Origin of the sequence: Methylocaldum sp. 14B (genome assembly GCF_002005105.1) — a bacterium.
Taxonomy (GTDB): Bacteria; Pseudomonadota; Gammaproteobacteria; order Methylococcales; family Methylococcaceae; genus Methylocaldum.
In genome coordinates, this window is sequence record NZ_MSCV01000002.1 from 114,585 (window position 1) to 171,342 (window position 56,758).

Here is a 56,758-nt window from a genome sequence, read left to right on the forward strand (position 1 = left end):
CGGTGCGGGATATCTTCGAGCGGTTCGATTTCCACACCCAGATCGACCGGCTTGCCAAGGCCGGTTTGCTGTATCTGGTGACCGAGCGCTTTGCTCAGGTGGATTTGCACCCGGAGAAGGTCGACAACCATCAGATGGGGTTGGTGTTCGAGGAATTGATCCGGAAATTCGCCGAAATCTCCAACGAAACCGCCGGGGAGCACTTCACCCCGCGCGAAGTCATCCGCCTCATGGTCAACCTCTTGTTCATCGAGGATGATGAAGTCCTGGCAAAGCCCGGCGTGGTGCGGACGATCTACGACCCGGCGGCGGGCACGGGCGGCATGCTCTCGGTGGCGGGGGAATATCTGGAGGAACACAACCCCGAAGCCCGCCTCACCATGTTCGGACAGGAGCTGAACCCGGAGTCTTACGCCATCTGCAAGGCCGACATGCTGATCAAGGGGCAGGATGTCGCCAATATCGTGTTCGGCAACACCTTTTCCGATGACGGTCATCCGCACCGGAAATTCGATTACATGCTGTCCAATCCCCCTTTCGGCGTGGAGTGGAAGAAGGTCGAGAAGGAGATTCGTAAGGAGCACGAACAGCAAGGCTATAACGGCCGCTTCGGTCCTGGTCTACCCCGAGTTTCGGACGGTTCGCTCTTGTTCCTGCTGCATCTCATCAGCAAGATGCGTCCGGCCCATGAAGGAGGTAGCCGCTTCGGGATTGTCCTCAACGGATCGCCCCTGTTCACCGGCGGCGCAGGTTCCGGCGAAAGCGAAATCCGCCGCTACGTGCTGGAGAACGATCTGCTGGAAGCCATCATCGGCCTGCCCACCGACATGTTCTACAACACCGGCATCAGTACCTATATCTGGATACTCACCAACCGCAAACCGGAACACCGCAAGGGCAAAGTGCAACTGATCGACGCCTCGGGCTTCTGGCAAAAGATGCGCAAGAGCTTAGGCTCCAAGCGCAAGGAATTGTCGGACGAACATATCGCCGAGATCACTCGATTGTTCGGGCAGTTCATCGAAGCCAAGGACGGCAAGAAGCCCATTTCCCGCATTTTCAAAAACAGCGACTTCGGCTATCGCACCATCACGGTGGAACGGCCGCTGCGGGATGAAAACGGCCAAATCGTGTTGGGCGAAAAAGGCAAACAGAAAGGCAAACCGCAACCGGACACGAGCCTGCGCGACACCGAGAACGTGCCACTCTCCGAGGACGTAGAAACCTATTTCAAGCGCGAAGTCCGGCCCCATGCGCCGGATGCCTGGATCGACCACGACAAAACCAAGGTTGGCTATGAGATTCCCTTTAACCGCCAATTCTATGTGTTTGAGCCGCCGCGCCCATTGGCTGAGATCGACGCCGACCTGAACCAGTGCACGGACCGCATCAAGGCCATGATTGAGGGGCTGTCGGCATGAGTTTCCCGCGCCACGAAAAGTACAAGGACAGTGGGGTGGAATGGTTGGGCGAGCTGCCGGAGCATTGGAGCATAGAAAAGTTTAGATACTGCTTCCGAGAAAGCCCAGAGAAAATTGAGAATGAAGTAGTTGGGGAAATGCTGTCCGTATCTGGCTACCGTGGTATCGAAATCAAGGAATATGACGATGAAAACAGACGGCGAACTGATGAAGATTTGATCGGCTATAGGATCGTTCGCAAAGGTCAGCTCGTCGTTAATACGATGTGGCTTAATTACGCTGGACTTGGAGTCAGTTCTTTCGAGGGACATGTAAGCCCAGCTTATAGAAGCTATTGGATAGCCGATAATTTAAATAAGCGTTTCATTCATTATCTACTACGGAGTAGTTTATATGTGAATGGTTATACCAAATACTTAACTGGGATTCGGCCAAACTCATTGCAAATGAGTCGCGATGATTTGATGGCTTTTCCAATCCTAATTCCCTCACAACACGAACAATACACCATCGCCGCCTTTCTCGACCGTGAAACCGCCAAGATCGACGCGCTGATTGCCGAACAGCAACGGCTCATCGAACTGCTCAAGGAAAAGCGCCAGGCGATCATCTCCCACGCCGTCACCAAAGGGCTGAATCCGGATGCGCCGATGAAGGATTCCGGCATTGCGTGGATGGGCTGGGTGGCCGAACATTGGAGTTTACCTAAAATCCGATATGTCGCTCGCGTGGAGAATGGAACCACTCCTAGTCGGAACAATCTCGATTATTGGATGGATGGCGACATTCCATGGCTATCGTCGGGAGAGGTGAATCAGTATGCTGTGACCGAAGCTTCCGAGCATATAACTTCACTAGCACTTCGGGAATGTTCACTTCGACTTTTGCCTCGCGGAACAATAATTGTTGGACTAATTGGTCAAGGAAAAACAAGGGGATTATCCGCGCAGTTAGAGATCGAGGCTACTATTAACCAGAACTTAGCAGCAATAATCCCAGATCAAAGCCTGAGTCCAAAATATTTACATTATATTCTGCAAGCAGCATACGAGTACTTAAGAGAATACGGGCGGGGTGGACAGCAGGCTGCTTTGAACTGTGAGATTCTGGCTGATATGCGGTTACCACTTCCTCCGCTCGACGAACAATTACTTATTTCAGCTACTCTTGATGAACAAACGGCGAATCTCGATGCTCTCACCGCCGAAGCTCAACGCGCCATCACCCTCCTCCAGGAACGCCGCACCGCCCTGATTTCCGCCGCTGTCACCGGCAAGATTGACGTGCGCGGACTGGTAACCGCTCAATCAACAGTGGAAGCCGCCGCATGACCCAGCATCCCATTGGCAAACTACAACGGGTGTCCCTCCGGGAAGTCTGGAAACACGAAGCCCGTGACTTTACCCAATGGCTGCAGGACAACATCGATGTGCTGAACGATATCCTTGACCTGAACCTGGTCAACGTGGACCGTGAACAGTCCGCGGGGTCCTTCAGCGTCGACTTGGTCGCGGAGGACGAGGGAGGTGGCACGGTCATCATCGAGAACCAGCTCGAGAAGAGCAATCACGATCACCTGGGCAAACTTATCACCTATCTCACGGCAATGAGTGCGCGCGCCGCTGTCTGGATCGTCTCCGAGCCCCGTCCGGAGCATGTCGCGGCGATCGCTTGGCTGAATGAATCGAGCAGTGCTGATTTCTTCCTCGTAAAAGTGGAGGCGGTGCGGATCGGAGAATCTCCCGCAGCGCCGCTCCTGACCGTCATCGTCCGACCATCCCAAGAAACCAAGACCGTGGGCCACCAGAAGAAGGAATTGGCCGAACGTCATGACATTCGACGGGCGTGGTGGGCGCAACTGGTAGCCCGTTCCGAGGCGAAACTTCACGCCCATATCACACCGGGCCAGTATTCCTGGATTGGGGTTTCAAGCGGTACCCGAGGGCTGAACCTCAATTACGTGGTGACCCAAGATGAATGCGGCGCGGAACTTTACATCGACCGCGGCAAAGATTCGGATGCCGAAAACAAGCGGATTTTCGATCAGCTGTACGAAGCCCGAGAGGAAATTGAGCAGGCTTTGCCGGAGCAGCTAAGTTGGGAAAGGATGGATGGCCGTCGGGCGTGCAGAATCCGTATTTCCATCCCCGGCGGGTATCGCTCCCCCGACGAGGACTGGGAGGCAATCCAGACACGGCTGGTGGCCGCCATGAACGGGCTCGACCAGGCCCTCAAGCCGCACCTCAAAAAGCTCAGGCTCGGCAGCTAAAGCTAAAGGAAACGGGATGTCGCTGCACCGGGAAATTCACTTTGAGACCGAAATCTGCGAGCACCTGACCGCCCACGGCTGGCTTTACGCTGAAGGCGACGCGCAAGCCTATGATCGGGCGCGAGCGCTCTTTCCGGCCGACGTGATCGCTTGGGTGCAGGCTACTCAGCCGAAAGCGTGGGAAATCCTACAAAAAAACCATGGCACGGCCGCCGAAGCCCTCTTGCTCGACCGGCTGCGCAAGTGTCTGGACGACCGGGGCACGCTCGATGTGCTGCGCCATGGCATCGAGATGATCGGTCTCCGCCAGCCCCTGGCATTCGCTCAATTCAAGCCGGCACTGGCCATGAATCCGGAGACCTTGGCCAAATATGCCGCCAACCGGCTGCGGGTCGTGCGGCAGGCTCGCTATTCGCTGCACAATGAAAACGCCCTCGACTTGGTGTTATTCCTGAATGGACTCCCGGTCGCGACGGCCGAGCTGAAAAGCGATTTCACGCAGTCCGTAGAGGATGCCGTCGATCAATACCGCTTCGACCGCGCGCCACGTCCGAAAGGCCAAACCGCCGAACCGCTTCTGAGTTTCCCGAGCGGCGCCCTCGTGCATTTCGCGGTGAGCCAGTCCGAGGTCCGCATGGCGACCCGGTTGGAAGGCCCGGCCACGACCTTTTTGCCCTTCAACCGCGGCGATCATGGCGCGGCCGGCAATCCGCCGAATCCCGATGGTCACCGTACCGCCTACCTCTGGGAAGAGGTCTGGGCGCGCGAAAGCTGGCTGGAAATCTTGGGCCGGTATCTGGTCGCCGAGAGGGACAGCAAAAAACAGGTCAACAAGATCATCTTCCCGCGCTTTCATCAACTCGACGCTACCCGCAAGCTCTTGGCAGCCGTGCTGCAAGATGGTGCCGGCGGCAAATATTTGATCCAGCATTCCGCCGGGTCCGGCAAGACCAATTCCATCGCCTGGACCGCCCATTTCCTGGCCGATCTCCATGATGCCGATCATCACAAGCTGTTCGACTCCGTGCTGGTGGTGTCCGACCGGACCGTATTGGATGCACAATTACAGGAAGCTATTTTCAGCTTCGAACGCACCACGGGCGTGGTGGCCACCATCACCGGCGAGACCGCTAGTAAGAGCGGCGAACTGGCGAAGGCGCTTTCGGGCGGCAAGAAGATCGTGGTCTGCACGATTCAGACCTTCCCCTTTGCCCTCAAAGCCGTAGAGGAGCTGGCCGCGACGCAAGGCAAGCGGTTTGCCGTAATCGCCGACGAAGCCCATTCGTCGCAAACCGGCGAAGCCGCGGCCAAGCTGAAAGCCGTGTTGTCGACGGAAGAGCTGAAAGAACTGGCCGACGGCGGCGAGGTCAGCACCGAGGATCTCCTGGCCGCGCAAATGGCAGCCCGCTCCGCCGACAGCGGCATTACCTATGTAGCGTTTACCGCGACGCCCAAAGCCAAGACCCTGGAGCTGTTCGGCCGTTGTCCGTACCCGGATTTACCCGCGGGTCCCGACAATCTGCCCGCGCCTTTCCATGTGTATTCGATGCGCCAGGCGATCGAGGAAGGCTTTATCCTCGACGTCTTAAAGAATTACACGCCGTATAAGCTGGCCTTCAAGCTCGCCCACGAGGGTAAAGAACTGGACGATAAGGCAGTCGAACGGAGTGAGGCGCTGAAAGGGATCATGCGCTGGGTCAAGCTGCACCCCTACAACATCGCGCAGAAAATCCAGGTGGTCGTCGAGCACTTCCGCGAAACCGTAGCCCCGCTGCTCGACGGCAAAGCGAAGGCGATGGTGGTGGTCTCAAGCCGCCTGGAAGCCGTCCGCTGGAAGCTCGCCATCGAAAAATACATCAAGACGCAGGGCTATAAGATCGGCACCTTGGTGGCGTTTTCCGGGGAAGTGAACGATCCCGAGTCGGTGCCGGAAGGCGTGACCGAAACCAGCCAAGCCATGAACCCGAACCTCCGGGGCCGCGATTTGCGCGAAGCCTTCGCGACGGACAACTACGCCATTTTATTGGTGGCCAACAAATTCCAGACCGGTTTCGATCAGCCGTTGCTGTGCGGCATGTATGTCGATAAGAAGCTGGCGGGCATTGCCGCGGTCCAAACACTGTCGCGCTTGAACCGCGCCTATCCAGGCAAGGACACCACCTACATCGTGGATTTCGTGAATGATCCGGACGACATCCTGGCGGCCTTCAAGACCTATCACGCCACGGGGGAACTGGAGAACGTCACCGATCCGAACCTGGTGTATGACCTCCGCATGAAGCTGGATGCGGCGGGGTTTTATGACGAATTCGAAGTGAACCGGGTGGTTGACGTCGAGCTCGATCCGAAGGCCAAGCAAAGCGATCTGACCGGTGCGCTGGAGCCGGTGGTCTCGCGCCTGTTGCACCGTTACAAGATCGCCCAGGAGCGACTAAAGGTCGCCAGAGCCAAGGATGACAACAACGCCAGCGAAGACGCCCAGAACGAGCTGAACGCGCTCATCCTCTTCAAGCACGATATGGGCGCCTTCCAGCGCCTGTATGCCTTTCTGTCGCAGATTTTCGATTACGGCAATACCGCGATCGAAAAACGCTTCATCTTCTTCAAGCGCCTGTTGCCGCTCTTGGAATTCGGCCGCGAGCGCGAAGGGATCGATCTTTCCAAGATCCTGCTGACGCACCACAATCTGAAGAATCAGGGCAAGCGGACCTTGGCGCTGGAGACCGGCGAGTATCCCAAATTGGTTCCGATGACCGAAGCAGGCAGCGGCTCGGTTCAGGAAAAAGAGAAAGCGTATCTCGCGGAGATCATCGCCAAGGTCAACGACCTCTTCGAGGGTGAACTGACGGAGGATGACAAGCTGGTGTACATCAATAACGTGATCAAGGGCAAGTTGCTGGAATCGCCAATTCTGGTTCAGCAGGCGGCCAACAACACCAAAGAGCAGTTCGCCAACTCCCCCGACCTTTCCAGCGAAATCCTGAACGCCATCATGGAGGCTTTCGAAGCCCATAGCACCATGAGCAAGCAAGCCCTGGACTCGGAACGGGTCCGCCGTGGCTTGCAGGATATCCTGCTGGGACCGGCGCGGCTATACGAGGCGTTGCGGTCTCGGTCAGAAGCCGGTGTGTAAATTCAGTGACTATTTCCGGTGAAAAACCAGGCACCCATTCGACACATGTTTCTGATTTGATTGCCGAAGCAATCGTCGCCGCCGGATGACAAATCCGCTCGGTTCTCCGTAGACTCTCAGCTAACGCCATCGAAGCCGGAGGCAAGTTATGTGTGGCCGCTACGCGCTCAAAGGGAAGGAAGGGCGGATCATGCGTCAGTTCGAGCTTTACGAAATACCGCGCCTGATCCGCCGCTTCAATATCGCGCCGAGTCAAGCGGTGCCGATCGTCAGGCTGACCCCGGAAGGGCAGCGAGAATGCGTCCTGGTTCGCTGGGGCTTGCTGCCATCCTGGGCGAAGGAACCGAAGATCGATTACAGCACCATCAACGCACGGGCCGAAACGGTCGCCACCAAGCCCGCCTTTCGAAATGCCTTTCGCCGGCGCCGTTGTCTTGTGCCGGCATCCGGCTATTTCGAATGGGCCGCACGTCCCGGCTCAAAGACCAAGCAGCCGTATTTCATCAGCCTTCGGGAGGGAGAGCTCTTCGCGTTCGCGGGGCTCTCGGAGCACTGGGAGCGGGAGGGAACAGTCATCGAGTCCTGCACCATCATCGTAACCGAAGCAAATGACTTGACCCGGCCGATTCATGACCGCATGCCGGTGATACTGGGCGAGCGGGATTATGCGTTGTGGCTATCCGCCGATGCTCGACAAGCCGAGCTCTTGCAGAGCCTTCTCAAGCCCTTTCCCTCGGAATTGATGCAGACCTATCCGGTGAGTACGGAGGTCAATAATCCGCGAAATGATACGGAGAGGTGCGTGCAAAAGGTGTTACCCGCTTGAGGTCCCCGTCTGTACGCATCCCCCGGTTTAGGTGGGGATTTCTCATCGAGCCGTCACACGTCTTAGCGCACCGAACAGAGCGACGACACTGCTGCCGAAGAGCCATACGGCGGCGGGTATAGGGACGGACGCCACGGTTAAGCGGTAGTTCAGGGGCTCGGTAAGGGTGCCGTAGACCACCGCGTAATAATCCCAGCCATCGATGGGCGAAAATCTAAGCTCGCCTGGCGTACTGGATAGGATCATGTCAAAAAGGGTAGAAACCGATTGGAACGATAGATCGGCGCCGTGCGGACCACCGGCTATGATCGCGAACCGAATGTCCGCTGATTCATTGGGCAGCGGATCGGTCGAGAGGGTAGCCACATAATCGCCGGCAAAGTTATACCCAAGGGTATAGGGCAAGAAGTGCTGGCCGTAATGGGTTGGGCCAATCGTGCCGCTGGCGTCGAACATCAGGGGACTTGACGTCGGTGAACCGGATAAATACGTCACCGGCGAGCCAGAGCCCCAGCTGATGCTGTAATCGGGGGTGCAGAATGGTGGGTCGCAGGGTGTTGGGGAATATACGGTGACCCCTTGGAATTCAATTGGAGGCAGGGGCTGGTAGGTAATCACAACGCTGGACTGCACGGGGGAGGCAGACGCGACCAGCACTAAGGTTGCGCAAGTCAGAACAGTAGATTGGAGTGTTTTCATGGCAATATCGTTTTGTGCATCAGCGCTCCTTACCGAATTTCCTCTGCGCGCCATCATCTGGACGAGCAGCAAGTGGGTCAAGTCAGTCAAAGCTGAAAAACCTGTAAGCTAAGGCTTACAAGTATGGTGAGTTGATGACGGTTCCCAAGCTAGAGCGTGTTATGAACTTTTTGCTGGAGAAGTGGTTATTACGAGCATGATGACTCGTAAACCTTATCCTAGCGATGTGTGGGACGACGAATGGATGTTCGTGGCCCCTTATTTAACCTTGATGAAGGCGGACGCGCCCCAACGCCAGCACGATCTGCGTGAGATCTTCAATGGCCTGCGCTGGTTAGTCCGGGCCGGTGCGCCCTGGCGGCTGTTGCCGCATGACCTGCCGCCGTGGGAAGCCGTCTATCAGCAGACCCAGCGTTGGCTTGCGGCGGGCTGTTTCGAAGCGGTCGTCCACGATCTCCGAGAACTTCTGCGCCAGGCCCAAGGCCGGAAAGCGCGGCCCCGTGCCGTCATCTTCGATGGGCGAACGCTGCCATCCAGTTGTGAGAGCGGTGTGAGGGCCGGTTACGATGGCTACAAGCGCAAGAAGGGCAGCAAGGTCCACATGGCCGTCGATACCTTGGGCCACTTGCTGGCCCTGCTGGTCACGCCAGCCAACTGGCAGGAGCGTGCCCAAGTGGCGGAACTGGCGCGATCTGTTCAACAGGTTACAGGCCAGCAGGTCGAAGTGGCGTTTGTCGATCAGGGCTACACCGGCGACGAGGCGGCCGAGGCCGCCCGCCGGCAGGGCATTCGGCTGGACGTGGTCAAGCTGCCGGAGGCCAAAAGAGGCTTTGTGCTGTTGCCCCGGCGGTGGGTGGTGGAGCGCAGTTTCGGCTGGATTGCCCGGTTTCGCCGCTTGGCTCGCGATTATGAACGATTGGCCGAAACCTTGGCGGGCTTGCACTTTATCGTCTTTGCCATCCTCATGCTCGTCAAGGCCGCTCCACTTCTCCAAAGTGCATAACACGCTCTAGGTCTTGCGCCCCAGCCATTCCGACCTAAGCTGAAAGTGCCGCGCTGTTGTCTTCCCATGCGCTTGCGCCTGATCCTACGGCAGCGCGATGCAAACCCAGCTCGCACTTCGCGGCTAGATTTCTTGTTGGCTCATCGATAGCAATGAAAAAGAAAAAGCCCGCTTCGAGCGGGCTTTCGTCAAAAACTTCGCCTGCAGTGTTATAGCAAGTCGCGATTTTTTTCCTTCCAAGAAGGTAAAATCAAATCTCGCAGAAAAGTCTTTATCGCCTTGCCTGCATTGCCAAATTCCGATCCCCGGTCGATTTTAGTAATTTGTTGAATTAAATCTTGTTCACTAATTCTATTGCGATAAAAATCGCTATAGAGTTTCTCCTTTCCTTGCAATTTTTGTGTTCCAGCCATAGTGATGCTCCCATTTTTACTTAATGTGCACCGGTTTGCTCAAGAGTAAATGTTATGGCCAATGTCCTAGTGTACGGCCGTAACATTGTCTCCAAAGACTGATAAATATCATCAAAATGGTGCGGTTCAGTACTGTCAATCGTAATAACAGCCAAACACGTATTGTTGTTGTAATCCACGACGGGAAGAGCCATAAAGCTTTCGTACTCTATGTGTCTCTCTGTATGGTCTCTTGCTCTTCCACAAGAGATAGCTTTGATTTCATCAAATACTTTACTACTTAATAAAGCATCTTTACTGTACCGTACCCCTTCCTTTCTCGAGGGAGAGTCTCGAGCAACTACAACAATTTCCTCTCCTTCTCTAATCAAAAGATTAGAATAAATTTTCGTTCCGTATAGATCTCCTCGGTATTCTCTAACATGTTCGACAATACACTCTAATAGTTTTTTTCGAACATGCATCAAATTTTCTGATGATAACTCGCTCGGATTTGCAATCATCTTATTGATATCTTCCAAGCACGAAGCGGTCCTAATCCGTCGCTTTAGCTTGTATTCTGCGATATCTCCCTTTCCACTTAGCACTTTGCGAAGAGGCGGCACAACGCGTGTCAAAGCCATGACAATCGCTGCACCATAAACAACATGGCTTCCGCTACCTCCTTTAATTACTTGATACAATACAAGCACAAGCCATGCCAACGTGTTCGTAATATCTGCTACGACGTTAAAGATCTCAAATCTGAGCTTTCCACCTATCCAGTGCCGAAAGCGATAATATTGGCAAGTTAAGAAGCGCTCACATTTGCGCAAAATTAATGCAAGCACAGATCTAATTTTGTTTTTCATTTACCTCTCATTCCACGTCCATTTTATTTATGCCAGATATCTCGAAGAACCTCATTACACGCTCGCTGTGCGTTTGTTCTCAAGCAATTATGTTACTTCCCTGTTACATCTTTGCTGAACTGGTGAGAAATTTCATGTAAGCTACGGCTGATAATCCTGTCAGTTATTGCTTACACAGAGAGTGACGCCCTTGAATTAAGGGCGCTATGGATGATCGCCGACTGAATTATGTGCGTTCTGTCGTTTTGCACCCTTGTGATCCTGAACTAAACTGAGATCACCGCGCGGCTGTCTTCCCATGCGCTTGCGCCCGATCTTACGACAGCGCGAGAAACCCGGCTCCGCACCCCGCAGCCGGGTTTTTTCATTTGGTCAAGACAACGGCTCAGGTCGCAAGCGAACATGAATCACCCAGAGCCGCAGAACGGGTCTAATACGGAACTGAAATAATTCCCGGACAGGCGTAAGCTTAAGATCTCTAGTTGACCTCGGAGTGATCAGGATGGGTTCGACTAGCACCGTTTCCCAGTGGCTGTCCGCCGAGCACCTGGCTGCGGCGGCACGCCGTGAACCGAACGCCCGAGTGCGCTGCCGGATCCTGGCCATCCGCCATTTAGTAGCCGGCCACCGCATTGACGAAACGGCTGGCCTGTTTGCCTTGGGCCGCACGCAGTTGTATGACTGGGTACGGCGCTACAACGCCGAAGGACTGGCGGGACTTGCGGATCGGCCACGTTCGGGCCGCCCGACTCACCTGCCGCACGAACAAGCGGCGGCTTTTCTGGCCCGCCTACACGCCGGCCCGCCGCCCGAGGCGGGGCTGTCGGCTTATCGAGGAGAGGACATCCGCCGTCTGCTGAAAGACGAGTTCGAGGCTGAGTATTCGTTGCCCGGGGTGTACCGGCTCTTGCACCGGCTCAAGCAATCGAACCTCGTGCCCCGGCCAAAGCATCCCGACAGTGATCCCGATACGCAGGCCGCCTTTATCAAAAAATCTGCCGACCCAACTGGCGGACGTGCAACGCGCCCATCCCGAGTGTCACGTGCAACTCTGGTTTCAAGATGAAGCGCGCTTTGGCCAACAGGGTACGTTAAGCCGGGTGTGGGCCGACCAAGGCAGCCGTCCCTGCCGGCCCCGACAAACTGAGTACCACTACGTGTATCTCTTTGGCGCCGTGTGTCCGGCCACCGGCGAGACCAACGCCTGGCTCATGCCGGTGGCGATCCAGGTGCAGCTGGACGACTTGAGCCGTCAGCTCGCCGCCAATGTGCACGCCGTCTTGGTGCTCGATCATGCCGGTTGGCACATAACCCCAGCGCTGAGGGTGCCGGATAACCTGACGCTGTTGCCCCTGCCCGCGCGCTCCCCCGAACTCAACCCGGCCGAGGGCCTCTGGCACGAACTGCGTCAGCGGCACTTGAGCAACCGGGCATATGCCGATCAAACTGCGCTCGACGACGCAGTGGCCACGGCCTGGAATACCCTGGTGGACGATCCCGCTCGGCTGAGGCGCCTGTGCGACTTCGCCTGGATCAAAGCCGCTCGGAAGACCGTTTGATGTCCGAGAACTTCTTCAGATCCGTATAATAACTTGCCCACTCCGATCGCGCCTTGGGGGTAGGAAGCGGGTTGTCACTTGATGAGGGCCAGAATAGCAACCAAAAGACTTAAAATGGCAATCAAGCCGAAGATGCCATTAGATGAGAAAATTCGCTCAAGTAGGGGTATCATTGAACCTCCAATACTTTTCACCGGGTTTTGGAAAAGGCCAGATCCAGCTGCGAACTGGATCTAACGCCATTGCGAAGCCTGCCCACCCTGGCGGGCTTCGTTCTATTGTCCATCGTTCCCTCACTCTTCTCCAGAGGACCACCTCACACAAAAGCTGAAAGTTTGTGAGGTACCGCACAAGAGGGTACCACTCCCTTGTGCGCATGAGGTTAGAGTAATCTTCGGCGAACTTGGTGTCGCTTTCCTTCAACTCCTGAACCTTGCGGCACGCGTGCAAGACCGTCGTATGGTCCCGCCTACCGAACTGCTGCCCGATTTCCAGCAAACTATGATTGGGTCAGCTCTTTGGCCAATGCCACGGCGATTTGTCGGGGACTTGTCACCAAGCGGGCGCGCTTGTTCGCCAGAAGATCGGCCACGCGAATTTTGTAGTATTCCGCAACCGTCTTCTGGATGCTCTCGACGTTGATCATCCGTCCTGAAGCGCGATCAAGTCCCGCAAAGCCTTTTTCGCGAATTCCAGCGTAATCGGCTTCTTCTATGGTCCAGCGGTCGAAGTACATCTTTCCGGACTGCGTTCGCGTGGTACAGAATCGCCGCCTGGTTGATGATGCCAGTGAACCGATCGATCGGTCCTAGGGTTCCACGGGGGTGCGCCATGAGAAATTTCACCTCAGTCATGAAGGACATCTTGGCGATGCTCCCGACCGAATATGCCGATGACTACCGGGTAGAGCTCAATTTCCAAATCGACGGCATTCGAATCTTGTTCACGATGAGCAACCTGAAAACGCCGAATGACAAGCAGGGAGATTCAGAGCGAATCATCGGTGGGTAGAGCCTGAATCAAAACTGCCAAAGGCCCGGCCGGGGGAACTTGGCCGGTTTTTTTTGTTGCCGATTTGCCAGAAAACCACAAGCAGCAACACGAGAAGTGAGTAGGTTTGTGAGTATGCGCATCTAGCTAATGCATCATAAATCTTGAATTACGCCACTTACATGAATCAATGCTGATTATTGAAAAGTATCAGGCGGGACACGGGTCTTGGCTCACCGCGGACGGTGCGGAATGGGTAGAATGGAAAACCGTAGAAACTACTATGCAATTCCTTCCGTGTCCAAACCGAAAACGCCGCGTCCCTCGGACCGCTCACCCCGCCAAGTACGCACGCCTAAACGCCCACAGATGGAGAAACCGATGGCCCACCCGCCCGAGCGGACGATCAGAATCGCCGGGCTGCCCGCGGTTGCCGCCTTATTCAAGCGCGATCCCGACCGGGTGCTGCGGTTTTTTTATGGAGAGCACATGGTACCCCTGGTCGGCGAGTTCTGCGCCTATATGGCACGGCTCCGTCGTCCCTACCGCATGGTCGACACCGAGGAGTTGGCGCGCATCGCCGGCACCGTACTGCACGGCGGTATCGTCGCGGTTGCCGAGCCGCGCCCGATTCCGCCCTTGGATCTCGGGGAAGCCCATCGTTGGGCTCGCGGCGGGCAGCCCCTGTTCATCCTGGACGGCGTCAGCAATTCTCATAATCTCGGCGCCATTGCCCGCACGCTGGCTTTTTTCGGATTTCAGAATCTGGTGATTTCCGATCACCCGGCTCAAGCCGGACTCTCCGAATCGGCCTATCGGGTGGCAGAGGGCGGGCTCGAATACCTGCAAATCCGCAAGGCCACGTCTTTGCCCGAGGCACTGAAGCGCTTGAGACGCGATTACCGCGTCGTGGGCACGGCCCTGGGGCGCGGCGTTTCCATGGAAACGCTGACGCAAGACCCGCGCCCCGCTGCCGTCGTTCTCGGCAACGAGGAAGATGGGCTACCGACGGCGACGCTGGCGGCTTGCGAAGCCGTCGTGACCCTGCCGGGCTCCGGCCAGGTACAATCCCTCAACGTGTCGGCGACTGCGGCGATCCTGGCTTACGCGTTGCGTCCGCGATCCGACGCCACGCGGCCCACGCGTCGCCCGAACCCTCCACGTGGAAAATCGAGAGGCGCCGGCACTCCGAAAAGCCGCCCGAGAAAATCGGCTTGATTCGACCGGTCGGCGGTTTCCAGCGGAAAAAACTTATGACAACGCCACCGAAAACCTTATCGATCATCACCTGCCCGGCGTGCGGATTTTCGCGGAAGGAACAAATGCCCGTCGATGCCTGCCAGTGGTTCTACGAATGCGCCGGCTGCGGACGGATGCTGAGGCCCAAGCAGGGGGATTGCTGCGTCTTCTGCTCCTACGGCAGCGTACCGTGCCCGCCGGTACAAACCCACGATCCGGATTGTTGCTCCAAGGCGAACCATCATGTCGACGATAGTTGACTAAAGTTAATCAATTTAAACCGTCCTTTGCCTTGAACAATATCCACTCCGATATTCCGGTCAGGCCCCGTCTGTTCAGCTACGGGCTCGTGGCCTTGCTTCTAGTCGCCGGCTACCTCGCGTTGCGCGGCCATTCGTGGACCGGCTCGGCGCATCTGCACACCATTATGGAAACGGTCGCGACGCTGCTGGCGTTCGTCGTCGGAGCCATGGCCCTGGTCCGCTACTACAGCCGCAAGAGCAATACCTTTCTGGTTATCGGCACCGGTTTCCTCGGCACCGGCCTCCTCGACGGGCACCACGCCCTGGTGACCTCGGAGTGGCTGAGTCAGCGCTTGCCCTCGGCGTTATCGTCGTTGATACCGTGGAGCTGGATGGCATCCCGTTTCTTTCTGTCTGCGGCGCTGCTGTTGAGCGGGTGGATTTGGCGCCGCGAGGCGAAACTCGGCGCAGCCGGCCGATTCGACGAAAAAACCGTTTATTCGACGGCTGCCGGGGCCGCGTTGCTGAGTTTTCTTTTCTTCGCGTTCGTACCGCTCCCGCCGTCTCATCATTTTGTGTTGTTGAGTCCGTTTTTTCGCCCTCAGGAATTCTTTCCGGCAATCCTCTTTCTGCTCGCCTTGATCGGTTATCTGAGAAAAGGCCGATGGAAGACCGACAGTTTCGAGCATTGGATGATACTGTCGTTGATCGTGAGCTTCGAATCCCAAGCCGTCTTCATGCCCTTGTCGAGTGGCCTGTTCGACCTCGAATTCAATCTGGCCCATGTGCTCAAATTCGCCAGCTACGTTTGTGTACTGACCGGTCTTATGATCAACATGTATTCCACCTATCGGCAGGCGGAAAACGAAGTCGAGATTCGCATGGCGGCCGAAGCCAAGGCCGAGCGACTGGCGCTCTTCGATGAGCTTACCGGGCTGGAGAATCGCCGCTCCGTCCAGGTTCGGATCGAGCAAGCATTGGCCGCGTCGAGAAGGCACGGCTGGCACGGCGCGCTGCTCTTCCTGGATCTCGACAACTTCAAGAACATCAATGACTCGCTGGGCCATTCGGCGGGAGACACGCTATTGCAGCAGATAGCCCATCGCCTGGTCTCGCTGGTTCGCAGCGAGGACACCGTAGCGCGGTACGGCGGCGACGAGTTCGTGATATTGCTCTGCGAGCTGGCGGATAGGCCCGAGAACGCCCGTGACAAGTGCTGGAAAATAGCCGAGAAAGTGCTTGCCTCGCTGGAGGAGCCTTATCGGCTGGGGGATCATTCTTATCATGTGACCTCGAGCATAGGCATCGCCCTTTTTCCCGATGCGGACGGGAACGGCGAAGATCTGCTCAAGCATGCGGACATGGCGATGTACCGATCGAAGCACGACGGCCGAAACGCCATCCGGTTCTACAATCCTCAGATGCACAAAAACGCTCAGCAAAGACTTGCGCTCGAGCAGGAGCTCCGAGATGCAATCGACCGACTCGAATTGCGCCTGCACTTCCAGCCGCAATTCGATTTGCACAGCGGCCGGCCTTCGGGCGCGGAAGTGCTGATGCGCTGGCTGCATCCGGAAAGGGGGCTCATCGGCCCATCGGACTTGATTTCCCTCGCCGAGGAATCCCGCCTGATACTGCCCATCGGCGAGTGGATCGTCGGGCAAACGGCCGCATATCTGCGCTGCTGGGAACAAACGGGCCTGCTCGCCGACATCCGCACCGTGTCGGTCAACCTCAGCCCGGTGCAGTTCCGCCATCCGCAGCTCGTAGAGACGATCTTGCGGATCTTGGCCCAGCAGGGAGTCGATCCTCGCCTGATCGCGCTCGAACTGACCGAGAACGTCGTGATGGAGGATCTCAAAGGCTCGCTGAAGAAGATGCGGCAGCTGAAAGAGGCTGGTGTGCGTTTATCCTTGGACGATTTCGGGACCGGATATTCTTCCCTGGCCTATCTCAAACAACTGCCGCTCGACGAGCTGAAAATCGACCGCAGCTTCATCCGCAGCATCGGGCACAATCAACAAGATGCCGCCATCGTGGAAGCCATAGTCAACCTGGCTCAGCACCTCGATTTGGATGCCGTGGCCGAAGGTATCGAAACCGCGGACCAATTGGCGTTCCTGCAGCGCATCTATTGCAGGTTCGGCCAAGGATACTATCTCCAAAAACCCATCGATGCCGGCGAATTCGAGGCGTTTCTCGGCCGGGATCCGGAACCGTACGCCGCACGCCACACTCGAATCCCATAGTCGGGCCAGCCGTACGCTCGGACTCGTCCGACGGCCGTTTCTAGGATTCTCTAATCTTGCAGTTGATAAATCGCATTTGAGCGGCTGAAGTGCGATCCGATAATTCTAGAAACGGCCGTCGGACGCGCGCGAGTGTGCGGCGGACCGGCCGGATGGCAGGCCTGTCCTGAGCCCCGTCGAAGGGGCGCGACGCCGCCGCGGGGTGGTCTCCCGCAAGAAGGAGCAACGCCGCCAGGTGGCCTGCCCGCCGTGCAATCGGGTGCGTAGCGGCTTCACCCAGAAGGTGAGACCGGTACAAGGTCGGACACTTACGATTCATTGGACTTCTCTAATGCATCGAAGCGGTCAACTGCCGTTTCTAGGATAATCACTCGCCAGGGCTTGCCGGTTCTGGTACTCGGTTTTCACGAGGAGAGGAAAGGTGAAAAGACTAATCTTGTGCTTGCCGCTTATGGTGGTGGGAAACGCATGGGCAGCCGAGGAGCTTATGCAAAGGGCGCAGGCCCTGTTCAAACCCATTCCCACCGAACCGCCGCCCATCCGGAACACTGTCGTTACGCCGGAAAGGATCGAGTTGGGCAAGATGCTCTACTTCGATCCGCGTCTTTCGAGGAGTTGGATGATCAGCTGCAATAGCTGCCACAACCTGGCGCTGGGCGGCGTCGATCTCGAGCAGACTTCGATCGGACACGGATGGCAGAAAGGGCCCCGCAATGCACCCACGGTGCTGAATTCCGTGTTCAATATCGCCCAGTTCTGGGACGGGCGGGCGGCCGATCTTCAAACGCAAGCCAAGGGTCCCTTGCAGGCCAGCGTCGAGATGAACAATACCCCCGAGCGGCTCGAAAAAACCCTGAACACCATCCCCGGCTATGTCGAACGCTTCAAGCAAGCTTTCCCGAACGAACCCAACCCGGTGAGCTTCGATAATCTGGCAAAGGCCATCGAGGCCTTCGAAGCGACCCTGATTACCCCGAATTCCAAGTTCGACCGCTATCTCAAAGGCGACGACAAAGCGCTCAACGATGCGGAAAAACAAGGCCTGGCGCTGTTCATGGACAAGGGCTGCTCGAACTGCCACAACGGCATCAACATCGGCGGCAACGGCTATTTTCCTTTCGGCGTCGTGGAAAAACCCGGTGCGGAAATCCTGCCGCTGAAGGACAAGGGACGATTCACCGTCACCAATACCGCCAGCGACGAATACGTCTTCAAAGTGCCCTCATTGAGGAATATCGTGCTGACGCCTCCTTATTTCCACTCCGGCCAGGTGTGGGATCTCCGGCAGGCCGTGGCCATCATGGGCACGGCGCAACTGGGTGCCAAGCTGACCGATCCGGAAATCGACTCGGTCACCACCTTTTTGAGAACCTTGACCGGCGATCAACCCAAAATCGAATTGACCCACCTGCCGGCTCACACCAAAGACACACCCTTGCCGATCGTGGAAGTTACGCCGGAAGGTACGGTAAAACCCGAGGGCACCAAAACGCATTAGCCATGTAGAAGGATGAGCCTTTCCGAGCGGCGTCGAAGAGGCGTTATGCCAAGTCGATTTCAATCTGGAATTCATGTTTGTAGAAGGGTGGATTAGGCCGTGAGGCCGTAACCCACCGAGCGACCCCGCATGGGTGGGCTACGCGGAGCCTGTCCCGAGCGGAGCCGAGGGGCTAATCCACCCTACGATGAATGTCCACACGAATGCCGAAAGGAATTAGAGCGTTTTCCATCCCGGTGTACGGATTCGTGCCAGGAGGGGAGAACGTAGGTCGGCAATCCCTTGCCGACAAAGCCCTTCGCCGAGCCGATACGTCGGCAAGGGATTGCCGACCTACATATCCGAATCCCTTCACCGATTCGGAAAACGCTCTAGCCGTTCCCGGCAGACCGGCTAACGCTTATTCCGGTTACACGAAAAAATCAGAGGGAAAATCGATCAGCGTTCCAAACCCGCGTAATACCTCGCCAACTGCCGGATCTCCTCGTCGTTGAGCTGCTGCACGATCAGGCGCATGCGCCGGTAGATATCGTTGCGTCGCGCCTCGGATTTGTACGCCAGCATCGTTTGTTCGAGATAGGCGGCCTTTTGGGCGGCAAGGACCGGCGTATCCATGGTCTGGCCTTGCCCGGCGGAACCGTGACAGACGGCGCAGGGCGCTACGATGCGCGTTCCGTCGCCGCGGTCGACGAGTTTGCGGATCGTGTCCGGAACCTCATCTGCCTTCTTTGCGGGAGGCAGGGGCTGGCGGCTGTACCAGGCCGAGACGTCCGCCATGTCCTGATCCGACAGGCCGGCGCTTATGCCCACCATGATCTCGTTCGAGCGGCTGCCGCTCTTGTAATCGTGAAGCTGCTTATAGAGATAGGTCGCCGATTGCCCTTGAAGATACGGGAATTCGCTTTCGGCGTTTTCCGGCGTCGCGGCATGGCAGGCTTCGCAAGCTTGCGCGAGTTCCTTACCCCTCTCGGCATCGCCGTTCTTGACGAACCTCAGGGTTTCCGGGGTCCACGCCACCTGGGTCGAAGGCTCCGCCGAGATTTGACCGTTCGCCGCAACGAGCACGATCCATGCGAAAACATAGCCCTTTTTCATGTCAGTACCCCCACGCGACCGAGCCAAAGGTCTTGATCAGGAAAAACTGGGCGATCGGATAGCCGAAGTTCACCAGCATGAGCACCGCTATCGCTATATTCCACACTCTAAAACCGTTCAACAGCGGATGCACCCGGGTCACCGGGTCCAGCGATTCCGCGTATTCGATTTCGTCCGCCTGAATCGGCGCCGTTTCCGGCTGTCGGTACGATTTCGCGAGGATGTAGACGAACAGCCCGGCCGAAAACGTCAGCACGGTTCCCCCGACGACCATGGTCAATATATAGGGATCCCACGCGAAGGTGAGGGGACTGTTGTAGGTCACGGTCGAAATGCGGCGCGGCTGGCCGAGCAACCCGAGAATATGCCAGGCCGTCGTCAGAATGACGAACCCCCAAAACCACGACCACAGTTGCACGAGAGGCAACGTGGACGAACCAAGCGGCTTGCCGGTCACGTGTGGCCAAAGGTAATAGGCCGTGGCCATGTACATGATGATGGTGGTCCCGCCGAAGATCAGATGGAAATGCCCGGCCACCCAGGCCGTATTGTGGACCATGGCGTTCATCGCATAACTCGCGTTGACCAGGCCGCCGAAACCGCCCAGGACCAGCATCGCAGCCGCAAGAATGCCCGCGAGCACCATGGAGTTGCGCCAGGGCAAGGCCCCGATCCAGCCGAACAAGCCCGTGCCTCCCTTGGATCGGCCGGCCATCTCCAGCGAGGCGGTCACCGTGAAGGCGGTAAGCAAGGTCGGCACGGCCACAAGAAAGGTCAGCGCACCGTGAGACAGCTTGAAGCCGGCACTCTGTTCGGGGTCCATATAAAGATGGTGAAAACCGATCGGCAGACTGAGCACCAAGAGCATGACGAAAGCCGCACGTCCCAGTTCGTGGCTAAAAAGTTTCCCGCCCGCCGCCTTGGGAACGAAGCTGTAAAGCGCGATATAGGCCGGTATCAGCCAGAAATAGACGATAGGATGCAGAGTCCAGGCGAATAGCGTTCTCGCTAGCCCGGCGTCAACCGTATCCTTCAATCCCAAGGACCAGGGAACAAGCTGGAACAAAACCTCCGCCGCCACGCCCGCGCTGGTCCAAAGCCACAGAATCGCGTTGGCGGTAGTAGCAAACATCGGCAGGGGCACCGGCTCGCCCGGATGAGCCTCCTTCCATTGCCTGTGCATGGCGATCATGATCACGCACCAGAACCACGAGCCCACCACCAGCAGCGTTGCGCCGATGTAAAACAGCGCATGGGCCTGCACCGGCGGATAAAAGGTGTAGAGCACCGAGGCCCGGCCGAGCAGCAAGGGAAGCGCGGCCAATCCCGTCCCGACCGTGCTGATCCAGAAACCGATCCAGGCCCATTTCAGATTCCATAGCGGCATCTTCAGGCTGGACACGGCCGTGACGTAGCCGAACCCCATGATGAAAAAGGTGGTCAGCACATAAGCCATCAACACCCCATGAGTGCTGACGGAAGCGAAGTACACGCCGGGCGACTGCAGGGCCGGGATCAGGTCGCTGCGCTCCAGCACCTGGTAAAACCCCATAACCGCCGCCAAGGCGAAGGCACCGAAAGCGACCGCGAAATGGCTCAGCGCCAGTTTTCTGATTTCGATTGCGAGCATACGCTTATCTCCTTACCGGTTGCGCATTGGGTGCCGCGGGCCAGCTTTCCTTGGCCACTACGGTCACCTTGCTCCACATGTGATCGTGCCCGAGCCCGCAGTATTCGTTGCAGAGCATGGGATATTCGCCAGGCTTCGGAAAGGTCGTGGTGATCTCGGAGACGTAGCCCGGCACGACCATCGTGCCCATGTTGGTCATCGGGATATGGATGCCGTGCAGGACGTCGGCACTGGCGATGCGGAACGTCACTTGGGTTCCGGCGGGAAGCTGGATCTCGCGGGGATAGAACCCGTAGCGGGCGGCGACCAGAGTCACTTTGATCGTGCCGTCGGGCTGGGTCCAAACGCCGAGTTTATCCTCGGCGAATTCCTCGCTCAGATGGAGACTGGCGGAATCGATGGTTTCGATGTGACTGGGCGGATGGATGTTTCGTGCGATGGCGGTGTAGAAAATGGCCAGCAGAAAGATGCCGATGACCGCCAGAACGACATAAATCCATCTTCTCTCGAGCGGGTGGATATGCATGGCTCACCTCACTGCACGCCGCCGCGCGGCAGAAACACGCCGAAGTAAAGGAAAAGCCAGGCGATCACCATTCCGGCGACGATCAGGCAAAGCAGTGTCCAAGTGCCGATCGGCGTGAATTTCGAGGGATCAAAACGTTCTTCTTCATTTTTGATATCCATATTTGTCCCCTTGACAAATTAGCCGTGCCTCAACAGTCGTGGAGTGTGCCCCGCCTGATGGCCGAACGCAAGCATTAATCCGTTATGATTTGGCGGCAACGCAACAAGTTTTGCCGAATACGCGATAGAGCTAATAGCCCTGCGCGCCGAGCCATGAATCAATCAAAGGACGCGTTTTGATTGGCGAAACCGCTATCGATGGCAACAGGCGGATGCTACTCTGCTTTCGGTCACCCGCTATAGGAGAAGGTTATGGCTGTTGCCGCCGAACAACCTCCAGCCTCCGTCCGGTCCCGGCTGCTCGGGGCGGCTCTCGAATGCTTTCTCGCCGACGAATACCACAAGGTCACGACCCGACGGATTGCCGAAAAGGCCGACGCCAATATTTCCATGATCCGGTACTACTTCGGCAGCAAGGAAGGTCTGTACGAGGAGATGATCCGGCATACGTTGAGCCCGTTGCTGGATGTGCTGGACGGCCCGATACTGTCGTCGGTGGAAGGCTTTACGGATTTCCTCCGTCTCTACTACCACGCGATGTCCAAACGGCCGGAATTTCCCAAGCTGATCCTGAAAGTGCTGGCGCTGAACCAAGGCCCAGGCCGACGCTTTATTCAGCAATTGCTGGAACGGGGACGCACACGCGGCGCGCGGACAGTGGCCGACTTGAAAAGCCATGGACAGATCGCCCCATCGGTAGACCCCGACATCCTGAGGATGGCATTCGTCAGCCTGGCCATGATGCCGATGCTGCTGAAAGACATCTTCGAGGAACAAATGGGGCATGCGATGGATGCAGTGTTCATCGAAAACCTGGCCGAGTTCAACGGCCGACTCTTTACGGGGGGCCTGGCACCGGCCCCGCACGAATAGCTGGAGCCGCGATGCCATTACAAAAAACTGCCGGAGCCGTTCGGCTGTTTTCCCGATTGATGAGATTCGCCGGCTGGCTCCAGACCATCCCGGATAAGATGACGCCGCCGCCGTTTCGCCTAATGCAGATCGGCTCGGCTTTCTGGCAATCACGAGCGCTTTACGTCGCCGCCCGACTCGACATCGCGACGGTGCTGGGAGATCAACAGTTCACGGCCGAAAAGATCGCCGCGCAGGTTTCTGCGCAACCCGATGGCGTCTACCGGCTGCTTCGGATGCTCGCTGCCATGGGCGTTTTCCAGGAAGTGTCGCCTCGTGTGTTCGGTAATAACCGCGTTTCCGCCTATCTGCGGAAGGACCACCCGAAAAGCGTGCGCGCGATGATTCTGATGCACAACTCGGAGGAGATGAGCCGCCCCTGGTATGAACAATTGGAAAACGGCGTCAAGAGCGGGGAAGTTCCTTTCAGGCTCGCTCATGGGCAGGACCTGTTTGCTTATATGGACAGCCACCCCGAATTCGACGCACTGTTCTCGCGGGCAATGGACAGCGTTGAAGCCTTGACCGGAGACAGCTTCGCCCGCGACTTCGATTGGGGACGTTTCGAGCGCGTGATTGATGTTGGCGGATCGAGGGGCAGTAAGTCCCTTGCCATTCTGAAACGGCATCCGCATCTGAAAGCCGTGGTGGTCGATCGCGCTCAGGTTATCCGGGATGCCGAACGATATTGGATTGGACGCGAAGCTCCGGAGCTGCTCGCCCGCCTGAGCTTTCAGGCCGGCGATTTACTCGAAGCGGTCCCGACGGCGACGAGCGACAAGGACATCTACCTGCTCAGCGCCGTACTGCACGGCTTCGACGACGAGACCTGCGCCAAAGCTCTCACCAATCTTGCCGGCGCTTGCACCGGAACGGGCGCCCGCATCGCCCTGATGGAGCTGGTCATGGCCGAATCGCGGGCCGACCTTGCCGGCGCTGCTCTCGACATGCAAATGTTCATGGCCACCCGAGGAAGAGAGAGGACTCTCGATGAATGGCGGAGTCTGTTCGACCGGTGCGGGATGATGCTGGAAGAAGTGGTGAACCTTCGATCGTTTGCGAAGATACTCGTTCTACAGCCGAGATAACGAGATTTGCCGGTGACCTGAACTCGAATCGCCGGTAAATTCCGCCTTCACATTTTGCCGCCGAGACGCATGAGCATTCCGCACAAATGCCCAAGTACAATAACCCCGAAAAGACACATAAGAAAACCGTGATCCTAAACCCATCGCAAACGGTCGCTTCAGCCGCACCGCTTCTTGGGGGCAAACCGTGAACATCCTGAAGAGAATCGTCTTATTCGCACTGGCCTTTTCAGCTCTTCCGGCATATGCGGACTGGAGCGCGGAAGACGAATACGCCTGCAGTGATAATGTGGCCGGCAAATTCAAGTATTACGCCCTGGCCCTGTCCTGGTCGCCGGAATTCTGCCGTTCCCATCCCGGTCTCCGGGACGAGCCGCAGTGCCGGGAAAACCGTCGATTCATTGTCCACGGACTTTGGCCTCAGTGCGAAAACGACGCTCCGCGCGATTGCCAAGACGGCGGACGCCCGGATCGGGTCGATAAACGCAGGATTCACGGCTTCATGCCATCGGACTATCTCATCCGTCACGAATGGAAGGCCCACGGAACCTGCTCGGCTCTGTCCCGCAGGGGCTACTTCGAGCTTACCGAAACGCTTTTCCGGAAACTGAACTTGCCCAGCCTCGCCGAAACCGCCGAAGCGGAGGAGATCGAGCGGCTGTTCATGGAAAAGAATCCAGGGCTCGATGACGACGAAATCGTGCTGTCCTGCGGCGCGAACGGCCAAAGGAGCAGCGCCAAGACCCTAGACGAGGTCATCGTTTGCTTCGACCGCGACACCCACGCCTTTACCCGCTGCGAGAGCATCCGCGACACCTGCCGGACCCAGAAAACCGTCACGATCACCGGAGCGCGTTGAACGCGGAGAAGCCGGCCAAATAAGCACAGACAAGCGATTGCATCCCGCATGAGCCTCGACTACGTCACCCTCGACCTCCTCCGCCAGAACCACCCGGCCTGGCGCTTGCTGCGCTCGGATCACGCGCCGCTGGTGGCGAGTTTTCTGCATCGCGTGTTCGTCGCGCCCAATGTGCGGACGATGGCGCAGTCGGACCTGGCCGAAGCGCTGGAGGACGAGTTGTTCGGGCTGCGCGAGCGGCTGGGGGAGGACGCATTCCCTAAGCCTGCGCTCGAATACCTGAACGACTGGGGCGGCAACGACACCCACGGCTTCGCCATCCTGGACAGCATGCGCAAGCTCGCCGGACACCAGCACAGCGCGATAGAGGACTATTACGGAATTCCGCGAGCCGGAATAAGCCCGTCCTGAGCGAAGTCGAAGGGGCGGCAGCCGTTCCCGGCAAACAGGTGCAAATCAGCATGGTAGGTCGGGAATCCCTTCCCGACATAAGGGATGCGTCGGCAAAGGATTGCCGACCTACGACTAAGCTCTTTAGTTGGAAGGGAGTAGAGTAACCGCCGTGACTATCATGTCGAGCCTCGTCCTTGCCCGCTCACTCCATTCAAAAAGATCCATATTTCGCATGAAACTTCATTCTTATTGGTTTATTGCAATGTATACATGACAATAATTTAATGTGGCGCTCACAAGAAGAACTAACCGACCTGTCGACAAAAACCGCAAACACGACATGACCCCGCTGCTCAGCGTCCTCACCGGGGCTGCTATTTTCAAGCATCAACTCACCGCTTCGCGCTTCACGCGACGACGCAAGCGCCAAACCTTCGGCCGAGCTGTCCTTACGTTCATCGAATTACCGCGATGTTTCGTTAAATAGACGGGGAGAAGTAATTGGACAAGTTACTGCTCAGCGAGCGCGACATCTGCACAAAGTTCATCACACCGGCGATTCAACAAGCCGGGTGGCAGCAGCACGAGTTCCGCGAGGAAGTGCAACTCACCGATGGTCGAGTCATGGTGCGAGGCAAGTTGGCCGCACGCATCAAGAATCCGGATGCGAAGGGCGGACCAAAGCGTGCGGATTATGTCCTCTACGCTCGCCCGAATGTTCCCATTGCCGTCATCGAAGCCAAGCAGAACAAATACCCGGTGGGGCATGGAATGCCGCAGGCACTGATCTATGCTGAACTCCTGGATGCCCCTTTCGCCATCAGCAGCAACGGCAACGGATTTCTTCTGCACGACCGTACTGGCCTGACCCAACCGGTCGAGCGCGAATTGTCGCTCAGCGAATTCCCTTCACCGGCGACGTTGTGGCCACTGTATCAGCAGTGGAAAGGGCTGACGGAGCCCGACGCCGTCAAACTCGTCGAGCAGCCTTACTACAGCGACGGCAGCGGTCGCGAGCCCCGTTACTATCAGCGCGTGGCGATCAACCGGGCGATCGAGGCCATTGCCAAAGGCCAGCAGCGCATATTGCTCGTCATGGCGACGGGCACCGGAAAAACATACACCGCCTTCCAAATCATTTGGCGGTTGTGGAAAGCCAAGACCAAGAAACGTATTCTCTTCCTGGCGGACCGCAATATCCTCGTCGATCAGACCATGCAGCAGGACTTTGCGCCATTCGGCGAAGTCATGCACAAGATCACCAACCGAGAGGTCAAAAAGAACTATGAGGTTTACCTTGCCCTTTACCAGGCGGTGACGGGCAAAGACGAGTGGAAGCAGATATACCGCCAATTCCCCGCCGACTTCTTCGATCTAGTTGTCGTCGATGAATGTCACCGCGGCAGCGCAGCCGACGACTCGGTCTGGCGAGAAGTGCTGGACTATTTCTCCACAGCCACTCACCTAGGATTGACCGCGACACCCAGGGAAACCAAAGAGGTCAGCAACATCACCTATTTTGGCGAACCGGTCTACACCTACTCTCTCAGGCAAGGCATCGAAGACGGCTTCCTCGCCCCGTACAAGGTGATCCGAATCGTCACGGACGCCGACGCTTTGGGTTACACGCCCGAAAAGGGCAAGCTCGACAAGCACGGCCAGACCGTCGAACAACGCCAGTACAACACCAGGGACTTCGACCGCAATCTGGTGCTTGAGAAACGCACCAAGCTGGTAGCCGCCAAGGTATGGGAATACCTCAAAGGCACCGACCCGATGGCCAAGACCATCGTGTTTTGCGACGATCAGGACCACGCCGAGCGCATGCGCCAGGAACTGGTCAAGCTGATTCCCGCCGCAGCCGCCAATCGCCGCTACGTGATGCGCATCACCGGCGACGATGCCGAAGGCAAGGCGCAGCTCTCCTATTTCATCGACAACGACGAGCCCTATCCTGTCATCGCCACAACCTCCAAGCTCCTGACTACCGGCGTCGATGCAAAGACATGCAAGCTCATCGTGCTGGACCAGACGATCAACTCGATGACCGAGTTCAAGCAGATCATCGGCCGCGGGACGCGCCTGCGAGAGGACTACCACAAGCTCTACTTCACCATCATGGACTTCAAGGGAGCCACGCGCCTCTTCGCGGATCCCGATTTCGACGGCGAACCGGTCGTGATTTACGAGCCCGAGCCGGATGGCCCCGTCGTGCCCCCGGACGAACAAGAACCTCCCACGATCACCAGCGAACCCGCACCGCAACCCTATGTCCCCACGTCCGGCGAAAACGGCGACGAAAACCCCAGCGGTGGCGAGGGCCGCATCAAATACGTCTTGGGCGACGTTGAGGTGCAGGTGGCGGTCGAGCGCTCCCAATATCTCGATGCCGACGGCAAGCTCATCACCGAGAATTACCGAGTCCTCCTCAAGGAGGACATCCGGAAATCGCTGAGAGCACAGTTCGGTTCGCTCACCGACTTCTTGCGTCGCTGGTCGGAAACCGAGCGCAAGCAAGCCATCCTGGACGAACTCAGAAACCGCGGGGTGCCGCTGGAAGTCCTGCAACAAGCCGTGCCCAACGGCGAAGACATCGATGCCTTCGATTTGGTCGCACACGTCGCTTTCGACCGGAAGCCACTGACCCGCCGCGAGCGTGCGAACGAAGTAAAGAAGCGGGACGTTTTCGGCAGATACGGCGAACAGGCACGGGCCGTACTCGAAGCTCTGCTGGAAAAATTCGCCGACCACGGTGTTCAGGACATCGAAGACCCCAGGATCCTGGAGCTGCCGCCCTTCGATCAGTACGGCACGAAAACCGAAATCCGCAGAGGCATTTTCGGCGGTGCCGACAAATACGCCCAAGCGATAACCGAACTCGAACAAGCGCTTTACGATGAAAAACGTGCCTGACCCCGTCGCAATCCGTTCCGCGATCCGGTAGGTTACGACGCGCGCCGAAGCCACGAGTAAGCGGCCGGAACCGCCGTGCGCGCCTAGTGCATTTTCCGATTCAGTGTAGCGGAGCCCAAGGCGTAGGTCGGCAATCCTTTGCCGACAAAGCCCCTTGCCGATGTCGTGTGTCGGCAAGGGATTGCCGACCTACTAGCTTCCCGCTCCCTACCGCTAAACCGGGGTGAAAGATGCTCTAATTTACCCAACGACAGACGACCGAAACACGAGAACGACAACCGACGATGAATCTCAGCAGTACCATCAAATCCATCCAGGACATCATGCGCAAGGACGATGGCGTCGATGGCGACGCCCAGCGCATTGGTCAACTTACCTGGATGCTTTTCCTCAAGGTCTTCGACCAACGCGAGGAAGAGTGGGAAGACGACGACCCCAACTACCAGTCGCCCATTGACGAAAAGTTCCGCTGGCGAAACTGGGCAGCCTACAAAGCCGACGCCGACGGCAAGAAGAAGCCGCAAACCCAAGGCAGCGCGCTGATCCCTTTCGTCAACAACGACCTGTTCCCGGCACTGAAAGAGATCGACGCCGCCGTCAGCCCTATGGCCAAGGTCATCAGGCAGGTCTTCGAGGATTCCAACAACTACATGAAGTCCGGGCCGCTGATGCTGGCCGTGATCGAGAAGCTGGAAGAAGCCATCAACTTCCACGACTTCAAAGCCCGCGCCCAACTGGGCGACGTCTACGAGCAGATCCTGAACGACCTGCGGAGTGCCGGCAACGCGGGAGAGTTCTATACCCCGCGCGCCATCACTCAGTTCATGGTGGATAGGGTCAACCCGAATCTCGCGAAACACGAAAAGGTGCTCGATCCCGCTTGCGGAACCGGCGGCTTCTTGACTGCGGTCATTGATCATTTTCGACACCAGTTAGCGCAGATGAAGTCCCCGCGCCCAGAAGACAAGCGCGCCATCGAAGAGCTGATTCGCGGCATCGAAAAGAAGCAGCTTCCCCATCTGCTGTGCACCACCAATATGCTGCTGCACGGCATAGACGTGCCCAGCCAGATCGAGCACCGCAATACGCTGGGCCGCCCGTGGAACGATTGGCGGCCCGATGAAAGGGTCGATTGCCTGCTGACGAATCCGCCGTTCGGCGGATACGAGGACGACAACGCCGGCCAGGATTACCTGATCCAGAGCAGGGAAACAGCCGACATGTTCATGCTCCTCATCGTCAAACGTCTCTTGAAGGACGGAGGCCGCGCGGCGGTGGTATTGCCCGACGGCTTCATGTTCGGCGACGGCATCAAGGCCCGGCTGAAAGAAATGCTGCTCGAAGAGTGCAATCTCCACACCGTCGTTCGCTTGCCTAAAGGCGTGTTCGCGCCCTACACCGGCATCAAGACCAATTTGCTGTTTTTCACCAAGGGCAAGCCCACCGAAACCATCTGGTTTTACGAGCACCCTTACCCCGCGGGGTACAAGAGCTATTCCAAGACCAAACCGATACGCTTCGAAGAATTCCACGCAGAAATCGCCTGGTGGGGCTCGGAAGGCAATGACTTCGCCGACCGGGTGGAGAACGAATTCGCCTGGAAGCTCGACTTCAAGACCAAGAAGCAGGAGGCGGTAGCCGCCGCCAAGCCGCATTGGGACAAGGCCGAAGAACTGAACAACCAGGCCGCGCAACTGGAGAACCGGGCTCGCGACCTGCGCAACTCCATCAACGGAGTTACGGATGCCCAGAATCGCAAACAGGCGGAAAACCAGATTGCCGAACTGCGCGAACAGGCCGAATCCTTGCGCCGGCAGGCCCGCGACGCCCAAGCGGCGGCTGACCGCCTCTACTGGCCCATCTACAACCTGGACCTCAAGAACCCCAACGCGCCGGAAGAGGAAAGCCACGATCCCGACGTACTGCTGGAGAAATACAAGAAACTGCTCGGCGAAATCGAAGAGACGCAAAACCTGCTGAAAAGCGAACTGGCCGCTGCCCTCGCACATCACTTTGCGGGTGAAGACGCCTGATGGATGCGCAGCAGTTTTTGGCCGAGCTTGGGCATATTGCCAATGCGCCGGGAGGAATACAGCGGCTGCGAGAGCTTATCCTGCAACTGGCGATTTCTGGAAAGCTCATCGAGCCATCGCCCGATGATCAACCGGTAACCGAATCTATTTCTCAGGCATCATTTCTCCGTTCGGAATACGAGGCAAAGCTCGGTCTAAGGGGGATAAGACCGCATCCTCCGATTGATGCAAAGCCCTTTGTAATTCCGGCGCACTGGGAGTGGACAAGGCTTGAACATTTGGCTCTGTATATCCAACGAGGAAAAGGGCCGAAGTACGCAGATCGCGGCACCACTTACGTGGTATCGCAAAAGTGCGTGCAGTGGTCTCGCTTTGATTTAACCCCAGCGCGCTTTGTTACCGATGAATCATTAAAGGCGTACGGCAAGGAGCGATTTCTCAAAGCCGGAGACTTACTTTGGAATTCAACGGGTACCGGCACGGCTGGTCGTATCACGATTTATGACCAACCAGAGGATATCCGAGCCGTTGCAGACTCTCACGTTACGGTTATTCGCTTAGCTAATTTCTTGCCGCGCTATATCTGGTGCGTAATTGCGTCTCCGTGGATTCAGTCTCGCATTGAGCCAACACATCCGAATTCGCTGGTCTCAGGCACTACACAACAAGTCGAACTTGCCACTGGCACAGTCAGGGCACTGCCAATACCTTGCCCTCCCATTGACGAACAAGCTCGTATCGTCGCCAAAGTCGATGAACTGATGGCCTTGTGCGGCAAGCTCGAAGAACTGCAACAGCAGCGCCGCATCCTGCAAAACGCCCTGCGCCAGTCCACTCTGCAAGCCGTTGCCGCCGCCACCAGCCCGCACGAACTTCAATCCACTTGGTCGCGACTCGCCGCGAACTTCGGTGAGCTCTTTCACACGCCGGAGGATGTGGGCGAGTTGCGAAATCTGATTCTCGATCTGGCGGTACACGGTCTTCTCGTTCAACAAACAGAATCAGACGAACCCATTCATGTTTGGCTCTCTAGAATTGCCCATCAAAAAGCCGAGCTGATTAAAAAGAAACTAATTCCGAAGCAAACCGCGTTTGGAGAAATCGCAGAGGAGGACTATCCGTTCACGCTTCCTAAAGGCTGGGCTTTCGCGCGTCTAGGGATGATTACCAACAAGATTGGCTCGGGCAGTACCCCAAGAGGGGGCCGAGAGGTTTACGTCAAAGAGGGAATTCCTTTCCTTCGCTCCCAAAATGTTTGGAATGACGGTTTGCGTTTAGATGATGTTGCCTGCATTACTCCGGACGAGCACGCAAGAATGTCAAGCACGGCAGTGATGGGCAACGACCTGCTGCTGAATATCACTGGTGCTTCTCTAGGGCGTTGCGCATTAGTACCAGCAGAGTTTGGAGAGGCCAATGTGAGCCAGCACGTCACAATCATCCGACCAACCGATCCTCAGATTCGGGAATATCTGCACCTTTGCATTTTGTCATCCTACACGCAGTCAATGATTTGGGCGCGGCAGGTCGGCATGGCTCGTGAGGGGCTGAGCAAGAAGGTTCTTGAACAGTTTGAGATTCCATTACCCCCAATTGCTGAGCAACATCGAATTGTGAATCGCGTCGCAGAACTGATGCATTTCTGCGACTCACTGGAATCCCAGCTCCGCCATGCCAACGAACTCGCTGGCCGTCTCGCCACCGCTGCCGTCTCAAGCCTCACCGGTATCGCCATCGAACAAGAAGAAGACGAACCCATGAAAGCCCCCCAAGCCGAACTGATCGCCCCGCTGCGTTTGGGCCAAGCGCCCGACATCAAGGCCCAGGCCCCGCTGGCTACCATACTCGCCCGCCACAACGGCGAGATGAACGCCAAGGACTTGTGGCAACGCTTCGGCGGCGAGATCGACGCCTTCTATGCCCAGCTCAAGCTCGAAGTGTGCAAGGGCTGGATCCGGGAGCCTGCCGTAGCCGAGATGAGGGTAGTGGAAGCGGACTGATGCCCATGTGCCGGACCGTCGCACGCGCTGCTTCTTCAGCACTGGGCCAGTGCCGGAACTGGTGTTTGAGCAGACGGGCCACACACCCAAGGTTTTTTATCCGGAGTTTTTCGATCTCTTGCAAAAGGAGGCTCACCCATGAGCGCCACGCCCACGCCTAGTTCTGAAACTCAGGCCATGCTGGAAAGCCTGCGACAGGCCGTTGCTCAAACTTTGGAGCGCAAGAAGCGCTTGGGGCAATACGCCGTTTTCTGGCATCACAACATCCCGATCGCGGTGGGCGATGATGCCCCCAAGTCCTTGCAAACCCAAGACCAAGTGAAGAAATAAAAAACACGCCAATCATGCATTTGCAGCGAATAAGCATTCGGGACTTCAAGAACCTGAAAGACTTCGAGATTCACTTCAGCGAATATTTCGACCATGCCGGGGGTGACAGCGCCCCTCAAGAGGCCAAGCCCATCCGGAGCCACGCCGTCATCGGCCAGAACGGCACGGGTAAGTCGAACCTGATCGAAGCCATCATCACCATTTTTCGGGATGTGGATTTAAACAACGATGCCAGCTTCGACTATGAGCTCGATTACAAGATCAGGGGGCACGAAATCACGCTTAAGGCGAATCGCCGCATCGGCAATCGCCCGCTGGTCACGATAGACGGCAAGGCGTCGTCGCAAAGCCATCTCAGCGAACACGCCAGGGAATACCTGCCCTCGCATGTCTTCGCCTATTACTCGGGCAAGAACGAGCGGCTGGAGGCCCTGTTCCAGGCCCATCAGGAGCGTTTCAAGAACCTGCTGCGTCGCGATGGCGACGACCTGGTCCGGCGTCTTTTCTATTGCCGCGGCGGGCACAGCCAACTCGTACTGCTGGCCTGCCTGCTGTCGGACGATCCTGTCTTCGCCAAGTTGCTGGAGAACCTGAATATCGCGGCCCTGGAATCGGCCCTGTTTGTACTCAAGCAGCCGCACACGCTACGCGATCTCAAGGACAAGGATATTCTCGAAGGCGACCCTCGGTTCTGGTATGCGCGCGGGACGGTGGTCAGCGACCTGCTCGACAAGCTTTGGCAAGTCGCCTGGGCGCCGATCGAAGAAACCAAGGATGTGCAGATCGACTTCCGGCGACGTCCGGAGAAGCAGAAACGCTTATACCTGTACGTGCCCAATCGAAAGAAGCTGAACGAGCTGGGTGAAATGGTAGGAACGCCGGACAGATTCTTTCGCTACGCCGAAGGCGCGTACATCGGCGACCTGCTGGAAGAAGTCCGCATCACGATCAAGAAGCACGAAGAGAATGGGGGCAATGTCAGCTTCACCCAGCTGTCCGAAGGCGAGCTGCAAATGCTCACCGTGCTGGGCTTGATGCGCATCACCAGCGAAGATCACTGTCTTTTCCTGCTCGACGAGCCCGATACGCATCTGAACCCGATCTGGAAGCTGCGTTATTTCGACGATATCGAAAGCGTGCTGAAACCCCGCGAAGGAGCTGTGGTGCAAGGCGAATCGCAGATCATCATCACGACGCACGATCCGATGATGATCGGCAGCCTCAAGCGCGAACAGGTACGTATCCTGCGCAAAGAAGGCGAGAAATCGGTGGTGGATATTCCCGACACCAATCCGCAAGGCATGGGTGTAACCGGGCTATTGAAAAGCGAGTTGTTCGGATTGGCCTCCACGCTGGATTCGGAAACCGAGCGTCGTCTGCATCGACGCAACTACCTATTTGCATTGGACGATAAACGTACAGCAGAAGAGGACGCGGAGCTCACCTGCCTGAGCGCCGAGCTTGCCGATCTGGGTTTCTCTAACTCCGACTTCAAGGACCCGTACTACGCCATGTTTGTACGCAAGATGGCCATGCATACACGCTTTCACAAACGAACGCTGACGCCTGAGGAGCAGAAAGCGCAGGACGCGATAGCCGACGAGATCATCGATGAGATTCTGCGCGAAGAGGGTGAGGAATGATCTGGATCGATCTCGAAAACCGTCGGCCTACCGATACCGACATTCCTAAATGGACACCCTGGACCGAAGCGCAGTGGCAGAACTGGCTTAACGAGTCTGCACGGCTCATTAACGAGTTGGAGAAATTGCAGCGTGCGGGCGATATCAAAGCTCGAAACGAACTGATCGATAAGCACGGCGACCACTGGGGCAAGTTGAAGCCATGGCTTCTGGCTCTTTCAGCCGGGAAGTGCTGGTTTTCCGAGGCAAAAGAAATCTATTCGCATATGGACGTCGAACACTTCCGCCCCAAAAAGGAAGCGAAAACTTTCGATGGTACCGTGCGTGACGGTTACTGGTGGCTGGCCTTCGACTACATGAACTTTCGGGCCTGCGGAAACGTCGGCAACCGCAAGAAAGGCGGATGGTTCCCACTGCTGGAGGGATCACTCTGCTCCACCTATGAAAACCGATGCGAAGAATCCGAAGCGCCTTACCTGCTCGATCCCATAGACAATGACGATGTCAACCTTCTCGCCTTCGATGAGGAAGGAAAAGCCATAGCCGCTCCTGGAGCTACTACCTGGGAGGAACATCGGGTCGATGAAACGATCAAGCGCCTGAAGTTAAACGAGCACGAAGCCCTAACCGAAGAACGCAAGAAGATATGGCAACGAATGACGCGGACGATCGAGCAATACAGAACGGCTAAATCCCGATGTGGCACAGGCGGTAATCCGGCTGCCAAACAAAAGGTGCGCGACTGTCTTCGCGAAATCAAGGCCATGACGGAACGAGACGCCGAACTTTCCGCAGTGGCTAAGTGGTGTGTACTGTTTCGCAACGATCCTCAACTCGCGAGATTGGTGTCGTGAGTCAGCCAGAAAGAAGCATCGCCGAATTCCTCCTCTACGAAACCGAGGATGGCCGTACCCGCGTCGAATGCCGCTTCGCCGACGACACGTTATGGTTGACCCAAGCTCTGATGGCGGAGTTGTTTCAGGTCAAAGTGCCAACGATCAACGAGCACCTGAAGACCCTGTACGCCGACGGCGAACTGCTGCCGGAGGCAACTATTAGGAAATTCCTAATAGTTCGCCAAGAAGGCAACCGCAAGGTCAGCCGCAACATCGATCATTACAATCTCGACGCCATTCTCGCCGTGGGTTATCGAGTACGCTCGGTGCGCAGTACGCAGTTCCGCCGCTGGGCCACGGAGCGTTTGCGGGAGTATCTGGCAAAGGGCTTCACACTGATGGTCACGAGACTTGTAAGATACCTATACCCTCCGAGCGAGGGCGGATTCAGAGCTTCTTAGAGTCATTCGCGACAAATCGTGATTTCCGCCAAACCCCCTTTCGATCCCACCTACGGCTACACCCTGGAGTCGCTGCTTCGGGTCGACTGCCCGGAGGAACCCGGCGATTTCGCCGAGTTCTGGGAAACCCGTTACCGGCGCGCGCTGAGCGTTTACCCGAACCCCGAGCTGTCTCGCGGCAAAGACGTTCATCCGGACTTCGATGTTTATGATGTCCGTTATCGGTCGACCGACGAGTTCACGATCGGCGGTTGGCTACTGAGTCCCAGGCGCGGACCGGTTCGGCGCGGTTTGGTGATCGGGCACGGCTACGGAGGCCGGGAGGGTCCGGATTTCGATCTTCCGGTCGGGGAAGCGGCGGTGTTGTTTCCCTGCTTCCGCGGACTTTCCTCGAGCCGCGATCCGCGCCTGCCGGACAATCCCGCCCGTCATGTCCTGCACGGCATTGATCGGCGCGATCGTTACATCCTGGGCGGCTGCGTCGAGGATTTGTGGCTGGCGGTTTCGGCGCTGCTGAGCGTCTTTCCGCAAGTCGAGGGGCATATCGGCTACTCGGGGATCAGCTTCGGCGGCGGCATCGGCGCTTTGGCCCTGCCCTGGGAGCCGCGCATTCGCATCGCCCATCTGAACGTTCCGACCTTCGGCCATCGTCCTTTGCGTCTTGCGCTGCCGACCCTGGGGAGCGGGGAAGCCGTCCGACGATACGAGCGCCGGCATGGGTCCGTGCTGGAAACATTAAGTTACTACGATGCCGCCTGCGCCGCGCGGCACGTTCGGATTCCGGTGCATGTCGCGGCGGCCTTGTCCGATCCGTTCGTCGCACCGCCCGGCCAATTCGCCATCTATAATGCGCTGCCGGGACCGAAACGCCTATTCGTGCTGAAAGCCGGACATTCCGATTACCCGGAACGGCTCGAGGAGGAGCGGGCGTTGCTGGCGGAGCTTGGAACTTTTTTCGAGCCGCTCTAAGCAGGGCGAAATTTCCTGTGCCGCCAAAGCGCTTTTCATCGCGGTTTTTCAGTGAGGACCGAAAAATTCGTAGGTCGGTGAGGAGCTTTGTCGGCAAAGGATTGCCGACCTACGACACTCGAATGATTTTTCGAACTGCTTGGAGCGAGGCGGGTTTCCGGTGAGGACGGCGCCCGGTCTCAGATTACGCAGCCGAGCGAATGGGCTAATCTTGAATCGAGCCGAAAAAAGGCGGGCTGACCGCCTCGGCTCAATGGAACGGCCGGGCGATAAGCCGGATCACGGATATTGTTTGGGTCCGCGACCCGGGCAAATCACGGATTATTTGATTTTCGCTTCCTTGTACAGGACATGCTTGCGGACGACGGGATCGAATTTCTTGATCTCCATCTTTTCCGGCATGTTCCGCTTGTTCTTGGTGGTCGTGTAAAAATGGCCGGTGCCGGCGCTCGATACCAATTTGATTTTGTCGCGCATGGTTCAGACCTCGATTAGACTTTTTCGCCGCGCTTGCGGATATCCGCCAAAACGGCATCGATACCCTTCTTGTCGATGATGCGCATTCCCTGGCTGGAAACGCGAAGGCTTACCCAACGGTTTTCGCTTTCGACCCAAAAACGGTGCTGGTGCAGATTCGGATTGAACAGGCGCTTCGTCTTATTGTTAGCGTGCGAGACGTTATTGCCTACAATACGGCGCTTGCCCGTCACCTGGCATACTCTGGACATGGTTGACCTCTAACTCGCCTAGCTGGAACGGAAATCAGGCTTTATATATGATTCAAGGTTTTTAAGTCAAGCCGCGCTACTCCTATTACGGAAAAATCGCTATGAGTCTAAAGCTCGGGATCGTCATGGATCCCATCGGAAAAATCAAAATCCACAAAGACACCAGCTTCGCCATGCTGCTGGAGGCTCAGTCGCGGGGTTACGAGCTCCATTACATGGAGCTCAACGATCTTTATTTGCGCGACGGACGCACCTACGCGCGGATGCGCCGCCTGAGCGTGGAGCGCAACCAGCAGTCCTGGTTCAGCTTCCTCGGCGAGACGGTCGCGCCGCTGGATTCCTTGGATGTCGTGTTGATGCGCAAGGACCCGCCTTTCGACCAGGAATACATCTACGCCACCTATCTCTTGGAATGCGCCGAAAACCAGGGGCTTTACGTGGTCAACAAACCCCGCTCGCTGCGCGATGCCAACGAAAAGCTCTTTACCGCCTGGTTTCCGCAGTGCTGCCCGCCGACCCTGGTGGCCAGGGAAGGGCACAAGATCCGCGAATTTCTGCACGAACAGGGCGAAATCATCCTGAAGCCCTTGGACGGCATGGGCGGCGCCTCGATTTTCCGCATCGCGGAAAAAGACCCCAATCTGAGCGTCATCCTGGAAACCATGACCCGGCACAACTCGCGCTTCGTCATGGCTCAACGCTATCTGCCGGAAATCGTCGACGGCGACAAACGCATCCTGGTAGTGAACGGCGAGCCGGTTCCTTATGCTCTTGCCCGTATCCCCGCGCTGGGCGAAAGCCGCGGGAACCTCGCCGCCGGAGGACGCGCGGAGGGACGCGAACTGACCCCGCGGGATCGCTGGATCGCCGAGCAGGTCGGTCCGACGCTTCGCGAAAGAGGACTCGTATTCGTGGGACTGGACGTGATCGGAAACTATCTGACCGAAGTGAACGTGACCAGTCCGACCTGCGTGCAGGAGCTGGATGCACTGTTCGGCTTGAATATCAGTGCCTTGCTGATGAATCATATCGAGTCCGTTGTGCGGGCTTAATAACGTCAACTCATGAATACCGAAAAGGTTTTTTCCGACCGCTTTCTTCTATCCCTGGTTTTTGCCGGCATCGCACACGCCGTTCTCATCCTGGGCGTCAGCTTCGAAATGCCCAAGCACCCGGAAATCAAGAAATCCTTGACCATCGCTCTGGTGCGAAATGCTTCGCAGAAGGCTCCGGAAAAGGCCGACTTTCTCGCTCCGGACAACCAGATAGGCAGCGGAACCCATACCGAAAAGGCGATTCCGAGGAACCAGCCCACACCGCAGGAAGGACAGGGCCAGCAAACCGAAAACGCGCCCAATCCCGCGCATGTTCAGGAAGCCAAACTCAAACGCGTGCTGAGACAGGAAAAATCCGAAAAGAAGATCGTCACGGATCAAGGCACGGAGATACTGCCGGAACCGCAGCCCGTAAAGCTCACCGCCGCGGCGCTCAGCCAGCAGATTGCCGAATTGAGCGCCGAACTGAACAAATCGCGGGAAGACTATGCCCGCCGTCCCAAGCTGGTTTACATCAACTCGGTGAACGCCCACAAATACAAGGCCGCTGCCTACGAGAAGGCCTGGCAGGACAAAATCGAGCGTATCGGCAATCTTAATTATCCCGACGAAGCCCGCCGCCGGAATCTTTCCGGAAGCCTGCTTCTGAGCGTCGGCATCAAGCCGGACGGAACCGTGTACAGCATACAGGTCCGGCATTCTTCCGGCCATCAAGTTCTGGACGACGCCGCAACGAATATCGTGCAGCTTGCCGCTCCCTTCGCACCTTTTCCCCAAGAGCTGAAACAGGAAGCGGATGTTTTGATCATCACCCGCACCTGGCGGTTCGAGAACGATCACCGTCTCCAAACCGGCCCCTGATTCACCCCAGCTTTCCCTGCAAGCTCGGACTCTCAGCCATAACGTCCGAGCGCCTGTCCAGGCAGCCTTCCACCGCCTAGCCTTCCCCCAAAAACCGACTATTCTTGATGTGTCCGGCCAGGACGCCTGGGTCCGCTGACTGAATCTTCCCTTTAGAACGATGTCCGCCGACCCTGTAGAGAGCCGTCCACCTTATCCCTGTTAATTGCCTAGCCGTTTCCTCATTAAGAACACCGATGGTCGATTATCTCTCCCAAGCTCAGCGACCGGCCTTGCCGCGATGCGGTGAGGCAGGGCCCGACGTTGGTCCAGGGAATTTTGCCGAACCGGCCTTTCTGATCGAGGACTCGCTCCAACCGAATCCGCTCTGCCTAGGCACAGAAAACGACGTCGCAGATTATCTGGCCCATTCCGTGTCTGCGGTTCCCGACAACTTGCTGCGACACACTCAGCGGGTGTTGCACCACTACCATCAAAACGACCGAGACGGCCTGTACGCCGCTTTGTTGGACCTTTTCATTGCCCTGGAACACAGGGGACCCTCTCTCCGCAAGCGATTGCTGACAGGGGCGCGGGATCGGTTGAGGAAGGATTGCTATGCGCGTCTCGATCGATGGCTTGAATGCGGAAACACGCCCGATTGGGCCGAGCTGCCGCCGGCCGGGCAATCGGTTCTTGCCCCCGGCGTCATCGGTTCGCTGAATTTGGTCCAGGTGTCGATCGATGCCTCGGACGAAGAACGCGACCCGCTGGTGGAAGCGCGGGAACACATCGAATACAGCCAGATCGACCAAGCGAGAGCGGTACTGGAAGGCGCATTGTTCCGACTGCCTGAGCGAACCGATTTACTTGAGGAACTACTGCTGCTGTATCGGGCGACCGGTGATCTCGACAATTTCTTGCACACGCGTGAAAAGCTTCGGGCGATCATGGACCCCTTGCCGGCGATTTGGGACGAGTGCGAACGATATCTGCGAAAGGAACATACCCCATGACCGATTTTGCCATCGCGCCATTAAGGTTGGCGGTTCTAGGGATGGACGAGCGGACTGCGAAACTGTTCAAGATGTTCCTGCACGGCCCTTGCCGAAACCAGGCCGAGATCGTCGGCGACGGAGAAGAAGCGGAAGCCTGTATGATCGACATGGACGCACAGAGGGCGGCCGAATTGCTGGATCGGGAACGGCAAACCCATCCCGACCGGGTCCTTATCCTGCTTTCCCTGAACGACCGTGCGTCTTCGCCCGAGACCGTTTTTTTGAAGAAACCGGTCCAAGCCGAGAGCATGCTGCAGGCGATCCGGCGCGTCCGGCAAATTCTCCAAGGCCGCCAACCGCGGCAAGCCGGAAAGCCGGAGCCGGAAACCCGCCCGACTCCGTTACGGGCGGTCGTTGCGCCGGAAAAATCGGATGGATCCGTATCCAAAGTGGCCGCCCTAATGGATGAGCAAAGCTTCATGAGCTTTCTGGGCGTCCGCGACGACATCGATCCGACCGTTCCCGAACAGGCTGCGGCGGTCCGCTACGATCCCAAGGATTTTCTGCAGGGGAGCTTCGAATCGGCCTGCGCGCTCGCCATTTCGCATCAACAGGCTTTGCGGGTGGAAACGCCATGGAAGCCGCTGGTCGTCTTTCCACAGATTCGACGGATATGGATCAACGCAGACGAAGCTCAATTGCGCGCCGCCTGCGCGATTCGCATTAACAATCTTGCGCATATGGATATCAGCGGACCCCGCGCGCAAACCGCCAAGGATCTGAAAGTTACGCCGATCGACGCCGGCCAGGCCGAGCTCGATCCGAGCCGGATGATTTCGCTGGATGCCTTCTTATGGAAGATGGCGATCTGGACGTCAAAAGGCAAGATCCCTGTGGACATCTCGTTCGAACACGAGGTAGCCCTCAAACACTGGCCCAATCTGACCCGCTTCCTGCTGATCCCTCATACCATGCGAATCGCAGCACTGTTGTATCACAGCCCCCATACCGTATGCGAGGCGGCGCAGATTTTAGGCATACGGCAGCAGTATGTGTTTGCCTTCATCAGCGCCGCTCATGCCTTGCGACTGATAGAGCAACGGCCGAAACAGCAGACGGCCCGCGCGGAAATTCAGGCGTCGACCGCCAGACCGGAGCCGGAGCGCACGTCCTTTCTCGGGAAGATTTTGAAACACTTGAAAATGTCTTGACGGGAGCGGAATCGAATCGTGATTCAGTACAACAAAATCATTTTCACCGGACCCGTGGGCGCTGGGAAAACGACCGCCATCACCTCGCTCAGTGATGTTCCGCCGGTCAAAACGGACCAAGTCGCCAGCGATATGACCAAAAGCCGGAAAGCTTCGACCACGGTCGCGCTCGACTACGGGATGATGACTTTGCCCGGCGGGGAAAAGATTCATCTGTACGGAACGCCGGGACAGGAGCGGTTCGACTTCATGTGGGACATTCTGACCACCGGAGGCATCGGCCTGGTGCTGCTGCTCGACAACACCCGCGCCGATCCCTTCCAGGATCTGCGCTTTTTCTTGAACAAATTCGGCAGCTTCATCGAGGCCACGAGCCTGGTCATAGGCGTCACCCAAATGGACGTCCGTGCAACGCCTCTGGTATCGGACTACCATCGCCAGTTGGAAGCGACCGGTCTGAATCCGCCGATTTTCGAGGTCGACGCCCGGCGCAAGAAAGACGTTTCTTTGCTGGTACAGGCGCTGCTCTACTCCATCGATCCGGGGCTGGAGGATCAATGAAGGACTACGCGCTGGCGGAGCACCTTTATCTTCATCCGACGCCAGGCGGCGCCTACCATGCGGTCACGACCAAGGCGCACACCCCAGCCAAACAGCTCATCAGAAACTTGCTGCAGATGGAGTCCAGCCCAGCGCTCACCCTGGCCGGCCTGAAAGACTGGTCGGCTATCGAGGACGCCGAAAGGGCCTATGCCATGCTGCACCATGCACAAGAAGCGAAATGGCTGCAAGGGTTGAAGGCGCCGCTGAAATGCCCGAATCAGCCTCTTTCCGAAATCCTGCCCGAACTGCTGAGCCAGCTCAGCAGCCAAGCCAAGGTTCTGTTGGCCGACAGCCAAGGGTTCTATCTTGCGACCCACGGTTTTCCCCACGAAGTCGCCGAGGAGCTGTCGGCGCTCAGCGCCGATTTGGCCAATCTGCATGAGCGTCGCTCGGGTCTCTTGCTCAACAACCTGGGGCTCAATTCGAGCGCCTGGTCCGTAGTGGACTCGGCGGGCAACAGCAAAGTGGGATTTTGGCCGCTATACCTGGGGAAAGAGCGATTCGTGCTGGTCGCCGCGGGAATGCCGAGGTTCAACCAGCCGGATTTCGTTACCCTGGTCTGGATATTGAGCCGCCGCTATGCCGGCGTCGGCAGCTGATGCAAATAAATCAAGAACGAATTTTCCCGAATCATCCGAGTGCGAGCGAGGTTCAGTTATGCGTGCAGAAATGTTGACTTCCATTTTGAGTGAGTTGAACGGCACATCGGCCGACATCGAAGCTTCCGGCGTCATTTCGACGGACGGCTTGATGATGGCGGCCGTATTGCCTCAAAACCTGGACGAGGATCGGGTGGGTGCCATGAGCGCCGCCATGCTGTCCCTGGGCGACAGGACCGCCCAGGAACTGTCGCGGGGTACGCTCGAGCAGGTGCTCATCAAAGGCGACAGGGGATACGTGCTGATGACTTATGCCGGCAAGGAAGCGGTGCTGACCGTGATGGCCAAGCCCAATGCCAAGTTGGGTCTGATCTTTCTAGACGTAAAACGGGCGGCCGAAAGCATAGCCGGCCTGATTTGACCGGCGCACAGCCCGACCACCGTAGTTCCAAGAGGCCGCCATGCAAGACATGAAGCCCGAAGACATCGTCGGGGCCTACCGAGAACATACGCTCGTCCATTTCGACGGGACTCGCCGGAACGTGCTGGTAACCGACATCGAGTCGCCTTATCCGGACGGACGCTTGATCGTTTCTCGCACCGATCCGGCCGGCATCATCACCCATGTCAACCAATCCTTCGTCGACATGTCGGGATATTCCAAGGAAGAACTGATCGGCGCGCCACACTACATTCTGCGGCATCCCGATATGCCGCCGGCAGCTTTCCGGGATCTTTGGGAAACCTTGCGGCGCGGCGAAAAATGGCAGGGCTATGTCAAGAATTTGCGCAAGGACGGCGGTTTCTACTGGGTCAAGGCCACGGTCATCCCGAACATTCGAAACGCCCAGGTCATCGGCTATACCTCGGTCCGGCGCAAGCCGTCCCGACAGAAAGTCGCCGAATGCATGAAACTCTATCCCACCTTGTTTTGAGCGTCTCGACTCCGCGAGGACTATGCCATGCCCCACGTTTTCACCGTAAGCCCGGATTTTACGCCCGAGCACCTGTCCGGCTGGTTCATTTTCAATACTTGGTTGCAAAAGGCCTTGGGCGAGGCATTTCATTTGCAATTGTATGACGACTTCCACAGTCAGCGGGACGCCATCAAGTCCGACCGAATCGATCTGATCTACGCCAACCCTTACGATGCCGCCATGCTGGTGCGGGAAAAAGGCTTCAAACCCTTGGTCAAGCCGGAAGGCAAGGCGGACGAGGCGGTTATCGCGGTGAGTACCGAACGCCCTTACCTTCAGGTCGAAGATTTGCCCTGCTCGATCAAGCTGGCGACCACCGAAGACCCCGATGTCCACATGATGGGCATGATCATGCTGGAGCCAGCCGACCTCGATGCCGCATCGGTCGAACTAAAAGTCTGCGACTCCTATGTGCTGGTCGCCAAGGAATTGCTCAAAGGCTACTGCGATGCCGGCGTTTTTCTCGCCGAGGCGTTCAACGATCTCTCTTCGGTCATACGCAAGCAACTGCGGGCATTGGTCAACAGCCAGATCCAGGTGGTCCATCACGCGCTGATGATAAGCCCTAGGCTCGCGGATCACCGAGACCGCCTGCTCGGCGCGCTGCTGGCCATGCCCGAAAACGACAAGGGCAAGAGTGCTCTCGCAGCGCTGAAGATCCCCCGCTGGGAACGGGTCGACGACGAAGAGATGGAATTCATGATCGATCTCATGGACACCTTTGTGACCTGAGCACGAGATCACCCGATCAAAATACCGGGAGCCTCTGCGCTCGACTGCGAAGCTTTTCGCACATCGCCGCTGTTCCCGTATCCACCAAGCTGACGATCCTCGCTTCACGCATAGGATTATGCTCCGCGCTTTGAGCGCGATTGGAGTACCACAAGAAATTTCAGCCTTTCCGTGAACTGACTTGCAGCCTCGTCGGTCTACCCCGATACTATGACCATGATTGAAGCGATCGCGAACCTCACCAACAACTTTCTGATCGCCATGCCCGGGATGACGGACCCCTTTTTCGCCCGCACCGTCACTTATCTGTGCCAACACAGTCCGGAAGGCGCATTGGGTATCATTATCAATCGCCCGTCCGAGCTGACCTTGGGCGATGTGATGCAGCAAATGGAGATCGATATCCAGGAATCCGCCATAGGCCAAATTCCCGTTTACTTCGGCGGGCCGGTGCAGGCCGAACGCGGCTTCGTCCTTCACGAGCCGGGCGGTAACTGGAATTCCACCCTGAAGGTATCGGACTCCATTTCCCTCACCACCTCCCGCGACATCTTGGAAGCCATGAGCATTGGCAAGGGACCCCAAAAGGTCCTGGTGGCGCTGGGATACGCCGGCTGGGGAAAGGGACAGCTGGAACGGGAAATCGTCGAGAATTCCTGGCTGAGTGCGCCCGCCGACGACGCCATTCTGTTCGATTATGCGCCGGCCCATCGCTGGAAGGCCGCCGCCGAACTGATGGGCGTGGATATTTCACTTCTGTCCTCTCAAGCGGGGCACGGCTAATTCATGGATTTCGTCGATCCAGTGCGGCACGAGACCAACGAGCCCACTTATCTCGGCTTTGATTTCGGAGAAAAAAACATCGGCGTGGCCGTCGGACAGCGGGTAACCGGTACCGCGACAGCTCTTGAAACGATACGCGTAACCAGCCGCAAGGCCCTGTGGGACGCCATATCCCGCCTGGTTCAGACATGGCGGCCGTCGGCGTTCGTGGTCGGCTTCCCTTATAACCCGGAAGGTGAAGAAAACCCTATCATCGAGCCCATTTTGCGCTTCTGCCGTCAATTGGAAAGCCGTTATCACCTGCCGGTCCACACGATGGACGAAACCTTGTCGACCAGCGAATCCCGCGAGATTTTTTATCGCAGGCGCTCCAAACGGTCGACGCATTTCGCCGATGTCAAAGACGAACTCGCCGCCCAATTGATTCTGCAAACCTGGTTGGCCCATACGAAGGAAAAGGATGTCGGGAATGTTTGATACGGCATTGCGGGTGGACCTGTTGCTCGACCGGCTGGAAGCTTCTTTGCGCGAAGAAATGGCGCGGCGCGAGTTTTCCGACCCGGCCATGATCGGCATTCACACCGGCGGAGCCTGGATCGCCGACCGCTTACATGCCCGACTCGGTCTGGCCGAGCCTTTGGGACTCTTGAACATCTCGTTTTACCGGGACGATTTTTCACAGACCGGTATTCACCCTCAAGTCAAACCAAGCGTGCTGCCGTTTCGCGTCGAAGGCCGGAACATATTGCTGATCGACGACGTGTTCTATACCGGACGGACTGTTCGTGCCGCGCTGAACGAGATCTTCGATTACGGACGCCCTGCCCAGGTTTTGCTGGGCGTGCTGATCGAGCGAAACGGGCGGCAGATTCCGATTCGCCCCGATTGCATAGGGCACAAAATTACGCTTGCCGCCGATCAGCGCATTACCCTCAGCGGGCCGAGCCCGCTCGAACTTCGCATCCATTCGGTTTCTCCGCAATCATGAATCCGATTCAGGCCGACAATCTTCAATTAGATTCCAGCGGACGATTGAAACACTTTCTGACCGTCGAGGGCTTGAGCCGAGACTTGCTGGTCAAGATCATGGACACGGCGGAATCGTTCGCCAGCGTCACCGAGCAGACCGTCAAGAAAGTGCCGCTGCTGCGCGGCAAGACCGTGGTCAACCTGTTTTTCGAGAACAGCACGCGCACGCGCACCACCTTCGAATTGGCCGCGAAGCGGCTGTCCGCCGACGTAATCAATCTGAACATCGCCACTTCCGCCACATCCAAGGGGGAAAGCCTGCTGGATACCATCCGCAATCTGGAAGCGATGCACGTCGACATGTTCGTCGTCCGGCACGCGGAAAGCGGCGCGGCCCACTTCATCGCCCGCCACGTGGCACCCCATATCAGCGTCATCAACGGCGGAGACGGACGGCATGCCCACCCGACCCAAGCCATGCTGGACGTGTTCACTATCCGCAAATACAAGGGCGATTTCTCGAATCTGAAAGTAGCGATCGTCGGCGATATCCTTCATTCCCGCGTAGCCCGGTCCGAGATTCATGCCCTGAACACCCTGGGTGCCGCCGAAGTGCGCGTGATTGGTCCCAAAACGCTGCTGCCGGCTGCGGTCGAGACCTTGGGCGTCACCACATTCCATGATCTGGAGGAAGGCCTGGAAAACGTTGATGTCGTGATCATGCTGCGCCTGCAAAAGGAGCGCATGAGCGGGGCCTTCATTCCGACCGAGCACGAATACTTCGCCTGCTTCGGGCTGACCGAAAAACGCCTGGCGCGCGCCAAACCGGATGTCATCGTGATGCATCCGGGGCCCATCAATCGAGGCGTTGAAATCGATTCCCAAGTCGCCGATGGTCCCCACTCCGTCATACTTCAGCAGGTCGACCACGGGATCGCCGTTCGCATGGCGATTCTGTCCATGGCGATGCGCCCCGATCTCGAAAGTTCGCCTGGAGACCGAATAGCATGACCGAACGCATCGCCATCCGCGGTGGCCATGTCGTCGATCCGTCGAACGGCATCGAAGAAACGCTCGATCTCTACTTGGCCGAGGGACGTGTGGTGTCGCTCGGGACCGCGCCGGACGGTTACATGGCGGATCGAACGATTTCAGCGGAAGGGCAGATCGTATGTCCCGGTTTTATAGATCTTTGCGCGCGTTTGCGCGAGCCTGGTTACGAGCACAAGGCGGCGATCGCCAGCGAAAGCGAGGCCGCTAGCGCGAGCGGGATTACCACGCTCTGCTGTCCGCCCGATACCGATCCGGTCATCGATACACCCGCCGTGGTCAACCTGATCCGGGAAAGGGCGCAACAGATCGGTAAGATAAGGGTACTACCCATAGGCGCTTTGACGCGCGGCCTTAAAGGTAGGGATTTGAGCGAAATGAGTGCGTTGAAGCGCGCCGGCTGTGTTGCGCTCAGCAATGCCCACGCGCCGATGGCGAATACGCTGGTGCTGCGCCGGGCGCTCGAATATGCCGCGAGTCACGACCTTCTGGTCGTCATCCGTCCGGAAGACCCATGGCTTGCCGACCAAGGCTGTGTCCACGAAGGGCCGACCGCGACTCGATTGGGTTTGCCAGGGATTCCGGACGCGGCTGAGACCGTAGCCATTGCCCAAGTCCTGGCGCTGGTCGAGCACACCGAGGCACGGGTTCATTTCGCGCAGTTGAGCTGCGCGCGGGCCGCCCGGATGATTGCCAGAGCACGGGAAAAAGGCGCGCCGGTCAGCGCCGACGTAGCGGCTCATCAGTTGCATATGACCGAAACGGACATCGACGGATTCAACGCCATGTGCCACGTTAGACCCCCGCTACGAAGCGTGCCCGATAGGGATGCTCTGCGCGAGGCGCTCAGGAACGGCGTGATAACGGCGATTTGTTCGGACCACCAACCCCACGAGCCGGACGCCAAGCTGGACGTCTTTCCGTCCACCGAGCCCGGCATGGCTTCGCTGGAAATGCTGCTTCCTCTGACGCTGAAGCTGGTCGACGAGGACGTCCTTTCCCTAAGTCAGGCGATCGCCCTCCTCACACAAGGCCCGGCCGCCGTCATGGGCACGGAGACGGGCACCCTCAGCGTCGGCTCGCCGGCTGATATCTGCATCTTCGACCCCGAGTGCACCTGGACGGTTGATAGCTCGACTTGGCGAAGCACCGGCCGGAACACTCCCTACTGGGGACAAACCGTCAAGGGCCGGGTGACTCGTACGTTTGTGGATGGCCGGGCGGTTTTCGAGCTCTAGCCAAACCGCCGATAAGGCAGCGACCGAAACCCTATTTCACCACACCGCATGCAATACGGGCTCCGCCCGGCTTATCGGCATAGTTGTCGTCTTCCGCATGAATCATCAATGAACGTCCCTTGAGATCGGCTACGTGCAAACGCTTGGCGGTGACCGCTTCCTGAGCCGTACCGTCGGAGGCCACATTCAAAACCGGCAGATCTCCGGCGTGACCGTCGCCGACGGGGCCCGCATGCTTTCCGGTTTTCTTCGGATCGAAGTGATTGCCTGCCGCCAATCCCGCCACGGGTTTTCCGTCTTTTTCTTTGGCGCCGCAGTCGGGGAACTCATGAACATGAAAGCCGTGCGGCCCGGGCGGCAGACCTCTGAGATCCGGGGTCAGCTTCAATCCAGCGGCCGTATCCGCGGCGACGACGGAACCGATGGACTCCGCAATTCCCGTTTCGTCGATCTTGTTCATCTCCACTCTGATCTCTTCGGCATAAACCGCGAATCCGAAGATGATCGCCGCGCCTGCGGCCATCAATCCAAATTTGTTCATCATAACCTCCCGTATCGTTGTTAAATTTTGCTGTCCAACCGATTTTAAGCCTAAGACAATCCCTGTCGTAAGTCCGTTAAACGAATTTGACATAATCCGAAGCGATGCTTATCGGCCTTTGCAAAACCTGGATAGGAAGCGTTACTCTCCATAAGGGTCGATGGGTATAAGCTGATGGCAGAACGTACTTCGAACCATGCGTGATCCTTTAGCTTTGCTGCCCGGCACCGATTTCCCCCGTATCACGCGGAAACGGCTGGAGACTCTTCAGGTCAATCTGGGCTATCGCTGCAATCTGAGGATTTTGGAGGAACCGGGGTATGAAGATCTGGCTAGGTTCCTTGCGGAACATCGCGTCGAGATCGTTGCCTCTCTGCCGTGTTATCTTGAGCAGGACGTGGACGCTCAGCGCGGCAAGGGGGTATTCGATAGGAGTCTTAGGGCTTTACACCAGCTGAATCGCTTCGGCTACGGCGGCTTCGATTCGGGCCTGATTCTAAATCTGGTCTACAATCCACAGGGGGCGGCGCTGCTGCCGCCGCAAATTGAATTGGAAAACGCCTATGAGCGCGAGCTGGAAAGCCGCTACGGGATCGTTTTCAACCGATTGTACACCCTTGCCAATATGCCGATCCGGCGTTTCGGCAGCACCCCCATCAGTCAGGGGAGGTTCGACGAATACATGACTTTGTTGAGGAACAGCCACAATTCGAAAAATCCGGAAGACGTAATGTGCCGCAGCTTGATCAGCGTAGACTGGCAAGGTCATGTATACGACCGCGATTTCAACCAGATGCTCGATTTGCCACTGGGCGCCGGCAGCAGTTGCGGCGGGGCGCTGCGATCTTGAGCGCACGCCTTCGTCTTTCTTTTCGTAAGAGCTCCTTTTCTTAATCTGTCCGCTTCCCATGCTGCAATTTATCAACGTCAGCAAACGCTATTCGGATAGCGGAGAAGTATTGTCCAACGTCTGTTTTCAGCTCGAAAAGGGCGAAATGGCTTTCCTGACCGGCCACTCGGGGGCCGGGAAAAGCACCTTGCTAAAGCTGATTCCGGTCATCGAACGGCCCAATCGGGGGCAGATCCTCTTCGAAGGAAAGCCCATCAACCGTATATCCAAACGGCAAGTGCCTTATCTTCGCCGCCAATTGGGATTGATCTTCCAGGATTACCGCTTACTGCACGATAGAACCGTATTCGACAACGTAGCCCTGCCCCTGCTCATCGCCGGCTTCAGCCAGCAAGAAACCGCCCGACGGGTTCGGGCCGCCCTCGATAAGGTCGGTTTACTCCGCAAGGAAAAGCGGTTTCCTCTTGCGCTGTCCGGAGGCGAGCAGCAGCGGGTCGGCATCGCTCGAGCGATCGTACACAAACCCTCCCTGATTCTGGCCGACGAGCCGACCGGCAATTTGGATCCGGGCCTCTCGGCAGAGATCATGGATTTATTTAAGGAATTCAACCAGGTCGGCGTAACGCTCTTGATCGCGAGTCACAACCTCGACCTGATTTCGCGGTTCGCCTGCCGAACCCTCAAGTTACAGCAAGGCCAATTGGTCGAAGGCGGCTGAGACGTGCCGATTGCAAGAATGCAGAAACCTCGAAGGAGGCGCGATACTAATGCGGCGCATACCCGGCGAACCGGCAATGGGCCGGCGAACTGGCTGCGAGCCTACGTCGACTTGCACGTCGAAACGCTTAAATCCAGTTTTGTACGTCTTCGGCGAACTCCTGTCGCCAGCATCATGACGGTGCTGGTGATCGCCATCGCATTGACCATACCGGCTAGTTTCCATGTTTTCATCAAGAACGCTCAGCAGGCCAGTTCGACCCTCGAAGCGACGAACCAAATATCGCTGTTCCTGAAACCCGAACTGACCAACGAAGCCGGCGGCAAGGTCGCGGAAACACTCAATAAGCACCCGCAAATCGCGGTGGCCGAGCTGGTTACGAAAGAAGCGGGGTTACAGCAACTCAAGAGCTACAGCGGTTTTGGCGATGCCTTACAGGCTTTGGATTTCAATCCCTTGCCGGCGGTCGTCGGCATCAAACCGAAGGACTCCCTCACTCGTCCCGATGAAGTGGAAAAACTGCTCGGCGAGCTCCGAGCGCTGCCGGAAACCGATTTCGTCCAGCTCGATACCGAGTGGATGCACAAGCTGCACGCCATATTAACGATCGCCCAACGCAGCGTAGTCGTGTTCAGCGTGCTACTTAGTCTTGGCGTATTGTTCATCGTAGGCAACACCATCCGTCTCGAACTGCAAAACCGCCGCGAGGAAATCGTCGTCGCGAAACTGATCGGGGCCACCGACCGTTTTATCCGCCGCCCTTTCTTGTATGCCGGCTTTTGGTACGGCTTCCTCGGCGGAACTCTTGCCTGGTTGTTGGTCAGCTTCTTCCTGTTGTTCCTGCGTGGCCCCTCCCGACACTTGGCGGAACTCTACGGCAGCCCTTACGCGCTTTCCTTTCTGAGCCTATCGGAAACAGAACTCCTGATTGGAGCATCGGTCTTATTGGGAATAATCGGGGCATGGATAGTCGTCTCTTATCATTTACGGGAACTTGATCCTACTTGATTGACGAGGTTTTATAGACATACTATTAGCACTCGTCATTGTTGAGTGCTAAGCTAAAACAGGAATTAAGACTGAGGACACTTATGAGCAACGCATTAACTCTTCCGGTTAATCTCTCGCTCGGCTCCATCGAAGAATATGTCTCTGCCGTAAACTCGATGCCGCGTTATAGCGCCGATGAAGAGCGCGCACTGGCTGTACGCTTTCGCGAGCATAACGATTTGGAGGCTGCACGGCAGTTAGTGCTCGGCAATTTGCGCTTCGTCGTCCATATTGCCAGGGGATACCTGGGCTACGGTTTGCCGCTGCCCGATTTGATCCAGGAAGGAAACATCGGCCTCATGAAAGCCGTGAAGCGTTACGACCCTGCCGTCGGCGTCCGGCTGGTTTCGTTTGCCGTTCATTGGATCAGGGCGGAAATCCACGAATTCATCATTCAGAATTGGCGCATAGTTAAAGTCGCCACCACCAAAGCTCAGCGGAAATTGTTCTTCAATTTGCGCAAGTTCAAGAACCGCTTGGGATGGCTGAGCCACGACGAGGCTCACGTTCTAGCCAACGAATTAGGTGTGGATGTCGCGACTGTCTATGAAATGGAAAATCGCCTGAACAATCAGGATGTCGCCTTCGAACCCAGCGATAACGACGGCGACGATAGAGAAGCACCGGCTCCGGTGCATTACCTTCAGCAAGAAAATGCCGATCCCGCGGATTTGCTCGAAGATAACGACTGGGGACAGCATAAGCAGCAACGGCTGGTTGCCGCCATCGAGCAACTGGACGAGCGCAGCCGGGACATCGTTACGAGCCGGTGGCTGAGCGAAGAAAAACTGACCTTGCACGATCTGGCCACACGCTATCAGGTTTCTGCCGAGCGTATTCGCCAATTGGAGAATACCGCTATGAAAAAGCTGCGAAACTCCCTGGTCGACACCTGAGCTTCGAGCAGACTCGACCCCACGCACTAAAAAAGGTGACGCAAAGTCACCTTTTTTGTATCCGACTTCCGCTCACCGAGGCCGATGGCTTCTAGATCCTATTGCAGGGCGGTCTCGTGGTCCTTCCGAAGATGCAACATCGTAAACATGCCGAGCGGCGGCAAGGTATGCCGTTTAACTTCGCGCAGGGACGTATTTCCCAGAATCTCCTGAACAGGCATGTCCGGACGCCAACCCAGCTTGTTCGAAAGCGGAGCCAAGAATTTTTCGATATCCCGCCTAAAACCCTTTTCTGCGGCAAAGTGATTCACGATGATCACATCGCCTCCGGGCTTGCACACCCGCTCGATTTCCCGGATCACTTTCTCCGGGTCCGGAACCACCGACATCACGTATGCTGCGACCACGGCATCGAAAGAATCGTCGGAAAATTCCAGTTCACGGGCATCCATGATGCGAAGGCTGGAAACATGGCTCAACTTTCCTCTCGCTACCCGTTGCTGGGCTCTTTCCAGCATGTCGGGAGAAATATCGATGCCGTGCACTTCGTGCTCCTTACGATAGTAAGAAAGGCTAATACCCGTGCCCACCCCAACTTCGAGTACCTTGCCAGGCCGCTTGTTGGTAACGCCCGCCGCCATCGAACGGCCGCGAAAACTCAGCATCCAGCCAAAAGTCTGATCATATACTGGCGCATAGCGTGCGTATGATTTTAGGATGTATTCCAATTGCATTGTGTTGTCCTCTCCTCCCGTCCGGTAGCGTTATTGACGAGACTTCTTGTTGTTTTTCGAGAAAATTTTTGCTTGGCATCCCACCCAATAAACACACGGCTGAAACTTCAGCATCATCTTCCACATCAGTATTGATAATAAAGGTTAACTAAGGACATGGGAATCCGATTGAGTTCTGGTGCGGGCAGTAATTGGACGTTTATTGCATGAACCGCCACCCCGGAGCTATTGAGTTCATTTAATATAGCCGTTTAAGAACGCAGCGTTGGGCAATTCGATCATGAGCAAAGTGGTACAAGTCAAGCTTAACCAATCAGCGGAGGAAATCGTCGCCAAAGCGAGGGAAGCGGCGCGCGACAAGGGCATTCATTTGATCGGCGACGAAGAAAGAGGACAGTTTGCCGGTAATGGAATCGAGGGCCATTACCATATCAGCGGCGACACGCTTTCTATTCGGATTTCTAAGAAGCCGTTTATCGTTCCGTGGAATCTGATCGAAGCTGCCGTGCGGAATTATTTCGCTTAACGGCGGTGCGTCGTTAAAGCCGCAGCCAAAGCTCATAGCAAGAGCCGAAACGCCGGATCTCATCATGGGACCCGGTCCCGCACGTGATGGCCGACGGTCATTATCCGCCCGAACTGTGGCTGAAGTGGACATCAAGGCTTCGTTTGAGTTTTTGCGGCAACTCCGGCAGAGACGAACGCGGTACCAGAAAAGTCGTGAGAACAAACAAATCTCTAAAAATTCTTTTCTCTTCCATCATTTCGCGAACATAATCGTGGCGAACGCTACCTCCCGGTCCGACTTTATTTCCCAACATGTGTTGCTCGAATAATGAACGATTGATGCGCCAACCGATCAATTGGTCATCAATATCCATCAACCGTTTAAGCACTCGAAAAGGGACCTGCAAAAGCGGTTCATCCCGGTAAAGAAGGAGAAACAAGGCGGATAGGACGGCTGCTTGGCGGAATTGGAATACCCCCTCATCCCGCAGCAATTCGTATTCCTCCGGCTTAAACAATGCGTCGAACCGGTAACGGCCGTTTTCCAGCTTGCTGAGCTGCCCCCGACGATCCCAACCGGACAGTGAGCGGTTGTTCTGTACCCATTGATAATCCTGTTGCAGCATGTCATGCACCAGGCGGCGGTAATGCGGCCAAAACTCGCCCCCTTCCGGATTCCGAAAAGGCATATTGGCAAGCCAATTATCGACTGCCTCGAACAAGGTCTTTTCTTCACGCGCTTTCAGGAGAGCCTCGCGCTCTTCAGACCGAAATCGATCGAACGAGTCCGGAGTAAGCTCCGTGGCCAAACCAAGACGAAGCTCGATTTCTCGGAGCTGGCCGCTCTCGAATACCGAGCCCGAAAACAGATGATCGCGGAAATCGAGAAAATCGAGCGGAGAAATCGTTTCGAGCACCTCGATCTGACGATTGATAATCTTCTGGATCGCCACTAGGCGACCGAGGCGGGCAGCGATCAAGCCGACTTTCTGTCCGTCCAAGGGAATCGCCGAGAACAATTCAAGCACTGATTTCAGCTCGTAGAGGACTTCCTTGAGCCAAAGTTCGTGAACCTGATGAGCGATAATGAATAAGGTCTCGTCATGGACCTCTCGATCATCCCGCCCGCTTTCAGGACACTGGGCGTTTAGAAGGATATCGAGCCGTAAATAGTCCGAATAGTTGAACTCTTCCGTAGATCTTCTCATCGTGAACCCTTTTCCCTAGAGTCGTGATTCGAAGCAACTCCTTGATCGGGGGCTGCATGTCCGTGTATACCGATCGACGACGCCGTCAATCCAGCTGTCGGCGGTTCCCCTGATATCGACTTTCGGACCGGCCGACATGAGCCTTAAATTTACACGCAAAGCAGCGCCAGTATTGACCTTCGAAAAATCTTCAGTCTATGCGTGAAAATACGAGCATGGATCGCCCTAAGCGCCATAAAAGAGACCGGGCAAGCGAACGAGAGGCGGTTTCTTTATTCGAAAGATCGGGCTCAGTCGACCCATGAAGACAACGTCAATCGCCCCGGCAGATTATAGTTACCCGGATAGCTATAGATGGCCTGACCATAGGCCGGGCTCACGTATTGCACGTTGAAAGCCGTTACCGTATCCGGTCCGACTCTCGGATAGCTATATATCGATTGTCCATAAGCCTTATTCACGTAAACGATTTGCGGATTCTTCACTTCGAAGACTATGCTTTCGGGAACTAAATAGCTATAGATCGCATTATTGAACGCCTTATTGAGGTAGATGAGTCCGGGTCGAAACTTTTGATCCAGTTCCGTGTTAAGCCGGTCAAGCTCAGCCGCAACGAGACCGCCCGCGAACAGCGAAAATGCTACCGATATTACGGCAATCAGTCTTCTGGGGATCATGGCACACCTCATCGTTGTTATTGACCGCCATACCCTTCGACTGTCAAATTCACGAGAATGTTTCTGATCCGCCAGCGCGCATTAACGGGACATTTGCGATTGGAAGGGTCGCCCTGGCGCTCCCAGGCCGACCGTCTGCGATTGGATAGCGTCAGCAGCAGGGGGTTGTGCGAAATGCGGGCTCGAATCTGCTAATTAACTTAGTACACATCGATCGCGTCCGGTTTTCTTCGCTTCATAAAGCGCCTTGTCCGCCCGTTCGAAGAGAGATTCCGACGTGTCGCCGTTCCGTACCTGGCTCATTCCGCAAGACACGGTAACCTGAACCGGCCGTCCTTGCGAATTGAAACCGCAGTGGGCAATTTTTTGCCGAATCTGATCGGCAATCCGGAGTGCGGCGTCTCCATCGGCGCCGCATAAAATCATCGCGAACTCTTCACCGCCTAGGCGCGCTACGAAATCCGTCTGCCGGATGGATTTATCCAACTCTTGGGCGACCGTCACCAACACTTTGTCCCCGGCCGAATGTCCAAAACGATCATTGATACCCTTGAAATGATCGACATCCCACAGCAGTAGCGACAAAGGCTGTTGAAAACGCTGCGATCGGGCAATCTCTTGGGCAATACGATCCTGATAAGCCATACGATTAGGCAAGTTCGTCAAGGAATCCCTAAGTGCCATGTCATGCGCCAACCTCAACTTGGAACGCAATTCAGCCGCCTCGAGCTCCAATTCCTGAAGCCTGCGAGTCAACTCGCCGAGTCTTCCGGTGGAGTCCCGCAAAAGGCCCAATTCGCGATCACGATTGATATGCAATTGTTGCAGCAGCCCGCTCAATCCGTTGTTCACTAGCACCTTAAGCTGATCCACTTCGGTGATCACTTCCATCTTCGAGCGCAAGTTCTCAAACTGCAGCGAGAAAGAGGAGTGTTCTGCCTCACGATCGCGAACGAAGGCCTTAGTGCTGGCATCCACTCCGATCGCATCATGTCCCAATTCAGTCAAGCGGCCGGATAAGCCGGCCAGAAAATACTCGATTTCCAGTTGCTCTTTTTGAATGAACGTTTTTACGTCGCTTAAAAAACCGATAGCCTCGCCGAGCAGGCTTTCGAGTACTTCCGTATCCGATTCCGATTTCAAACGCGTTTTGATCTGTTCTGCCTGCTGCCTAAAGTTCAAAGGAAGATCTATGACATCCAGCAGCAGTAGCAAACGATCGCGGACCGGACCGATTTCGACCGTTTCTCCCTCCGACTTTTTGTTCGTTTGAAGCAATCTGCCAAAAAATCCCGGTTTTGCCGCTTTGTCAGAAACCGAAATCGGTGTGTCGTGACGCAAAATCTCCCGTAATTCGGAAAGCAACCATTTCCAGTCCGCTATTTCGCCCCGGCCGACTTTTTGTTCGAGCAATGTAATCGCTTTTGTTTCTTCGCCGCTTATTGCAAGTTGCTTTGCAAAGCGAAACAGAATTCCGCTCTCCTGCTTAACAGGCTTGTTGTTTCCGCCCCTATCCTTTACGTCCCGCAAGAGCGTTTCCGATATGTCGTTCA

General features: G+C 56.8%; 58 protein-coding genes and 1 pseudogene (2 of these 59 only partly in view). 44 read left to right on the forward strand and 15 right to left on the reverse strand.

The features are described from left to right. From B2A78_RS02005 to B2A78_RS02025, 5 genes are all read left to right on the forward strand, one after another. Positions 1-1,421, forward strand: the 3' portion of a protein-coding gene (locus B2A78_RS02005; RefSeq protein ID WP_077728239.1) for a class I SAM-dependent DNA methyltransferase. It extends 322 nt beyond the left edge of the window; only the last 1,421 of its 1,743 coding nucleotides appear in the window; its start codon lies off the left edge, out of view; its stop codon occupies positions 1,419-1,421. Further along, positions 1,418-2,752 carry a restriction endonuclease subunit S gene (locus tag B2A78_RS02010; RefSeq protein ID WP_077728240.1) on the forward strand — a complete coding sequence of 445 codons (1,335 nt, stop codon included), beginning with the start codon at positions 1,418-1,420 and terminating at the stop codon, positions 2,750-2,752. Before B2A78_RS02005 ends, B2A78_RS02010 begins: the two co-directional genes overlap by 4 nt. Further along, positions 2,749-3,690, forward strand: coding sequence for a DUF4268 domain-containing protein (locus B2A78_RS02015; protein ID WP_077728241.1), 942 nt, complete (start codon positions 2,749-2,751; stop codon positions 3,688-3,690). The genes B2A78_RS02010 and B2A78_RS02015 overlap by 4 nt, the downstream gene beginning before the upstream one ends. A 16-nt stretch (positions 3,691-3,706) precedes the next feature. Beyond that, complete coding sequence (locus B2A78_RS02020) at positions 3,707-6,823, forward strand: type I restriction endonuclease (RefSeq protein WP_077728242.1); 3,117 nt, start codon at positions 3,707-3,709, stop codon at positions 6,821-6,823. A 148-nt stretch (positions 6,824-6,971) separates the two neighbouring features. Next, positions 6,972-7,649 carry an SOS response-associated peptidase gene (locus B2A78_RS02025; RefSeq protein WP_077728243.1) on the forward strand — a complete coding sequence of 226 codons (678 nt, stop codon included), beginning with the start codon at positions 6,972-6,974 and terminating at the stop codon, positions 7,647-7,649. Positions 7,650-7,691: 42 nt separating this feature from the next. Here B2A78_RS02025 and B2A78_RS25490 read toward each other — a convergent pair whose 3' ends face one another. Beyond that, the gene (locus B2A78_RS25490) at positions 7,692-8,438 is read right to left on the reverse strand and encodes a hypothetical protein (RefSeq protein ID WP_143735042.1); all 747 of its coding nucleotides are present in this window, start codon (positions 8,436-8,438) and stop codon (positions 7,692-7,694) included. A gap of 109 nt (positions 8,439-8,547) precedes the next feature. Here B2A78_RS25490 and B2A78_RS02035 point away from each other — a divergent pair, with 109 nt between their 5' ends. Further along, the gene (locus B2A78_RS02035; protein WP_205780643.1) at positions 8,548-9,351 is read left to right on the forward strand and encodes an IS5 family transposase; all 804 of its coding nucleotides are present in this window, start codon (positions 8,548-8,550) and stop codon (positions 9,349-9,351) included. Between the two features lie 209 nt (positions 9,352-9,560). Here the strand turns inward: B2A78_RS02035 and B2A78_RS02040 are convergent, their stop codons facing one another. Next, entirely contained in the window at positions 9,561-9,764 is a 204-nt protein-coding gene (locus B2A78_RS02040) for a hypothetical protein (protein WP_077728246.1), read from the reverse strand. Between the two features lie 20 nt (positions 9,765-9,784). Then, the gene (locus B2A78_RS25495) at positions 9,785-10,615 is read right to left on the reverse strand and encodes a GAF domain-containing protein (protein ID WP_143735043.1); all 831 of its coding nucleotides are present in this window, start codon (positions 10,613-10,615) and stop codon (positions 9,785-9,787) included. A gap of 502 nt (positions 10,616-11,117) precedes the next feature. Between B2A78_RS25495 and B2A78_RS02045 the strand changes: the two genes are divergently transcribed. Further along, positions 11,118-11,681 (forward strand): helix-turn-helix domain-containing protein, encoded by a 564-nt coding sequence (locus B2A78_RS02045; protein WP_077728247.1) that lies wholly within the window; start codon positions 11,118-11,120, stop codon positions 11,679-11,681. Further along, complete coding sequence (locus B2A78_RS02050; protein WP_168175320.1) at positions 11,659-12,174, forward strand: IS630 family transposase; 516 nt, start codon at positions 11,659-11,661, stop codon at positions 12,172-12,174. Before B2A78_RS02045 ends, B2A78_RS02050 begins: the two co-directional genes overlap by 23 nt. Positions 12,175-12,546: 372 nt before the next feature. On the opposite strand, the pseudogene B2A78_RS26470 reads toward B2A78_RS02050, so the two are convergent. After that, positions 12,547-12,882, reverse strand: a pseudogene (locus B2A78_RS26470) (helix-turn-helix domain-containing protein); the annotation flags it as partial. A 123-nt stretch (positions 12,883-13,005) separates the two neighbouring features. Between B2A78_RS26470 and B2A78_RS25500 the strand changes: the two are divergent. From B2A78_RS25500 to B2A78_RS02075, 5 genes are all read left to right on the forward strand, one after another. Next, on the forward strand, positions 13,006-13,185 hold the full coding sequence (locus tag B2A78_RS25500) for a hypothetical protein (RefSeq protein WP_143735045.1): 180 nt from the start codon (positions 13,006-13,008) through the stop codon (positions 13,183-13,185). 360 nt (positions 13,186-13,545) lie between these two features. Next, positions 13,546-14,382, forward strand: coding sequence for an RNA methyltransferase (locus B2A78_RS02060; RefSeq protein ID WP_240502372.1), 837 nt, complete (start codon positions 13,546-13,548; stop codon positions 14,380-14,382). 35 nt (positions 14,383-14,417) lie between these two features. Continuing rightward, on the forward strand, positions 14,418-14,663 hold the full coding sequence (locus tag B2A78_RS02065; protein WP_077728345.1) for a GDCCVxC domain-containing (seleno)protein: 246 nt from the start codon (positions 14,418-14,420) through the stop codon (positions 14,661-14,663). Continuing rightward, complete coding sequence (locus B2A78_RS02070; protein WP_077728250.1) at positions 14,660-16,894, forward strand: EAL domain-containing protein; 2,235 nt, start codon at positions 14,660-14,662, stop codon at positions 16,892-16,894. The genes B2A78_RS02065 and B2A78_RS02070 overlap by 4 nt, the downstream gene beginning before the upstream one ends. A gap of 421 nt (positions 16,895-17,315) precedes the next feature. After that, a complete protein-coding gene (locus B2A78_RS02075) occupies positions 17,316-18,392 on the forward strand; it encodes a cytochrome-c peroxidase (RefSeq protein ID WP_077728251.1) in 1,077 nt (358 codons plus the stop codon). Between the two features lie 438 nt (positions 18,393-18,830). Here B2A78_RS02075 and B2A78_RS02080 read toward each other — a convergent pair whose 3' ends face one another. Genes B2A78_RS02080 through B2A78_RS25940 form a run of 4 tightly spaced genes read right to left on the reverse strand, consistent with a single transcriptional unit; the run spans position 18,831 to position 21,804 of the window. Continuing rightward, positions 18,831-19,487, reverse strand: coding sequence for a c-type cytochrome (locus B2A78_RS02080; protein ID WP_077728252.1), 657 nt, complete (start codon positions 19,485-19,487; stop codon positions 18,831-18,833). A gap of 1 nt (position 19,488) precedes the next feature. Beyond that, positions 19,489-21,117 carry a b(o/a)3-type cytochrome-c oxidase subunit 1 gene (locus B2A78_RS02085; RefSeq protein ID WP_077728253.1) on the reverse strand — a complete coding sequence of 543 codons (1,629 nt, stop codon included), beginning with the start codon at positions 21,115-21,117 and terminating at the stop codon, positions 19,489-19,491. Positions 21,118-21,121: 4 nt separating this feature from the next. Beyond that, complete coding sequence (locus B2A78_RS02090) at positions 21,122-21,643, reverse strand: cupredoxin domain-containing protein (RefSeq protein ID WP_077728254.1); 522 nt, start codon at positions 21,641-21,643, stop codon at positions 21,122-21,124. An 8-nt stretch (positions 21,644-21,651) separates the two neighbouring features. Continuing rightward, entirely contained in the window at positions 21,652-21,804 is a 153-nt protein-coding gene (locus tag B2A78_RS25940; RefSeq protein WP_166642458.1) for a hypothetical protein, read from the reverse strand. 252 nt (positions 21,805-22,056) lie between these two features. Between B2A78_RS25940 and B2A78_RS02095 the strand changes: the two genes are divergently transcribed. The 12 genes from B2A78_RS02095 (at position 22,057) to B2A78_RS02150 (ending at position 36,241) form a co-directional block, all read left to right on the forward strand. Beyond that, on the forward strand, positions 22,057-22,677 hold the full coding sequence (locus B2A78_RS02095; RefSeq protein ID WP_077728255.1) for a TetR/AcrR family transcriptional regulator: 621 nt from the start codon (positions 22,057-22,059) through the stop codon (positions 22,675-22,677). An 11-nt stretch (positions 22,678-22,688) separates the two neighbouring features. After that, complete coding sequence (locus B2A78_RS02100; protein ID WP_077728256.1) at positions 22,689-23,804, forward strand: methyltransferase; 1,116 nt, start codon at positions 22,689-22,691, stop codon at positions 23,802-23,804. 187 nt (positions 23,805-23,991) lie between these two features. Next, complete coding sequence (locus B2A78_RS02105) at positions 23,992-24,663, forward strand: hypothetical protein (protein WP_168175321.1); 672 nt, start codon at positions 23,992-23,994, stop codon at positions 24,661-24,663. Between the two features lie 48 nt (positions 24,664-24,711). Continuing rightward, positions 24,712-25,074, forward strand: coding sequence for a DUF3375 family protein (locus tag B2A78_RS02110; RefSeq protein ID WP_205780640.1), 363 nt, complete (start codon positions 24,712-24,714; stop codon positions 25,072-25,074). Positions 25,075-25,557: 483 nt separating this feature from the next. Continuing rightward, positions 25,558-27,969 (forward strand): DEAD/DEAH box helicase family protein, encoded by a 2,412-nt coding sequence (locus B2A78_RS02115; RefSeq protein ID WP_077728258.1) that lies wholly within the window; start codon positions 25,558-25,560, stop codon positions 27,967-27,969. Positions 27,970-28,253: 284 nt separating this feature from the next. After that, on the forward strand, positions 28,254-30,002 hold the full coding sequence (locus B2A78_RS02120; RefSeq protein ID WP_077728259.1) for an N-6 DNA methylase: 1,749 nt from the start codon (positions 28,254-28,256) through the stop codon (positions 30,000-30,002). After that, on the forward strand, positions 30,002-32,002 hold the full coding sequence (locus tag B2A78_RS02125) for a restriction endonuclease subunit S (RefSeq protein WP_077728260.1): 2,001 nt from the start codon (positions 30,002-30,004) through the stop codon (positions 32,000-32,002). The genes B2A78_RS02120 and B2A78_RS02125 overlap by 1 nt, the downstream gene beginning before the upstream one ends. 138 nt (positions 32,003-32,140) lie before the next feature. After that, the gene (locus B2A78_RS02130) at positions 32,141-32,332 is read left to right on the forward strand and encodes a hypothetical protein (protein ID WP_077728261.1); all 192 of its coding nucleotides are present in this window, start codon (positions 32,141-32,143) and stop codon (positions 32,330-32,332) included. 14 nt (positions 32,333-32,346) lie between these two features. Then, the gene (locus tag B2A78_RS02135; RefSeq protein ID WP_077728262.1) at positions 32,347-33,975 is read left to right on the forward strand and encodes an ATP-binding protein; all 1,629 of its coding nucleotides are present in this window, start codon (positions 32,347-32,349) and stop codon (positions 33,973-33,975) included. Further along, complete coding sequence (locus B2A78_RS02140; RefSeq protein WP_077728263.1) at positions 33,972-34,829, forward strand: hypothetical protein; 858 nt, start codon at positions 33,972-33,974, stop codon at positions 34,827-34,829. The genes B2A78_RS02135 and B2A78_RS02140 overlap by 4 nt, the downstream gene beginning before the upstream one ends. Next, entirely contained in the window at positions 34,826-35,272 is a 447-nt protein-coding gene (gene rhuM / locus B2A78_RS02145; protein WP_240502373.1) for a RhuM family protein, read from the forward strand. The genes B2A78_RS02140 and rhuM overlap by 4 nt, the downstream gene beginning before the upstream one ends. An 18-nt stretch (positions 35,273-35,290) precedes the next feature. Next, positions 35,291-36,241 (forward strand): acetylxylan esterase, encoded by a 951-nt coding sequence (locus tag B2A78_RS02150; protein WP_240502374.1) that lies wholly within the window; start codon positions 35,291-35,293, stop codon positions 36,239-36,241. A 321-nt stretch (positions 36,242-36,562) separates the two neighbouring features. Here B2A78_RS02150 and rpmG read toward each other — a convergent pair whose 3' ends face one another. Then, a complete protein-coding gene (gene rpmG / locus B2A78_RS02155; RefSeq protein WP_077728264.1) occupies positions 36,563-36,718 on the reverse strand; it encodes a 50S ribosomal protein L33 in 156 nt (51 codons plus the stop codon). Positions 36,719-36,732: 14 nt separating this feature from the next. After that, complete coding sequence (gene rpmB / locus B2A78_RS02160) at positions 36,733-36,969, reverse strand: 50S ribosomal protein L28 (protein WP_077728265.1); 237 nt, start codon at positions 36,967-36,969, stop codon at positions 36,733-36,735. Between the two features lie 101 nt (positions 36,970-37,070). On the opposite strand from rpmB, the gene gshB reads away from it, so the two are divergent. The 14 genes from gshB to B2A78_RS02230 all read left to right on the forward strand — a co-directional run bounded on the left by gshB (position 37,071) and on the right by B2A78_RS02230 (position 48,024). Then, a complete protein-coding gene (gene gshB, locus B2A78_RS02165; protein ID WP_077728266.1) occupies positions 37,071-38,021 on the forward strand; it encodes a glutathione synthase in 951 nt (316 codons plus the stop codon). Between the two features lie 12 nt (positions 38,022-38,033). Then, positions 38,034-38,885, forward strand: coding sequence for an energy transducer TonB (locus tag B2A78_RS02170; RefSeq protein ID WP_077728267.1), 852 nt, complete (start codon positions 38,034-38,036; stop codon positions 38,883-38,885). A 236-nt stretch (positions 38,886-39,121) separates the two neighbouring features. Next, positions 39,122-39,880: a hypothetical protein gene (locus B2A78_RS02175; RefSeq protein WP_077728268.1), complete on the forward strand. Its 759-nt coding sequence runs from the start codon at positions 39,122-39,124 to the stop codon at positions 39,878-39,880. Continuing rightward, positions 39,877-41,073 carry a hypothetical protein gene (locus tag B2A78_RS02180; protein ID WP_077728269.1) on the forward strand — a complete coding sequence of 399 codons (1,197 nt, stop codon included), beginning with the start codon at positions 39,877-39,879 and terminating at the stop codon, positions 41,071-41,073. Before B2A78_RS02175 ends, B2A78_RS02180 begins: the two co-directional genes overlap by 4 nt. An 18-nt stretch (positions 41,074-41,091) precedes the next feature. Beyond that, on the forward strand, positions 41,092-41,634 hold the full coding sequence (locus B2A78_RS02185) for an ATP/GTP-binding protein (protein ID WP_077728270.1): 543 nt from the start codon (positions 41,092-41,094) through the stop codon (positions 41,632-41,634). Beyond that, positions 41,631-42,275: a hypothetical protein gene (locus B2A78_RS02190; RefSeq protein ID WP_077728271.1), complete on the forward strand. Its 645-nt coding sequence runs from the start codon at positions 41,631-41,633 to the stop codon at positions 42,273-42,275. The genes B2A78_RS02185 and B2A78_RS02190 overlap by 4 nt, the downstream gene beginning before the upstream one ends. 58 nt (positions 42,276-42,333) lie before the next feature. Beyond that, complete coding sequence (locus B2A78_RS02195; protein ID WP_077728272.1) at positions 42,334-42,696, forward strand: roadblock/LC7 domain-containing protein; 363 nt, start codon at positions 42,334-42,336, stop codon at positions 42,694-42,696. A 40-nt stretch (positions 42,697-42,736) separates the two neighbouring features. Further along, positions 42,737-43,210, forward strand: coding sequence for a PAS domain-containing protein (locus tag B2A78_RS02200; protein ID WP_077728273.1), 474 nt, complete (start codon positions 42,737-42,739; stop codon positions 43,208-43,210). A gap of 27 nt (positions 43,211-43,237) precedes the next feature. Continuing rightward, complete coding sequence (locus B2A78_RS02205; protein WP_077728274.1) at positions 43,238-43,984, forward strand: phosphate/phosphite/phosphonate ABC transporter substrate-binding protein; 747 nt, start codon at positions 43,238-43,240, stop codon at positions 43,982-43,984. A gap of 216 nt (positions 43,985-44,200) precedes the next feature. Then, a complete protein-coding gene (locus B2A78_RS02210; RefSeq protein WP_077728275.1) occupies positions 44,201-44,767 on the forward strand; it encodes a YqgE/AlgH family protein in 567 nt (188 codons plus the stop codon). Between the two features lie 3 nt (positions 44,768-44,770). Beyond that, a complete protein-coding gene (gene ruvX / locus B2A78_RS02215; protein WP_077728276.1) occupies positions 44,771-45,244 on the forward strand; it encodes a Holliday junction resolvase RuvX in 474 nt (157 codons plus the stop codon). After that, positions 45,237-45,755 carry a bifunctional pyr operon transcriptional regulator/uracil phosphoribosyltransferase PyrR gene (gene pyrR / locus B2A78_RS02220; RefSeq protein WP_077728277.1) on the forward strand — a complete coding sequence of 173 codons (519 nt, stop codon included), beginning with the start codon at positions 45,237-45,239 and terminating at the stop codon, positions 45,753-45,755. Before ruvX ends, pyrR begins: the two co-directional genes overlap by 8 nt. Then, positions 45,752-46,747, forward strand: coding sequence for an aspartate carbamoyltransferase catalytic subunit (locus B2A78_RS02225; RefSeq protein ID WP_077728278.1), 996 nt, complete (start codon positions 45,752-45,754; stop codon positions 46,745-46,747). The genes pyrR and B2A78_RS02225 overlap by 4 nt, the downstream gene beginning before the upstream one ends. After that, positions 46,744-48,024, forward strand: coding sequence for a dihydroorotase (locus tag B2A78_RS02230; RefSeq protein ID WP_077728279.1), 1,281 nt, complete (start codon positions 46,744-46,746; stop codon positions 48,022-48,024). Before B2A78_RS02225 ends, B2A78_RS02230 begins: the two co-directional genes overlap by 4 nt. Before the next feature lie 31 nt (positions 48,025-48,055). On the opposite strand, the gene sodC is transcribed toward B2A78_RS02230, so the two are convergent. Next, entirely contained in the window at positions 48,056-48,568 is a 513-nt protein-coding gene (gene sodC, locus B2A78_RS02235) for a superoxide dismutase [Cu-Zn] SodC (RefSeq protein WP_240502375.1), read from the reverse strand. 193 nt (positions 48,569-48,761) lie between these two features. Here sodC and B2A78_RS02240 point away from each other — a divergent pair, with 193 nt between their 5' ends. From B2A78_RS02240 to rpoH, 4 genes are all read left to right on the forward strand, one after another. Beyond that, entirely contained in the window at positions 48,762-49,415 is a 654-nt protein-coding gene (locus B2A78_RS02240) for a DUF3641 domain-containing protein (RefSeq protein ID WP_077728281.1), read from the forward strand. A gap of 58 nt (positions 49,416-49,473) precedes the next feature. Then, on the forward strand, positions 49,474-50,133 hold the full coding sequence (gene ftsE / locus B2A78_RS02245; RefSeq protein ID WP_077728282.1) for a cell division ATP-binding protein FtsE: 660 nt from the start codon (positions 49,474-49,476) through the stop codon (positions 50,131-50,133). Positions 50,134-50,151: 18 nt separating this feature from the next. After that, positions 50,152-51,141: a permease-like cell division protein FtsX gene (ftsX, locus tag B2A78_RS02250; protein ID WP_077728283.1), complete on the forward strand. Its 990-nt coding sequence runs from the start codon at positions 50,152-50,154 to the stop codon at positions 51,139-51,141. An 83-nt stretch (positions 51,142-51,224) separates the two neighbouring features. Continuing rightward, positions 51,225-52,079: an RNA polymerase sigma factor RpoH gene (gene rpoH, locus B2A78_RS02255; protein WP_077728284.1), complete on the forward strand. Its 855-nt coding sequence runs from the start codon at positions 51,225-51,227 to the stop codon at positions 52,077-52,079. 98 nt (positions 52,080-52,177) lie between these two features. Here the strand turns inward: rpoH and B2A78_RS02260 are convergent, their stop codons facing one another. Continuing rightward, positions 52,178-52,744: a class I SAM-dependent methyltransferase gene (locus B2A78_RS02260; protein WP_240502376.1), complete on the reverse strand. Its 567-nt coding sequence runs from the start codon at positions 52,742-52,744 to the stop codon at positions 52,178-52,180. Positions 52,745-53,093: 349 nt separating this feature from the next. On the opposite strand from B2A78_RS02260, the gene B2A78_RS02265 reads away from it, so the two are divergent. Then, positions 53,094-53,339 (forward strand): hypothetical protein, encoded by a 246-nt coding sequence (locus B2A78_RS02265; protein WP_077728286.1) that lies wholly within the window; start codon positions 53,094-53,096, stop codon positions 53,337-53,339. Positions 53,340-53,439: 100 nt separating this feature from the next. On the opposite strand, the gene B2A78_RS02270 is transcribed toward B2A78_RS02265, so the two are convergent. From B2A78_RS02270 to B2A78_RS02280, 3 genes are all read right to left on the reverse strand, one after another. After that, positions 53,440-54,528, reverse strand: coding sequence for a tryptophan 2,3-dioxygenase family protein (locus tag B2A78_RS02270; protein WP_077728287.1), 1,089 nt, complete (start codon positions 54,526-54,528; stop codon positions 53,440-53,442). Between the two features lie 290 nt (positions 54,529-54,818). Continuing rightward, positions 54,819-55,205, reverse strand: a complete 387-nt coding sequence (locus B2A78_RS02275; RefSeq protein WP_077728288.1) for a hypothetical protein — start codon at positions 55,203-55,205, stop codon at positions 54,819-54,821. Positions 55,206-55,400: 195 nt separating this feature from the next. After that, positions 55,401-56,758: the 3' portion of a GGDEF domain-containing protein gene (locus tag B2A78_RS02280; RefSeq protein WP_143735046.1), read on the reverse strand. 346 nt of this gene lie beyond the right edge of the window; 1,358 of the gene's 1,704 nt are visible here — the last part of the coding sequence; the start codon falls outside the window, past its right edge; its stop codon occupies positions 55,401-55,403.

Bases quoted from the DNA above. Each gene is read 5' to 3' on its own strand.
- B2A78_RS02065 (WP_077728345.1), top strand. From the start codon at position 14,418: ATGACAACGCCACCGAAAACCTTATCGATCATCACCTGCCCGGCGTGC.
- B2A78_RS02195 (WP_077728272.1), top strand. From the start codon at position 42,334: ATGCGTGCAGAAATGTTGACTTCCATTTTGAGTGAGTTGAACGGCACA.
- B2A78_RS02140 (WP_077728263.1), top strand. From the start codon at position 33,972: ATGATCTGGATCGATCTCGAAAACCGTCGGCCTACCGATACCGACATT.
- B2A78_RS02025 (WP_077728243.1), top strand. From the start codon at position 6,972: ATGTGTGGCCGCTACGCGCTCAAAGGGAAGGAAGGGCGGATCATGCGT.
- B2A78_RS02240 (WP_077728281.1), top strand. From the start codon at position 48,762: ATGCGTGATCCTTTAGCTTTGCTGCCCGGCACCGATTTCCCCCGTATC.
- rpoH (WP_077728284.1), top strand. From the start codon at position 51,225: ATGAGCAACGCATTAACTCTTCCGGTTAATCTCTCGCTCGGCTCCATC.
- B2A78_RS25940 (WP_166642458.1), bottom strand. From the start codon at position 21,804: ATGGATATCAAAAATGAAGAAGAACGTTTTGATCCCTCGAAATTCACG.
- B2A78_RS02090 (WP_077728254.1), bottom strand. From the start codon at position 21,643: ATGCATATCCACCCGCTCGAGAGAAGATGGATTTATGTCGTTCTGGCG.
- B2A78_RS02135 (WP_077728262.1), top strand. From the start codon at position 32,347: ATGCATTTGCAGCGAATAAGCATTCGGGACTTCAAGAACCTGAAAGAC.
- B2A78_RS02230 (WP_077728279.1), top strand. From the start codon at position 46,744: ATGACCGAACGCATCGCCATCCGCGGTGGCCATGTCGTCGATCCGTCG.
- B2A78_RS02130 (WP_077728261.1), top strand. From the start codon at position 32,141: ATGAGCGCCACGCCCACGCCTAGTTCTGAAACTCAGGCCATGCTGGAA.
- B2A78_RS02015 (WP_077728241.1), top strand. From the start codon at position 2,749: ATGACCCAGCATCCCATTGGCAAACTACAACGGGTGTCCCTCCGGGAA.
- B2A78_RS02210 (WP_077728275.1), top strand. From the start codon at position 44,201: ATGATTGAAGCGATCGCGAACCTCACCAACAACTTTCTGATCGCCATG.
- B2A78_RS02020 (WP_077728242.1), top strand. From the start codon at position 3,707: ATGTCGCTGCACCGGGAAATTCACTTTGAGACCGAAATCTGCGAGCAC.
- B2A78_RS02225 (WP_077728278.1), top strand. From the start codon at position 45,752: ATGAATCCGATTCAGGCCGACAATCTTCAATTAGATTCCAGCGGACGA.
- B2A78_RS02110 (WP_205780640.1), top strand. From the start codon at position 24,712: ATGAGCCTCGACTACGTCACCCTCGACCTCCTCCGCCAGAACCACCCG.
- B2A78_RS02260 (WP_240502376.1), bottom strand. From the start codon at position 52,744: ATGCTGAGTTTTCGCGGCCGTTCGATGGCGGCGGGCGTTACCAACAAG.
- B2A78_RS02085 (WP_077728253.1), bottom strand. From the start codon at position 21,117: ATGCTCGCAATCGAAATCAGAAAACTGGCGCTGAGCCATTTCGCGGTC.
- rpmG (WP_077728264.1), bottom strand. From the start codon at position 36,718: ATGCGCGACAAAATCAAATTGGTATCGAGCGCCGGCACCGGCCATTTT.
- sodC (WP_240502375.1), bottom strand. From the start codon at position 48,568: ATGATGAACAAATTTGGATTGATGGCCGCAGGCGCGGCGATCATCTTC.
- B2A78_RS02265 (WP_077728286.1), top strand. From the start codon at position 53,094: ATGAGCAAAGTGGTACAAGTCAAGCTTAACCAATCAGCGGAGGAAATC.
- B2A78_RS02190 (WP_077728271.1), top strand. From the start codon at position 41,631: ATGAAGGACTACGCGCTGGCGGAGCACCTTTATCTTCATCCGACGCCA.
- B2A78_RS02275 (WP_077728288.1), bottom strand. From the start codon at position 55,205: ATGATCCCCAGAAGACTGATTGCCGTAATATCGGTAGCATTTTCGCTG.
- B2A78_RS02270 (WP_077728287.1), bottom strand. From the start codon at position 54,528: ATGAGAAGATCTACGGAAGAGTTCAACTATTCGGACTATTTACGGCTC.
- B2A78_RS02095 (WP_077728255.1), top strand. From the start codon at position 22,057: ATGGCTGTTGCCGCCGAACAACCTCCAGCCTCCGTCCGGTCCCGGCTG.
- B2A78_RS02035 (WP_205780643.1), top strand. From the start codon at position 8,548: ATGACTCGTAAACCTTATCCTAGCGATGTGTGGGACGACGAATGGATG.
- ftsE (WP_077728282.1), top strand. From the start codon at position 49,474: ATGCTGCAATTTATCAACGTCAGCAAACGCTATTCGGATAGCGGAGAA.
- B2A78_RS02175 (WP_077728268.1), top strand. From the start codon at position 39,122: ATGGTCGATTATCTCTCCCAAGCTCAGCGACCGGCCTTGCCGCGATGC.
- ruvX (WP_077728276.1), top strand. From the start codon at position 44,771: ATGGATTTCGTCGATCCAGTGCGGCACGAGACCAACGAGCCCACTTAT.
- B2A78_RS02125 (WP_077728260.1), top strand. From the start codon at position 30,002: ATGGATGCGCAGCAGTTTTTGGCCGAGCTTGGGCATATTGCCAATGCG.
- rpmB (WP_077728265.1), bottom strand. From the start codon at position 36,969: ATGTCCAGAGTATGCCAGGTGACGGGCAAGCGCCGTATTGTAGGCAAT.
- B2A78_RS25495 (WP_143735043.1), bottom strand. From the start codon at position 10,615: ATGAAAAACAAAATTAGATCTGTGCTTGCATTAATTTTGCGCAAATGT.
- B2A78_RS02120 (WP_077728259.1), top strand. From the start codon at position 28,254: ATGAATCTCAGCAGTACCATCAAATCCATCCAGGACATCATGCGCAAG.
- B2A78_RS02080 (WP_077728252.1), bottom strand. From the start codon at position 19,487: ATGAAAAAGGGCTATGTTTTCGCATGGATCGTGCTCGTTGCGGCGAAC.
- gshB (WP_077728266.1), top strand. From the start codon at position 37,071: ATGAGTCTAAAGCTCGGGATCGTCATGGATCCCATCGGAAAAATCAAA.
- B2A78_RS02040 (WP_077728246.1), bottom strand. From the start codon at position 9,764: ATGGCTGGAACACAAAAATTGCAAGGAAAGGAGAAACTCTATAGCGAT.
- B2A78_RS02170 (WP_077728267.1), top strand. From the start codon at position 38,034: ATGAATACCGAAAAGGTTTTTTCCGACCGCTTTCTTCTATCCCTGGTT.
- B2A78_RS02060 (WP_240502372.1), top strand. From the start codon at position 13,546: ATGGCCCACCCGCCCGAGCGGACGATCAGAATCGCCGGGCTGCCCGCG.
- B2A78_RS02200 (WP_077728273.1), top strand. From the start codon at position 42,737: ATGCAAGACATGAAGCCCGAAGACATCGTCGGGGCCTACCGAGAACAT.
- B2A78_RS02045 (WP_077728247.1), top strand. From the start codon at position 11,118: ATGGGTTCGACTAGCACCGTTTCCCAGTGGCTGTCCGCCGAGCACCTG.
- B2A78_RS02180 (WP_077728269.1), top strand. From the start codon at position 39,877: ATGACCGATTTTGCCATCGCGCCATTAAGGTTGGCGGTTCTAGGGATG.
- B2A78_RS02100 (WP_077728256.1), top strand. From the start codon at position 22,689: ATGCCATTACAAAAAACTGCCGGAGCCGTTCGGCTGTTTTCCCGATTG.
- B2A78_RS02010 (WP_077728240.1), top strand. From the start codon at position 1,418: ATGAGTTTCCCGCGCCACGAAAAGTACAAGGACAGTGGGGTGGAATGG.
- pyrR (WP_077728277.1), top strand. From the start codon at position 45,237: ATGTTTGATACGGCATTGCGGGTGGACCTGTTGCTCGACCGGCTGGAA.
- B2A78_RS25500 (WP_143735045.1), top strand. From the start codon at position 13,006: ATGAGAAATTTCACCTCAGTCATGAAGGACATCTTGGCGATGCTCCCG.
- B2A78_RS02205 (WP_077728274.1), top strand. From the start codon at position 43,238: ATGCCCCACGTTTTCACCGTAAGCCCGGATTTTACGCCCGAGCACCTG.
- ftsX (WP_077728283.1), top strand. From the start codon at position 50,152: ATGCAGAAACCTCGAAGGAGGCGCGATACTAATGCGGCGCATACCCGG.